This is a genomic window from candidate division KSB1 bacterium, from assembly GCA_022566355.1.
Taxonomy (GTDB): Bacteria; Zhuqueibacterota; JdFR-76; order JdFR-76; family DREG01; genus JADFJB01.
Genome location: JADFJB010000012.1, coordinates 1 through 56,621 on the forward strand (window position 1 = coordinate 1; position 56,621 = coordinate 56,621).

Sequence of the window (56,621 nt, forward strand, 5' to 3'; positions counted from 1 at the left end):
AGGAGATAAACAATGCGATTGCAGAACATGGCTACATTGATGACGGTGTTCCGATTGCTGGTTACATATTTAAGGATGAAGATCTGTTCTCTGCTTCTTCTAAAAGGGTCGAGCTCTTTCGCTTGTATAATTCAGCCAGGGGGGATCATTTTTATACGACGAGTGCAGCAGAACGAGACAAAGCAAAAGATGAAAATGGCTACAAAAATGATGGAGTCCCGATTGCTGGTTATGTCTACCTAACTAAGGTAACTGGTACCGTTAAATTCTACCGTCTTTATAAGCCGCAGAATGGAGACCATTTTTACACAACGGATCTTGCGGAAAGGCAAAAAGCAATAGAAAAAGATGGTTACACATATGATGGGGTTGAGATTGCTGGTTATATATTTGCAAAACCGAGAACCGGCACTGTTCCCCTGTATCGCCTTTACCATCCGTAGGTATATGGGAAAACTTGATCTTAGGGGGCTTTTACGTGTTGAGATGAATTATACTTGAGTGAGCAATTAGATTAATGCAAAAGAAAAAGCTGTTTTTATAAAAGAAATTAATTGTGAACCCGAACATGTACATGCACTAATATCACTATCAGCTGATCAATCAATTAGCAAAGCGCTACAATTATTAAAAGGTGAATCATCGCACTGGATTAATGATAATAAATTAGCAGAAACAAAATTTGGTTGGCAAGATGAATACTTTGCCGTATCTGTGAGCGAGTCACAAATTGAGAAAATTATCACAACTATTAGAAATCAAGAAGAACATCACAAAAGAAAAAGTTATATCGAGGAATGCGATGAGTTTTTTAAGAAATATGGTTTTGATAATATCAAGCAGATGAGTTTGGGCTAAAGCCCGTTTTTAGGTTTGCTTTAAAGCTCCGGCATAAATGCCGGAGTTATTATGAAAAAAGAGAATAAAAAATTTGATGCGGTAAAAATGATGCGGGAGATTAGAGACAAATTGCACGAAGAATACGAAAAAGATCCCGGCAAAAGAAAAAGAGATTTAAAAAGCGTCCGCAGAAAATATATGAAAAGAAAAACTGAATTAGTTTGAAATTTAATTCGTAGTAGGTTTTGAAAACTTGTCCAGATGTTTTTATCGGGATTCAGGTCTAATAAATAGTGTGGCAGTTTGTGCAATTTATGTCCATTGAACATATTGTTAGTGGTTACGGCAAAAAACGAGTTCTCTTTGATATTTCATTCGGATGACATCCCAATTCATATTGTTTGTGGTTGGCCGGAAATAAAATAGCGGTCATTACAGTATATATCCCAAAGAAGCCAAAATTTGTTAATCCTTGGAAAAGAGGAAAGCATTAAAATGAGCAAGACTAAATGTCATTATTGTGGGAGTGAGCAATATGAGGAGCGTCGTATTGAGTATTTATATAGTCATAAGGGTAAATACTTGCTCGTTCCCAATACACCCGTGGAATTCTGTCTTGATTGTGGTATGATTTACTACGACGCAGTTGTCTTGAAAGAGATTGAAAAGCAGTTCTTCGCTATTCACAATAATTCCGAGGAGCCTGACCAATATATTGAAATGCCTACGAAAGCATATGCTCATTGACGTGATGAATTCATAAACCTCAACGATACGAGGACACGAAAACAAGAAGAAAATAAGCGTAGAGTATTTCCTTCCCCACAACCATTTTTTCACTTCTAAAAATTTCCCTTGACATTTACCTCTTAGTTGTGCAATATATTTGCCATCACAGATTCTGCTTTTTTAAGCCGCACTGGAAGGAGTATCATTTATGAGCCTTAAAAAACAATCCCGGCGGGAATTTCTCAGTACTTCCGGCTCAATAATCGGCAGTTCCACGCTTGCACTGGCGGCGCGATAAGCTGCGTCATTTGGTATGTGGTCGGCTACATGAAATATCAATCCTTTTCCAACTGGATTGGCGGCATATGGCCAGCGATCTTTGGAGCTGCAGTTTCATTGGTTTTGATTGTCGTTGTAAGCAGATTAACTTCACCCACGCCCAAAGATGTGAAGGAACTATTCTTTGAGTGAGTTTTCACAAAGAGAAAATTTAAATTTCTTTCATACCTGGTTATAGATAGATATGATATTATTTCTTTTAAATTTTAGAATGATTGAAACCTCCAAATCAATCATTGTCTTTACAATACTTTTTTAAATCCTTTTACAGCGTCAAATATACTAATAATCATCTTCAAATTATTTTTTTACTTCTAATATTTTTCCCATGACATAATGTATGAAGAATTCTTTTTAGTTTTTGAGATGGAAGGTGTTAGTTCGCTTGAATATGGAAAATGGACGGATTTTATTGTACTTATTGATAATCCTTTGGAAGATATTAAAAATATGTGCAGTATTGAATCGGTGTAAATGCCAGGACTCGGGCGCCGGAGCGAAAACAGAAGGTTGTAGAAAATTCAGATCTTTTAAGAAATTGCTTGACATCTAATGGATCAACTTGTAAAATAGAGTAATAGAGTATTATTAACCGGAATTTGTGAGGGCAGATCTGTAGATAGCGCTAATTAAACAAGTACTGATCCTACTTCTACCTAAATTGTAATTATTTTTATGATCAAAACATCCTATATAATTTGCTTGCATTTAATCTTGTTCCAAACGGCTTTTTCAGCGAATGGACATTTAACAGGAAAGATTACCGATCGTGAAACTGGAAAGCCACTCATTGGAGCCTTGGTAACGATCAACCCACCAAAATTGAATGCCAAAAGCAATCAAGACGGAATTTACCTGGTTTCCAATATACCTGGCGGTAAATACACAATTGTGCTATCACATACAGGTTACCATGATGTAAGCCTGTCAGATATCCTTATCAACTCAGGAGAAACCACAACCATAGATACCTCTCTGCTTGCGATTCGTGTCGAAATGAATCCGTATACTGTAAGTGCATCTAAACGGCGGGAGAAATTATTGGAATCGCCGGCCCATGTTATCGTTATAGATGATATAGAAATTGAAAGCCGTACGGTTTTAACACCATCTGAACACTTAAAAACGATGCCGGCGCTTGATGTTGCAACAACTGGAATTAATCAATCGCTTGTTGTAGTACGAGGGTTCAATAATGTTTTTTCCGGTGCCCTATTGTCGCTAGTTGACTATCGTATTGCCAGAGTTCCATCCTTACGAGTTAATATCTACCATTGGATCCCAATTATTAATGAAGATTTGGAACGGATTGAAGTCGTTCTCGGACCTGGATCCGCTTTGTATGGTCCAAATAGTGCCAATGGTGTAATGCATATGTTCACCAAGTCGCCTTTTGATTCGGAGGGAACAAGGATCAGTATAGCAGGTGGCGAACGTAAAATTTTTATGGGTTCTTATCGACACGCTGGAAGTGTTAATAAGCGATTTGGTTATAAGATTTCAGGTCAATATTACCAGGGTATGGATTGGCTATATAACGATCCGGAAGAGCCGGAAAAAATTCTGAAGGCAAAGCAAACAAGTTCTGGCCGGATAGTAATAGGGGATAGTATTGATAATTCAAGGAATTTTGATGTTGAAAAGCTTTCCATAGATGCACGACTTGATTTTAACTTGAAGGATGATATGAAATTTATAGTTAATGGGGGATTCAACAAATCCAGTAATTTAGAGCTTACGGGTATTGGCGCGGTGCAAGTTATAGATTGGACATATAGTTACGCGCAAGCGCGTTTTTCCTATAAAGACCTGTTTATGCAAGGATATATCAATTTTAGTAATGCTGGCAATACCTATGTATTGCGAACAGGCGAATTAATCGTTGACAAATCCAAACTTTTGGCTGGCCAGGTACAACACGGGGCCTCGCTGGGTAACCAACAACATTTTATCTACGGGTTGGATATTTTATTAACCCAACCTAATACAGGCCACACAATAAATGGGCGCAATGAAAATAAAGATAGCATCAATGAAATTGGCGTCTATTTACAATCAGAAACCAATCTGAACTCAAAAGTGAAGTTGGTTGCAGCCTCACGCATAGATCACCACAACCGGCTTGATAATTTGGTTTTTTCACCACGTCTTGCGCTTATTTACAAACCAACTACAAACCAGAACCTTCGGTTAACCTTTAACCGCGCTTTCGATACACCATCTAGTAACAACCTTTACCTGGATATCCTGAGTCAGGAAGATCCGTTTGGCTTGAAGGCAATAAGTCCAGATTCTAAAATTGACATTCGAGTTCAGGGTGTACCTGTGGGTGGATTTCAATTTAGAAGAAGCGCTGACGGTCGACCAAAATTTCGTTCTCCCTTTGCTTCTTTAATTGGATTAACCACTTCAGACTTTATTGAACTGGATGATCCATTATTTTCTAATGTTATGTGGAACGTAGGGCGGGGTGTGGTTCTCAGCAAATTTGAAGGTCAGCTTGCCGAAATGGTTGCAAGCGTTATTCCGCTTGAGTTAAATTCGACAATTCCAAATGTTTTATCTATTCTTAATCCAGCTTCTACGTCGACTCCCTTTAATCCGGTCAATGATGTTGTTGAAATTGAAACTCTCAAACCCAGCATAAAGCAAACTATAGAATTTGGCTATAAAGAAATATTGGGGAACAAATTATTGATCACAGTAGATTTTTACCATTCGGTTTTCAAAAACTTCATCGCACCCCTCAATGTCGAAACACCAAATGTATTTTTGGATGGCACATCATTAAGCACAGAGCTTAGGCAGGCAATTAGTACACTCTATGCAGTCAGTGATGCTGTCACACAAGCTACATTAACCGCATCATTTGACGATCCGGGAAGGGGTGGAAATGGCAATGGCACACCTGTTGACGAAATCACAGACCTATTTGCGACAAATATTGCAAAGATCCCCTTTGGTACTGTAACACCCGAACAAGCTTTCGATCCAACTGCTATTATGCTGACTTATCGTAATTTCGGAAACATCTCTTTATCTGGAGCTGATTTTGGTTTCATCTATTATTTAAATCCCAATTGGTCTTTTACTGGTAATTATTCCTTTGTCTCCGATGATTTCTTTCCAAAATCAGATTCTCAACCCCATAATATCTCTTTGAATGCACCCAAAAATAAGTTTAGTGCCAGTATTCAATATGAAAATCCAAAAACCAGATTTGGCGGAGAGCTGCGCTTTCGGAAGATCTATAGCTTCCCGGTAAATTCGAACGTTTATATAGGTACTGTTGATGCATATACAATTCTAGACTTAAATTTAACCTATCAATTACCCTCTTCTAATCATACCAGGCTGTCTCTAACAATTCAGAACCTCACAAATAATAAGCATATTGAAATGATTGGAGCCCCTGAAATAGGGCGGTTGGCCTTATTGCGTATAAACCAATCTTTTTAATTATTGAAAAAGTCAAAAAAAATAAATAGAACTTAATTAACCTGGATAATTCATGGATCATGTTTTTAAGTTTAAAACATCCAATGTCATCCCGTCGCGCAGGATGCTGGAGAGTGTCGTTCCCGAATGCTTTCATGCTGTCCGAGAACCCCAAAAATGTCACCGCCGAGTGCTTACCCGTTAAAATCGTACGGGCACAAGTTTATCGGGGTTCTATGGGCCTGTGTACAAGATTCCCGATAATCCCGCCCAGGCGGGACGGGAATGACAGTTTTATAAACCAGTGACAAAGTTTATGAATAGATCAAGTTAATCAATCTATATTAAACGATTTGTAGACATAAAATAAAGGGAAATCATTTACTTGAAAATCTGCCCGAAATGTCACAAAGAATATCCTTTTGAAGCTAAACTTTGTTCCGTTGATGGAACTATCCTTATAGTGCAGGATAAACTAATCGGTAAAACCATTGATGGCCGCTACCAGATTGTAGAGAAGATTGGTGAGGGTGGGATGGGGGTTGTCTATAAGGTGCGACAGATTTACCTCGATGAATTTTTTGCTCTCAAGATAATTCTCCAAGATTTAGCTAAAGATCCTGAGTTTATTGAGCGATTCAGAAAAGAAGCCAAAACCGCTGTTCGAATCAATCATCCCAATGCCATTATCATTCATGATTTTGGTGTGACAGAGGACGGCCTTTTGTTCCTCTCGATGGAATACCTGGAAAGTCCGGATTTAAGCAAACTTATCAAAGCATATCCTAATGGTATGCCATTAGAAGTGGTTTTAGAGATTACTAACCAACTTTGCTCGGTGCTTTCAACCGTGCATCAAAAGGGTATTATTCATCGTGATCTAAAGCCAGCAAATATAATGGTAGCCGTTGAGGAAGACAAACCCATCCATGTAAAAGTGCTGGATTTTGGTTTGGCAAAAGCTGCCGGTCAAACAAGGCTAACCAAAACAAACACAACTTTAGGTACAGTCGCTTATATGTCTCCAGAGCAAGCTAGAGGTGAAGAAGTTGATCACCGAAGCGACATTTTCTCCGTTGGCATCATATTATATGAGATGCTTACCGGGCAATTACCGTTTAAAGGTGATTATGCACACGCCGTACTGTATTCGATTTTGAACGAAGAACCGGACTTAATAACCAATATAAGACCTGATATTCCTTTAGAATTGCAACAAATTGTAAATAAGGCTATGCAAAAGCAACCGGAAAATCGCTATCAAAGTGTTGAAGCATTAGCCGCAGATTTAGAAGTCATATCAAAACTGATTAAAGATGATAGATCAAAATACAAAGATGATCTTCTCCCGAGTCTAAGCACACCAGCAACCACACCGAAAGAATCCATTATAAAGCAAAAACCGAAATTTAAAGAAAGGATACGGATATTCAACAATATATGGATATGGAGTTCCGGAATTTTGATAGGATTATTACTAGTAATTTTTTTATTTTGGCCGGAAAAAGAGAATTTCAATTTCCAGGCAAGGCAATACACACTGTTTAAGCTGGCAGGTGATTCTTTATCTGCACTCGGTAAGTATTATGAAGCCTTAGTCAGGTATGATTCTGCTATGACCTATAAACCAAATGACCTCTACGTTTCTAGTCAAAAAGATTCCATAAACCAAATGTTAAGTGATGAAGAAGAAGAATCTGAAACGGAAAGAAAATATACGCTATATAAAAATGAAGGAGATGCTTTATTTCAACAAGGGGACTATAATGAATCAAATCGTAAGTATAAAGCAGCTTTAATTCATAAACCTGGAGATGCTTATCTTCTTAGTAAAATAGAAGAGACGAAGCAAAGAATTGCTGATGGCAAAGCGAAAGTAGACAATGAAAAGCGGTATACACAATTTAAGGATGAAGGAGATTCATTATTTCAAACAAAGGACTATATTGATTCCAGACGTATGTACCAGGCTGCTATTTCGCTAAAACCAGGAGTTAGTTATTTAGCAGATAAGATTGAAGAGATAAACCAAATAATTGGTGAAGAAACTGCAAAAGCAGAGAAAGATAAGCTGTTTATGCAATTTAAGACCAAAGGTGATTCTCTATTTCAATCGCAAAAATATCTTGAAGCTAAATTGATATATATGGAAGCTTTAAAATTAAAAGATAATGATCCTTATACAATACAAAAAATTCAGGAGTGTACTGCTTTAATTGCTAAAAAAACTCCGGTTTCTCCACAAGAAGAAATGCCCATCGTGCCACTTGCACTACTCACGGAAAAACCCGTATTTTTAAACAAAGTCAAACCAGACTACCCACGATTAGCAAAGAGAGCGGGAATTAAAGGTAAGGTTCTAGTACGTGTCTTAATAGATACAAAAGGTAATGTCGAAAAGGTAGAGATTCTTGAGTCGCATCCAACTTTTGATAAAGAAGCAAGAGCGGCCGCTAGGCAATGTAAATTTAAACCAGGCAAGCAAGGTAATAAATTTGTTAGAACGTGGTTTCTAATTGATTTTGAATGGTAATAGATTTATCGAATTATCTTATTGAATCATAGGTATAAGACTACATTTCAAATATTCATTTCAGTAATTTACATATAAAGATAATTTTAATGTTGAAGCAGATTTTTGAATTAGGTAAACTCGTACTCGCCGCGACTGATATTGAGCGTGTATTAGAATTATCGATGGACTATGCAATTGAAATTTCCGCCGCCGAAAGAGGTATGATTATTCTTTTTGATGTGAAAGGTGATATCCAATTTGAAAGCGCCCGGAACCTCAACAAAGAAGATATAGAAAATCCACCATTCGAAATTAGTAGGACAATAATTAATGATGTTATGTCAGGAGGAGAACCGATATGTATTGCCAATGTTCTGGATGATCCCAAGTTTCAAAGTAGCCGAAGCGCTACCCGTTTGAAGATCCTCTCTGTTATTTGTCTGCCGTTAATCCATGAAAACGAAATTTTTGGTGTCGTATACCTGGATAACCGCTCCTTTAAGGGAGCTTTTGGTACTGAAACAATGAACTTTGTCCAAGACTTTGCTGATTTCATTTCTTTGGCGGCCTATAATTCTTTAAAGAAAAAAGAACTTGTTACTCGAGTACATGCGCTTGAGGATGAGTTAAGGACGCAATACGATTTTAACACAATTGTTGGAAACTCCAATAAAATGATTAAAGTCCTGGAGGCAGTTTCTCAAGTGGCGGATACAAATGTCCCTGTCCTAATTGAGGGTGAGAGTGGTACTGGTAAGGAGCTAATTGCCAAAGCCATACACATTAACAGCAGCCGCCGGGAATGTCCTTTAATTACCCTAAATTGCGGAGCGCTGCCTGATAACTTATTGGAGTCAGAATTATTCGGGCACGAAAAAGGGGCTTTTACCGGTGCATTCAAAAAATATAAAGGGAAATTTGAACTTGCAGATGGAGGAACTATTTTCTTAGATGAAATGGATGAGATGAGTTCGGCCATGCAAGTCAAATTACTTCGCGTCTTACAATGGGGTGAATTTAATCCATTGGGCAGCGAAGAGACCAAAACCTGTGATGTCCGCATAATCGCAACTTCCAAAACAAATTTGCAAGATTTAGTAAAAAAAGGAAAATTTCGAGAAGATCTATATTATCGCTTAAATATTTTCCGGATTAAGGTGCCTCCTCTCCGGGAAAGGAAAGAGGATATTTTACCCCTGGTAAAACATTTTTTACAAACGATAATTCCAGAATCCAAATCCCTTCCGGTCTTGAGCAAATCGGTTGAAAAAGTCCTTGCCAATTATGAATATCCGGGTAACGTGCGCGAATTGGAGAATGTGCTAAAACATGCAGGCATTCTCTGTAATGCCGATACCATTGAACTTGATCATCTGCCTTCTGAACTTACCGAACTAAAATTTGATGAGGATGAAACGGTATCCTCTCTTACATTCAAAGAAGCAAAAAAAGAAATTGTGGAAAAATTCGAACGACAATATCTTCAAAATATTTTGGATGAATGCGGGGGTGTAATCAATGAAGCAGCCAAACGTGCCGGTATGTATGAAAAAAATTTCCATGACAAACTAAACAAGTACAGCATTAGAGTCTCCAGGCAAAAGAAAAGTGACAATCTCTAAATCTCGATTATGAGATATAAGTAACAAAGTAACAAAGTAACAAAGTAACAAAGTAACAAAGTAACAAAGTAACAAAGTAACAAAGTAACAAAGTAACAAAGTAACAAAGTAACAAAGGCACAAAGGCACAAAGGCACAGAGCTGTGAAACGTGGCTGTTTTTGGTAGGACAGATATTCTTGTCTGTCTGTTTGGATCTCAACCTCAGGTTTGGACAGACAGGAATGTCTGTCCTACTGGTTCATTAGAATAGGGCAATCCACCGGGTCGACTATTTTACACACCCCTGAAAATCCCGCCCCAGGGCGGGATTTTTTTCCCCTTTCAAGAGAGGGGAATTCCAACATCCAACAACTAACCACCTAATTCCTATACCTTATACCTTAGATATAGATATTAAATATTTAAGGTTCTTTCGACTTTTCGTTGCACACCTTAGTATGTAACTATTTAGTGCTTGACCGAAAACTCTTTGCCCTTACCACTCATTGTCATTTCGATCCGCCAGCTGGCGGAAAGAAATCTTATAAGTTTCTGTAATTCTAATATCTCAACATTGTTTTAAAAAAAGATTTCTCCTCGCGGAGTTTATCCTGAGCGCAGCCGAAGGTCTTTTTCGTCCCGTCTAGACGGGACTCCTCGCAATGACACTTGTTTTTGAATAATTCAATTGTTGCAACTTTTTCGCGGAAGAATCCTATTTAAATATTCCTCTCAACATTCGATATCCTAATACTTCCATTAATTCTTTACACCACGCCAAAAAAAACATCAATAATTAGTAAAATTGCCAGTTAAAACTGGTAATATTGCTAGTTCTTAATGGGTTTCTAATTGACTTTATGGGGTAGTTCTTTCATTCAAAAAACATATTTAAGCCATTTATAAATAATAGGATAGGTTATTAATGATTTGGTTTAATAAGTCACTGATTTTAAAAGTGGTACGAAGTTTGAGTCCAGTCATGATAAATCTGATAATTGTCAAAGGCAGAGGTTATGATGAAAAATATTTTGTTGTCATTAAGTTTTTTAGTTTTTAGCAATAATTCAAACGGTGCACAAAATAAGGAAATCAATCTAAATATTTCGTCTGAATCAGCCACAAATTCAGTTTATATAGAATCATTAGTCCAGCTTAGCCTGGATTATTTAAACCACAATCAATTCGATAGTGTCTTCGCTATCAGTAAAAAGCTCCAATCTGTTTTTCCCCAGGATCCTAAAGGATACTTGATAGAAGCCAATGCTTGCCAGGTTATGATGCGTGATTATCGAGTACGAATTCAGGAAGAGCGTTTTGAGAAGCAGATCTTCCATGCCATAAAATTAGCCAGAGACAAATTGAAAGAAGAGAAGACTGCTGAAAACTATTTTTTCCTGGGTTCAGCACAAGGTTATCTCAGCTTTCACCAATTTCGCAAGGGACAGTGGCTAAAAGCGCTTAATGGCATTTTAAAGAGCATCAATAAATTCAGGAGAGCATACTCTGTAGACAAAAATTTTGTAGATCCATTATTAGGACTGGCTCTATACGAATATGGTAAAAGTAAGGTTCCATTGTTAGGAGGCGACCTGGATAAAGCTATTCAATATCTCGAGAAGGTCGAGGGAGGAGCTAAATATGTTGCAGCAGATGCCTTATATTCCAAACAACTTGTCTATTTCCAGATGGAAGAATTCGAAAAAGCGTTGACCGTAAACGATCGCATCTATGCACGTTATCCAAAAAGCGCTGTATGCCTCTATAATCGAGGATTGCTGTTAGAAAAAGCGGGGCGAGATGAAGATGCCATTGAAACCTGGAAATCTCTCATCACGGTAATTGAAGCGTTTGTCAAACCGAGCAATGGTTATCTCGCTGAATGTCATTATCATCTGAGTAAAATTTATTTTGAATTAGGCCAATCAGAGAAAGCTGTACATCAACTAAACAAGGCTGTGCAATATGTTTCCCGTTACAAACCTGAAGAGGAACTGGATGGTCCATATGTATCCTTTAAGGATGTGAAGAAAGCGATTCGTAAGCTGAATGCTAAATATGACATAGCAAATGGAAATCACAGATCGTCAGCCAAACAATCAGAAGCGGTCCAAGCTTTAGTAGCTCAATAAAAAATATAGGGAAAATCTATAATGATTAATCGGATGACAAAAAAACCTAACACGTACAAACATCAAACACAATTGCTTTCCCTGCTATTTTTAGTCACTTCGATTCTCGGCTGTTTCCCGAGCAAAAAAGTGATGTTAATCCAGCCTGATAGTATAGAACCTGGCACTCATATTAAATCCCCGGTAAAAGCCTTTTTGTTTGATTCTTCTGTTATGTTGTTCCCCAATGGATTTAGTGTTTCGAATGATACTGTAATAGGATATAGCCGACGATTTTGGATAGATAAAAAAGACGATACCTTGCGACAAAGAAAAATTCAATTAGATAGCATCGCTGCGATGACATATTACGAATTAAAAAGTTCAGGGGAAAGTATTCTTGGTTCAGGACTTTTGGGCTTATACGGAGGAATATTGACGCCTTTATCTCTTTACTGTATTTCTTGTCCTAAATGCTGTTTTGGATCTTGTCCAACTGTTTATGGCCTCACAGAGGAGAATTACGACTTACAAGCTGAACTATTTTCCTACAGTATTTCGAAATATTTTCAGGAATCAGACCTAGACCGCGTGTCCAAAGAAATTACCAATAAAAAGCAATTTCGAATTCGATTATCCAATGAAGCCCTGGAAACGCATTACATTAATCAATTTGTCATACTAAAAGTAGATCATCAGGAGGGGACCGAAGTATACCCGACCAGCTCGGGAGAATTACTGTCTATAAATAGATTAACCTCGCCTGTGCATGTCATAAATTCTATGGGTGAAATTGTTACACAACGTATTGAAAACAAAGACAATGATTGCTACAGAAGTGATTGGGGCATAGTAAGAAATTTATCTAACGACAACACAACTGACTGGCTGGATATCACTTTAGATGTTCCCAGAGACAGACAAAATGTAAACATGGTGGTTCGAATGCGGAATACCCTATTGAGCACTATTCTTTTTTATGATGTGGTTCTTGCTTCCCAGGGTATCCATGCAATTGAGTGGACTGAAAAGATGAACACCGACCCATTGTATGCTTCGAAATTTAATTCTCTGTATAAATCGTATGCCGGCATTAAAGTGAAAATTCATCAAAATGGACAATGGCAGCAAGTGACCACAATTGGGGATGTAGGGCCGTTATTATGGAAAGATGTTGGAGTGAAAATACCTATTCAGATAGACGATTCAGATATTGATAACAAATTGTTAATCCGTTTAGAATTTTTTCCGGATAACTTTATGATTGACTATATCGGTTATGAAGAGAATAGCCAATCCTCAGAATCATTGCATATAAAAGAATTCCTGCCAGAGAGCATCTATGATGATTCGGGCACAGTTAGAAATGATATTCTCTCCCTCATCCAAAAAGACGATTCTCAATTCCTGGTCACCAATCCTGGTGAATCCTATTATTTTGACTACAACATTGACCACACCAATGATATGGAAACCACGCTGTTTATTCGTTCGAAAGGTTACTATACAGAATGGATACGGGGAGAATGGCTGACTACCAGAGAACAGGATTACCACTTTGATCTCCGCGAGGTTGATAAAGCAATCGCCCGGCTCAAACAAAGCTGGTTAGATAACCGGGAATTGCTCGAGAACGAATTTTTCAAAACTAGAATTCCACTGAAGGAGGAACGATGAAAAAGAACATCATTTTACCCATTGTTTATATCGTAATTGTTTCTGGTCTGAATTCCTGTGCCCCTCAAATCAGGAGCCTGCAACCCAATGGAGACACAGCTCAGATTATCCTGAAAGACAAACGGGAGTTTGTCGGCGAATTGCTGGCAATCTCTGATAGTACTGTGCTTGCAGATTTACAGCCTGGTTCTAAGGATCGATCGGACCTTTCCAAGAGACGTATTACTGAGATACATTTTGATGACCTGCAATCAATTCGTATTAACGATTATTCTAACACAAAATGGAAACAAGCGATAATACTTTTTGAGGTGATACCCACAATATTAATGGGCATTGCTGCAGGTTCAGAAGACACCGAACCATTACAAGTAATGGCAATTCTTTCTATTCCGACATTCTTAAGTTTGGCAATTCTTGCGTCTTCTACACCAGCTCCCCCGGGTATTACAGCTCCACATTCAACAGACCAATTCATGGACATGAAAAAATATTCGCGATTTCCACAGGGATTGACTGGAGCTCAATTAGACAAACTGTTGACCGTAAAAAAGCAGAGTAAAGTTAGTCAAATAAACTAAAAATGTCACAATTCAAATACAATAGGAGTCTCATTCATGCAAAGTCTTAAACCCAATCATTTAGAACGATTTACCGCCTTTTTCGCAATAGGATTCGGGACACTCATTTGGGTGTTGAGCGGGTTTTCCTCAGAAGGTGCCAGATTGTTGATGCTAAATATTGGAGTTGCTGCAATTGTTCTCCTAACTCTACCAAATCTAAGGAGTGCTAAGAATCTAGTAGCTATTTTCTTTGGCATTGCCTTGCCCTTGCTGGTTTTTTACCTATTCTACCGCGAATCTATGCTTGTGCTTGGTATGCCGAATATAGAATGGCATGATCTTCAAGTATCTTTTCTTGAGGCAGGCTTGTGGCAACACAAGGAAAATAATTTCATCCCATTGATCGGTGATTGGTTTGCTTTTTCTTATATGGTATATGTGCCAATGATTATACTTGTCATAGTGATGCTCATAATCCGTACTCCTCAAGGGTCTCAAAAATCTGCAGAATCAATTGTCAGGCATATCTGTTTAGCATGGGCTATGTGCTATATCACCTTTGTTACCTATCCTGTGCTTGGCCCACGGCTCTTCTATCCTGATCTGCAAGGCCCAAGGATGGGCAGTGGTCTTTTTTCGATTCTGGCTCAGTTTAACCACAACAATGGTATGCTCTATGGAGGATCCTTTCCAAGCGCTCACGTGGCGGCAATCATTGTTGTACTATGGAACGCCTGGAAAGCACGGTTGCCCTGGTTTTGGGTATTCTTATTTCTTGGAGTTAACCTGATCGCGGCCACCGTGTATTTGTGCTATCACTATGTGTCGGACATACTCGCTGGATTGATGGTTGGCTTTTTGGCAATTTCACTCGATCGCTTGTGGATGATGAAGAGATTAAATGTTGTATCCATTTTATACTCCAACAAAAGAATCAATACAATAACTCAGAAGGTCTCTATGTATCTATCCGAATCCAGGATAAAATTAAAATAGGATTACTTAAGAATAAAGAAAGTTACTGATGATGAATTTTGATAATAGCTGGCAAGCATTGTTCCGTCCGAGTCAATCGAATCATTTTTTTGATCTAACAAATACTAGAAGAATCAGGATCGATTCACCATACTTCTGCCCCATAAATGCGTGGTGGCTTGCTGAGATTTCGAGATTGATATATAAACACAATGGCACAACAAAAGCTCGAACTTATTTTTTGCAAAATGTGAATTTTACGGAGGTAAGTTTTTTTGACCGTGGAGGTACACAATGTTCGATTATTTTCTCGAGAGATTGTAACAATAAAAAATTTGCAATTCTTGTATTCAGGGGAACCAATGAGCTAATTGATTATATCTCAGACATAAAAACGGGTATGGTAAAATGGAGAAAAGGTGGTTCTGTTCATAGAGGTTTTTGTGATTCATTTTTCAATAGTTGGCCATTGGTTTCCAAAGAATTGGAAAGGATAAAAGTACCCATCATATTTACTGGTCACAGTCAAGGCGGGGCTCTGGCTACGTTAGCAGCTTCAATGAGGGCTCCAAATGTACTTTATACATTTGGATCTCCTAAAGTTGGTGATAAAAAATTTAAAGATACTTTAGAAAAGGTAAAGATTTACAGGGTAGTTAACAATAGTGACATCATCACCAAATTACCAATTTCTATACCCAATTGTAAATACGTACACGTTGGAAAATTGCAATGCCTGGAGGAAAATTTAAACAATAACATAATGAAGTTATCAAAGTACAAACACTTAAGATGGTATGATCCGCCAAGAATTCTGAGTGAGCATGCACCTGTGAATTATGTAGCAAGACTTGAAAGGTTATTACTGTAAATCTTAACAAATTGAAAGGATCATTAAACTTTGAACTGGATAAATAAAGCTCTCTTAAATCCAAAAAGATCGAAAGGAGAATCATCATGAAGAAAATCACATTAAAGTACGTGATCATCATCACAATCTTATTAGGATTCTGGTCGAAAACAACATCTCTTTTGGCTCAATCTATCTGGCTTCCACAAAGCGATGTTAATAGCATTACGATTGAAGCTCTCAAACCTAACTTTGACAGTGAATTCGGTTTTTCTACCGCTTCTGCAGCAATTTTTCTTTCAGGTCGTTTCTCTATAAAGGAGAATGTGTTTTTTATTGTAGAACTGCCATTTGTGCATAGCAATCGTGATGAAATAAAAATAGTCAACCCTGCAACTGGAGAAATCTTCTTCCAAATAGATCCTGAGTCTGAGACCATGATTGGCAATCCTTATATCGGCTTTGAGTTCCACAGGACAGGTTCCCGGATATTTACGGAGGTCGGAATACAAGCGCCTATTGCGTCTGATGATAAACCGGATGCAGCACAGTTTGGAGTGTCCGCTGATTTTGACCGGATTGAAGCCTTTGCTCCTCATTTACTCAAAATTAGTGGAAAGATCAATTACTATAACAAGAATTCATCCAATGTTGTAGTCCGGCTTCGTGGAGGCCCAACAGTTTGGATTCCTACCGAAGAAGGCGATGCTGAACTACTTGCCGATTATAGCGCCCAGGTAGGATACGTAGGTAAACAGATCAGTATTATCGGTGGTTTAACCGGTAGAATGATTGTTACTGAATCTGACATTGATATCGGGGAACGGACCTCTCATCATTTGGGAGCTTCAGCATTTCTTATTTCAGGCGCTTTGCAACCTGGTATCCATGTAAAATTTCCGTTAGACGAGGCATTTGATAATATAAATTATGTGCTTGGTGTAACATTGGCCATCCAGTTGAAATAATTATTAAGTGCTGTCGTCCGGATTATAATAAGAGGAGGTAAAAATGGTTACTTCAAACAAGATAAAAAACTATTCATCTTTATCCGGTAGATTATCAAAACTCTTAACTGTTTTAGCTATCTCAATAACCTTTCTCATATTGAATGGTTGTAGCATTATGGGATTAGCAATCGGTGAAGCAGCGGATGCTTCAAAACCGGACCGTTATACGCTTTCACAAGGCCAGGTACGCTCTTTGGAAAAAGGGGAAAAACTTGAACTATTACTAAGGAATGGGGAAAAGAAATCCGGCAAATTCTTTCGAATAGTTCGAACTCCGGAACAGCAATATGCTCGTATTTATTCATTGGCTAGGAAACAAATAAGTAATTTGACTTCTCTGCCAAACTTAGGAGAGCAGCTGACAATCATTCAGAATAGCAATACGCCGGTTATCTGCAATTTAATAGGGGTTGATTTCAATTATCTCGAAATAAATGTGGACTATCAAACCGATCCAACTAAAGTCTACCTGGATAGTGTTGCTTCCATAGTCACTTTTGATGGCAATACGATTGATGGAACCATCATTAGAGATCTAGTGGCTAATGGTGAAATTTCCTCTTTTTCTATAATACAATTGGATGAAAAAATAGGGACTACTACTACTACTATTTCCAGTATAGCTTTGCACGATATATCCAAAATAGAAATGCATAGTACAAAAAAGGGAAAGTTTGTAGGTTTTGGTATGGGTTTGATAATTGACATAGTAATAGTTTCTATAAGTCGAATTAGGGACTGGTATAATTAATATTGATTAGAGGTTTTGGAATTCAGCTAAAATAAAAGGAAGAAAAATGAGAAAAATATCAAACGTTGCTTTATTTATCAGTTTAATTTTTAGTACGGCTTCTGTCTCATCCGCACAAAATAAGCTTGAGTCCTGGTATACGTATTGGGGAGTAGGCTGGGCAAATGTCTCTTATCCAAATGAATTTAATGATAGCCATGATTTATTTAAAGGACTGCCAGGTGTTAGACACATTTCAGTGAGCGTTGATTTATTCGGGTTTTATTGGCCCAGCGGAGAGAAAACAGTACTGGGTGTAATTGTAAATAGCTGGGGAGATTTCTATACACTGGGATCGGATCATGTCCAAATAAATGGATTTTTACTTTCCTTTAGTTTAATGCACTTTCTAAATCATAGGATTGGCCAAGGGTTTTTTGTTAGAGGAGATTTTGGCACATCTCAACTTGAAATTAGATCATCTACATATTTTGGGGGAACATCTGACCGTGGTTTCGGTGGTTTAATAGGCGGCGGTTATGGATTTCCTATTTCAAAAGGGACTCGGATCTTACTCAATATGAATTATTCATTCAGATTCATTGAAGGAGATAATTACGGGTGTTTAGCAATAACGGTCGGCGGATTATTTTAAATGCAGTTATAACTCAAGAGATTACAATGAAAAAACACATTCTGGCTTTAGTCAATTCACAATTAATTTTTTTGGCTTTTTCGAATAGATTCAAATTTCAACTTTTTAAAATGTTGTTTGGATCTCTTGTCGGACAAATAATTGATGCGGAGGACCAAAAATGTTTAGTAGAAGAGATTTCTTAAAGATCGCTGCTTTTTTATCATATTGGCCTTATGGTTGGCTTAATGAGAAGAAACAGCAAAATGGAATCATAGTCAACGATATACACTCTCAGTTGAATACGACTCATGTCGCTGAGATTTCAAAAGCCAATTCACTTGATACAATTCGGGAGACTGTAATAAAAGCCGCTGAAGAGAACCGGCCTATTAGCATTGCTGGAGGTAGACATGCTATGGGGGCCCAACAATTTGGCACAGACACGATTCTTCTCGACATGAATGCTTTGACTAACGTGTTGCATTTCGACAAACAAGAAGGATGGGTGGAGGTGGAGGCTGGCATTCAATGGCCTCAATTACTTCAATATTTATTAAATTCTCAAAAAAGCGATTGGCCGCAATGGGGAATTATTCAGAAACAGACAGGAGCAAACCGCCTCAGTATTGGGGGTGCACTCTCGGCGAATGTCCACGGTCGTGGTTTGAAATTTAGACCATTTATCCAGGACGTCGAATCATTTGATCTCATCAACGCGAGAGGGGATGTTGTTACTTGTAGTCGGGAAAAAAATCCAGAGCTTTTTCACCTTGCAATTGGGGGGTATGGTCTTTTCGGGGTAATTGTTAACGTAAAATTGAAGCTAAGTAAACGCACAAAATTGAAAAGGGTTGTAAAAATTATTGATATAGAGAATCTAATCCCCGCTTTTGAGGAACGAATTGCGAATGGCTATCTGTATGGAGATTTCCAGTCCTCGACAGCGATGAAGACGAGTGATTTTCTTCGCAAAGGAGTTTTTTCTTGTTATTTACCAATCGAAGATAATTCACCTATTACTGATAATCAAAAAGCTTTATCAGAAAACGATTGGAGAAATCTCCTTTATCTAGCTCATGCAGATAAGAAAAGAGCATTCGAAGTCTATTCCAACTATTATCTTTCGACATCTGGGCAACTCTATTGGTCCGACACACATCAAATGAGCACATACATCGATAATTATCATGATGAACTGGGCCGAAAATTTGGTACTAGAAAAAAAGCTTCCGAAATGATTACAGAAATTTATGTACCCAGAGATACTTTTGTTAACTTCATGTCTGAAGTGCGGAATGATTTTCTTAAAAATGATGTGAACTTAATCTATAGTACCATTCGGTTAATCGAAAAAGATGACGAAAGCTTCATGGCTTGGGCAAGAGATAGTTTTGTTTGTATTATATTCAACATTCATATCACCCATGACAAGAGAGAAATCGAAAAAGGTACTAACCACTTTCGGCGTCTTATCGACTTGGCAATAAAATACGCCGGGAGTTATTATCTGACATATCACCGCTGGGCAACACGAGAACAAGTTTTGGAGTGCTATCCTCAATTTCCTGAATTTCTCAGGTTAAAGAAGAAATACGATCCCTATGAACGGTTTCAAAGTGACTGGTATCGCCATTACAAAAAAATGTTTGCAGATTTAATTTGACTCAGAACTATTCTTTGGACACAATTTCAAACACCAAAATTGAGCCAGCTTTTATAGGCGATTTTAGAATATGATTTGCACTAAGTCGACTAACCTTTCCAACTAAATAAATTTTTCCCTTGACATTTACTTCCCAGTTGTGCAATATATTTGTCATAGCAGATTCTACTTTTTTTGCTTCACTTGAAGGAGTGTTCAATGCCACAGATTCCGATTTGTTGATATGGAAAACCAAAATAATATCTCATACACTCAGCTGCAGGCATTATACGAAATCAGCAAGAAAATCAATTCACAGATGTACTTAGATAAATTGCTTGATGAAATAATGGATTTAGCTGTTGAGCTGGTAAATGCTGAAAAAGGATTGATAATGTTACGAGATCCTCAATCGGGAAATCTTTCCATGAAAGTAGCCAGGGCTATAGACAAACAAACCATCCAGGACATTATCGCGATAAGCAAATCAATCGCTGACAAGGTAGCTAGCTCTGGCCAATCAATGCTTTTAAAAGCTGCCTCAGAAGAAGACGCAAAAGGAGTTAGTTTAAGTTTCTATCGTCTTAAACTTAGGTCTGTCATATGTGTGCCACTCAAAGTTAAAGATCAAATAATTGGGGTAATTTATCTTGACACCACAAAGTCAAACAATTATTTTAAGAATGAAGATATATTTTTTCTGGAGGCGTTTTCTAACTTAGCAGCAATCTCGATTGAAAATGCTAAAAATTACACCGAACTTCAGGATCTAAGTGCTAATCTGGAAAATTTGGTAGAAGAGCGTTCACAAGAGCTGAAAAAAAAACACGTTGAATTAAAAAAAACCTACGAAAATCTTCAAAAAGCACAGGTCAAATTGGTGCGCTCAGAAAAGATGGCATCGCTAGGAATGTTGGTTGCCGGTGTAGCACATGAAATTAATACACCACTGGGTTCAATATATAGCAACACAGATACTTTTCTTAGAACCATGAACAAGCTGGAGCAGAGTCTTACCGAATCTCTTGATGTTCCTAGTAATTTCGATTTATCTGAGTTTTTAAAGTCGATAGAACTGGCTAAAAAATTAACAGATGTAAACAAAGTCGCTACTGAAAGAATCATACAGGTTGTAAAAGGGTTGCGTAGTTTCGCACGGCTTGATGAGGAGGAATTCAAAACTATAGATATTCACGAAGGTTTGGAAAGCACTCTGGATTTAATTCGGCACCTTCAGCAGGATAAAATCGAAATCATCAAGGATTATGGAGAAATTCCTGAGCTTCGATGCAGGGTTAGACAGTTAAACCAAGTGTTTATGAGTCTTCTGGTAAATGCGTGCCAGGCTATTTCTGGAAAAGGAAAGATTCGTATCCAAACGTTTCTCAAAGGAGAAAGTATTGTTATACAAATCAGTGACTCCGGAGTTGGTATTTCACCTGAAAATCTAGAAAAAATATTTGATCCCGGGTTCACAACTAAAGGAGTTGGAATTGGTATAGGCTTAGGGCTTTCGATATCCTATGAAATAATTGAAGATCATAGTGGAACTATAGAAGTGATGAGCAAAATAGGAGAAGGAAGCACATTTACCATAAAATTACCCGTAAAATTCAACTAAATAAATTTTTCCCTTGACATTTACCTCCTAGTTGTGCAATATATTTGACATCGCGGATTCTACTTTTTTTTGCTTCACTGGAAGGAGTTTCATTTATGAGCCTCAAAAAACAATCAAGACGGGAATTTCTCAGCACTTCCGGCTCAATGATTGGCAGTTCCATGCTTGCACTGGAAATGTCGGCAATTCTTTCTGCAGCGAATTTCGCCTGCCAGGCCCATAAAGCAGGAGCAGGCTTCGAAGTATTGACAGAATTTGAAGCGAAAGAACTTGAGGCAATCGCTGCCCAGATATTTCCCACGGATGACACCCCGGGCGCCAAAGAAGCGGGTGTTATTTATTTCATCGATCGCGCTTTAAACACGTTCAGATCGGGTGATAAAAAAAGGGTTCGCAGCGGCTTGGCTCGATTCGAATCTAAAGTTCGGGAAAAACAGGGCGCTGATGATTTTTCCGCGCTTACTTCTGAGCAACAAATTGCAGCGCTGCAATCGATTGAAGAATCGGACTTCTTCGAAACTATTCGTTATTTGACCATCGCCGGACTTTTTTCGAATCCATCCTACGGCGGCAATCGCGATATGCTGGGTTGGAAGCATATCGGGTTTGACCACAAGCCGGTCTGGCAAGCGCCATTCGGTTATTATGATGAACAATATATGAAGGATCAAGATGGCAATGCAAGCTGAGCAGCCAAAATTTACGACTCGCACACCGGTGGATTTCGTCGTGATTGGTTCCGGTGCGGCTGGCGGCGTCATGGCAAAGGAGCTTTCTACTGCCGGGTTCGACGTCGTCGTATTGGAACAAGGGCCATACGTGACGCCGGACAAATTCATGCATGACGAAATCGGGAATTCCACCAAACGCGGACTCGGATTCACGGCTGATGGCGATCCACAGTCCTTCCGTGTTAGCGAAGATGAAAAAGCTGAAGAAAGACGAAATTTATATTATTTGCGAGTTGTTGGCGGAACAAGCATTCATTTTACCGCCAATTACTGGCGTTTTCATGAAGTGGATTTTATCGAACGGAGTTTGCTCGGCCCAATAGCGGGCACAGGATTCGCCGACTGGCCAATCACTTATGAAGAGCTTGAACCGTATTATACTAAAGTTGATTGGGAAGTTGGCGTGTCCGGGGCTGTAGGTCCGACAGATTCATTCCGTTCGAGATCCTACCCGATGCCGCCATTACCCGTGAAGTCCTCGGGTGTGTTATTTGAGAAGGGTGCAAAAAAAATGGGATGGCATGCTTTTCCGGCGCCCATGGCGATTTTATCGGAGCCGTTTAATGGCCGTCCTCCTTGCCAACACTGCGGCTTCTGTATGTCATTTGGCTGTGAATTCAGTGCGAAATCCTCCAGTCTTGCCGCCATGATTCCCGTGGCGGAAGCAAGTGGACATTGTGAAATCAGACCCGAGAGCACTGTGGCCCGATTAGAAACCGATGATTCGGGGCGCGTTAGGGATGTTGTTTATTTTGATCGAAATGGCACTGAACAGGCTCAGCGTGCGAAAGCCGTGGTGCTGTGTGCAAACGGGGCGGAAACCCCGCGTCTCTTGTTGATGTCGGAATCGAATCGCTTTCCTGATGGATTGGCAAACTCAAGCGGCAAGGTTGGTAAATATCTTATGGGCAACGGCCAGGTACATGTTTACGGATATTATGAACACCGGTTGAATGATTACAAGAGTGTCCAGGTCACACGTATCCTTCACGATTTTTATAATTCGGATCCATCACGTGGATTCTACGGCGGTGGCGGTATGGATGCTCGCTTCCAGTTTAACCCAGTTTCATTTGCACTGCGCGGATTGCCGCCGGATGCACCCCGTTGGGGTTCGGAATATAAGAAGATGGTAGGGGAATACTTCAATCGTGTAGTTGATGTGAACGGCCATACGACTGTGCTGCCCCAGGAGTCGAATAACATCTCCCTGGATCCGAATCTGAAAGACAAATATGGACGTCCTGGCATGCGAACAACTTATAAAGATCATCCCGATGATATGGCTGTTCAGGAGTTTTTCCGCGAGCGCTGTGAAGAACTGGTGGAAGCGTCGGGTGCGTTGCGTATGTGGAATCGGTCAATTAACACGACAACCGGACATGCTCACTTGCTTGGAACTTGCAGGATGGGCAATGATCCGGGCGAATCAGTAATCGACAAATTCCACAGAACCCACGACGTGCCCAATCTTTTTATCAGCGATGGCAGCAGCTTTGTTTCGTCAGGTCGCGGGCAACCAACCATGACGATCCAGGCGCTGGCGTTTCGGGCTGCCGACCACATTATTCAGTTTGCGAAAAAAGGTGAAATATAATTATGGTTGAAAAACATATAACCACAGAGACACAGAGACACAGAGACACAAAGTTAATAAGTAACAAAGTAACAAAGGCACAAAGTAACAAAGTAACAAAGTAACAAAGGTATAAAGGTATAAAGGTATAAAGAAATCTGTTATTTATGAAAAATTAGTAGAATGACAATTCGACCAAATAAATATTAATTTATAAATCCCAAAAACAAGGAGATCATCGATGGTTAAAAAATTGACATTTTTGGTTTTATCCCTGATCCTTATTGGATTTCAGCAACTGCAAGCTCAAGAGCACTCAGAACACGGCGTAGAATACATCAATCCGAGAAGCTCTTTTAGTGAGGTTGTGCGGGTTGGCAATATGCTTTATTTAACCGGTAAACTCGGTTTCAAAGATCGCCAATTGGCTCCTGGTGGCATCAAAGAAGAGACTCGCCAGACACTGGAGAATATCAAAGCTGTTTTGGAGAAAAATGGTTCATCGATGGATCATGTTGTAAAAGTAACGGTTTTTCTTGCAGACATTAAAGAATGGGCGGATATGAATGAAGTATACAAGACATTTTTTCCAAAAAATCGCCCGGCACGCAGTGCTGTGGGAGTAAGCGGTTTGGCGCGGGATGCCCGGGTGGAGATCGAGTGTATTGCCGTAGTTGCGCAAGAATCACATCATGAGAATTGATTTTAAATTTGTGACAAGTGAAAATTTGCCATTGACTAAATTCAGTAAATAACAATTTGCAATCATCAAACCTTGAACGGAGTCTATGGGTAGATGTGTAGAGAATCTAAGACTGCCATTATCATCTTGTTCATTACACTTTCTGTCCGGACTGGTTCGGCTCAGGAAAGTGATTCCACAATCGTTGCAATCTATACTGACGACCAGGCAGAGCGCGGCGCCCTGGTTTATGAAAAATCCTGCGGTATATGTCATCAGCCGGAACAATTCAAAGGTGCTGTTTTTATGGATGCCTGGGGTGGCCAACCAGTGGACGCTTTATACACTTTAATCCGAACAACCATGCCTTATGACAATCCCAGCAGGTTATCCAGGCGGCAATATGCAGAAATCCTGGCTTACATCTTTAAGCTGAATGGCATGCCTGCCGGAGAAACCAAGCTACCAAGCAACATTCGAAAATTAAAAAAAATCACAATTGAACCCTTACCCGAAAAGAGGAGCAAGCAATGAAAGCAAACACCAAAAAGTTCCGGATGAGTATCTTGATGATATTCAGTCTGATTCTGTTTTTGTTGGGTTTTACTATTCCCGGATTCGGGCAGAATGGAGATAAAAAAGGAGATTGGGCTTATTGGGGTAGCGACGCTGGCAGTAGCCGTTACTCTTCACTTGACCAGATCAATGGCGAAAATGCGGAAGACCTTGAAGTTGCCTGGCGCTGGAATTCAGCTAATTTCGGCCCGCAACCGGAATATTATTATCGTACCACGCCCATTGCTATCGATGGAATATTATATGCGGTAGCCGGTGAACGAAGGGCTGTTGTGGCCATCGATGGTGCTACCGGCGAGACAATCTGGATTTGGCGCATGAAACAAACCCCTCGCTGGGAGGTGTCGCCGCGGCGATTCTCCGGCCGTGGTGTAGCCTATGCTGAGGTGGAGGGAGAGGGTCGTATATTTGTTATCACTCCGGGATTTTTCCTGGCTTCACTCGATGCCAGGACCGGTCGTCCCGACAAAGGATTTGGCAAAAATGGTATCGTAGATCTCATGGTCGGACTTGGCTATGATGTGGATCCTGAAACCGGCATCGATCCGAAATATGGATTGATCACAGCGGGTTCTCCTCCCATTGTAGTGAATGGTGTTATTGTGGTTAATAACGCACATGGACGTGGTTATTATCCGAGCCAAAAAGAAAATATTCCCGGCCATATTCGCGGTTACGATGTGCAAACCGGCAAACAAAAATGGATCTTTCATGTAATCCCAAAACCAGGTGAATTTGGCCACGATACCTGGGAGGGTGATTCCTGGACTTACACCGGCAATGTTTCATCCTGGCCGCCGCTCTCTGCCGATCCTGAATTAGGAATGGTTTATATTCCAACAGATACGCCCACAGGAGATTATTACGGCGGTCACCGCCACGGTGACAATCTCTATGGCACAAGTGTTATTGCCCTGGATGTAGCGACTGGTAAGCGCGTGTGGCATCAACAGCTGGTTAAACATGATATCTGGAATTATGACAATCCTACAGCGCCAAACCTGGTGGACATCACAGTCGATGGTCGACGCATCAAAGCGATTGTACAAGCGACCAAGCAAGGATGGGCTTATGTCTTTGACCGTGAAACAGGTGAGCCGGTTTGGCCGATGGAAGAACGAAAAGTTGCAAAATCCGATGTGCCGGGTGAGAAAACATCATCGACTCAACGATTCCCGACCTGGCCGAAACCATATGAACTGCAAGGGATCACCATCGATGATCTAATCGATTTCACACCGGAACTCCGGGCTGAAGCGATAGAAATAGTCTCCAAACATCGAATGGGTCCGATTTTCACTCCGCCATCCCTGGCCAAAGATGCAAGCGGAACCCTGGGAACTTTGGTCGTACCAGGTGCAAATGGTGGAACGAACATTTCCGGTGGAGCAGTGGTAGATCCGGAAACAGGCATTCTTTACGTAGCAACAGTTAGAGGCCACAGCAATATTTCCATGGTGCACGATCCCAAGAAATCGAATATGAGATATATTTCTCTTGGTCCTGGCGGAATTCGCGGACCTAGAGGATTGCCGCTTCTAAAACCACCCTACGGACGCATAGTTGCCATAGACTTGAATACGGGTGAACACATTTGGGAAATTACAAATGGCGATACGCCGGCTGCGGTGAAAAACCATAAGGCTTTACAGGGAATCAAAATTCCCAGAACAGGCAAGAACCGGCATGCAAATGTTTTAGTGACTAAAACAGCGCTATTTGCTGGTGAAGGACGCGGAGGAGATCCATGGTTTCGGGTGATTAATAAAAAGACCGGTAAAATTCTAACTGAGATCGAGCTGCCCGCAAGTACAAATGCAGCCCCAATGACCTACATGGCAAATGGCAAGCAGTACATTGTTGTGGCTATAGCCGGTCCTGATTTTCCAGCTGAACTTTTTGCCCTGGCACTGGTTGAGTAGCAATTGCTGGTTATTTTTGGAAGCAAGGTTGAAAGAATAATAAGGAAATAAGTGACGTAATTTTCAAAGACCAAATTACAAAAGCTCAAATAAATAACAATGAACAATCCTATAAATCCAAACAAAATTTATCAAAATGAAGTCAACGTCTTACTTTAAATGGAATTTAGAAAAGCACTAAAAATAAAGTTTGGTTATTAGTCTTTTGAATTTGGAATTTATTTGTGATTTGTTTTTTGAGTTTTTGGGATTTGCTAGCACACACTTCAAAAAAGCAATACCCCTTTCTGCCTTATAATGGGATTGCTATTTGGAAATTGGAATTTGATCATTATTTGTGACTTGATGCTTGTATTTTGTAATTTAAACAAATGGAGTACATTATGAAAAAATATGGAATTATCATTGTCAGCTTCATTATTATTTGTACAATAGCCACAACTGCTTGTGAACAAGGGAGTTCGGGTGATGCTTATGTTTCGCAAAAACCTACGGCATTTGTGGTCGATCCATTCTGGCCCAAGCCCTTGCCGAACAATTGGATTCTAGGCCAGGTATCCGGTGTCGCAGTCGATGCAAAGGATCATGTTTGGATTGTGCACCGGCCATTAACCATTTCAACACAGGAAGGCGGCGCTGCCCAGGATCCACCAATTTCAGAATGTTGTGTACCCGCTCCATCGGTAATCGAATTCGATCCGGAAGGAAATCTTGTTCAAGCATGGGGAGGACCGGATTCGGGCCAGCAGTGGCCAGCGAGTGAACATGGTATCTTCGTTGACCACCAGGGAAATGTATGGATTGGCAGCAATGGTCGCAATGACCAGGTTGTCCTCAAGTTTTCTCCGGATGGGAAAAAGCTGCTTCAACTTGGTACCTGGGATGAATCGAAAGGCAGCAACGACACAGAATATCTTGGCCGAACCGCTGATATTGCCGTGGACCCCAAGACGAACGAAGTTTACCTAGCGGATGGCTATGGAAATCGGCGGATCATCGTGTTTGATGCGGAAACCGGCAAATATAAACGGCACTGGGGCGCTTATGGTGAAATACCCAATGATGATGAATTACCTGCATACGATTCTGCTACAGATCCGATAAAATCGTTCCGCAGTCCCATGCATGCAGTCCGTTTATCGAATGACGGTCTCGTTTATACGGCTGATCGGGTGAATAACCGAATTCAAGTATTTAACCAGGATGGGACTTTTGTGAAGGAGGGTTTTATTGCCACCCAAACATTGTCCATGGGATCGGTGTGGGACATTGAATTGTCCAGGGATGAAGCCCAGACATACATGTATATTCCGGATGGAACGAATAATAAGGTTTGGATTTTGAATCGGGAGAGTCTTGAAGTCGTTGCATCTTTCGGCCGGGGTGGACGAAATGCGGGACAGTTCGGCTGGGTTCATAATGCGGCGATGGACTCGAAAGGGAATCTCTATACTACCGAGGTTGAGACTGGTAAAAGAGTGCAGAAATTCAGGCCTGTTGCCGGCTCTTAGTTGATAAATTATTTACAACCAAGAAGGACACAAAGAACACGAAAGCATTTGGTATCTTTTTATGCATATCTCCTGGTGGCATCCAATGACAGCAATAGCTGTTAATGATCATAAACCAATTGTATAGACAAGGAAGATGTTTTTAGCGAAATAGATTAGTGCTTAAAAGAGAGTAGATTACTTCACTTTCATCACCACAAAGGTCACATCTTCTTGCTGAACACGCCTATTCGCCCAGGCCTCTCCTGCTTTTTTCAGACGTTCTATTATTTCTTCAGGGCAGCAATGGAGAGTTGGAGCTGCCGAGCATCTTCGAGTTCTGTCGTTCCCACAATGTTGGTGTTTGGTTTGGATATGACCCAAGGCCCAACTTTGATTTTCTCAACGCTGCCTGAATTGTTCAACGTGATGCAGCAGGCCGACTTCTCGGAAGCGTTTTTTTGCTTTCCCTCATAGTTAACCATGTTCTAAAAACAGAACATTGGGAAGACGGTCACTTCTCTTTAATGCCTTTAAAAGAATCCTGAAAGACGTGAGTAACATCGCTGTTTTTTCCTCGCACAAAGGTTAAGGTTGACCAGCACCTGCGGCAGATAAACATCAACTTATCTATATTTTTTCACTATCAATACCCCCGCTGCTATCCTAGTCCGCGTAGGTGTTTTTCATCGCAATAGATGAATGGAATCATCTTGCTATTAGGTGTTCAATACAACTTTTCGAAAGTTATTATTTGATTTTCATCACCACAAAGGTCACATCATCTTCTTGCGCTCTGCCGTTCGCCCATTTTTTACCTGCATCGACTAAATGATCAATGACTCTTTCCGGGGGCTCCTGCGCTATTTCTTCAAACAACTGTTTCGTTTGTTCTTCTCCTAACATCTCATCCTTTTTATTGAACATCTCGGGGTAGCCGTCACTCATAAATAGAATTGAATCACCTGTGTTTAAATTGAATTTTTTCTCCTGGTATGGGAAGTCTACGAAACTTCCCAGGGGCATTCCTTTAAGGACAATCTCCTCCACATTGCCATTCGCAGCACGATACCACAGGGCAAACGGCATCCCTGCAGCAGCAATTTGCATTTGATGGTCTTTGAATTTTGCAATTGTTAATGACATTAGCATTTTCTGAAGACCCATTCCTTTTAGAGCCTTCGTGCCTTTTTTTAGAATCTGGGCAGGCTCCGGCTCATCAGCGACAGTATTAAACATGCTTTTGGTTGCAGACACCATGGTACCTGCTTGCAGGCCATGCCCCGTGGCGTCACCTATCGCTGTGGTTAGTGTGCCGTCATCATGCAATTTAAAATCATAATAATCGCCGCCAACTTCGGTTGCGGTTTGCATGTAAACAGCAATATCGAGGTTAGGAAGCGAGGGTATGGTTTTCGGCAACATGGAGAGTTGGAGTTTACGAGCTTCTTCTAGCTCCTTGGTTTTACGGGTGTTTTCATCATTGGTCTGTGCGAAATTCCGAGCCAGGTATATAGACATGAATATTAAAAGGCCAAAAATCCCAGTGAATAATAGTTCATCCGTAAAACTATTCGATCCGCCAAGTGCTAAAACCGCCATTATATATCCCAATGACAAGATAAAAATGAGAAACCCTAAGCCAAGAATCCAAATTCCCGGGCGTTTTTTAAGCATCGCTATGACGATTACTCGAATCATTTCTGTAAATCCAATTAAGATAAATATGAAAAGATAAACAGGGATTTCAAATGGCGGGTATACCCAATAATAAACTGCTACGCCTAAACCAGCAGCGAGTAAAATAAAAAATTGTTTTGGTAATTTTGTATAAAATAAAGAGTACAGGCAGCGGACACCAAACACTGCCATTACGTTTAGTCCGAGACCTAACATTCTAGTAGAAAAACCTGTTTGTTGCAAGCTTGTAAAAAAATTTGTTTGAACATAAAAGAATGCCATGATTGCGATACCCCCTGTAAAGATTGAAAAGTAAAGATTTTCTTTAAATCGTGGATAAAACAAAAATAGCATCAAAAACTGAAGAGCAAGAAAAGCAGGCGCAATACTCCAAATCATTTGAAAAATAGTTGCTTTTCGAACATAATCTGTGCGGGTTTCAACGGATTGATTTAAATTTCCAATATTCAGCCGGAAGCCTATTGGCAGATCCCATTTTTTGAAATGTTCTGCGGAATAGTTGGAATAGCGTACCGCAAGCAGATGATTCGCTCCAGGTCCAAATGAAATCACTTTCGGGTTTTGCTCCATGTAGGTTTTTTCTTCGGTTTCTGTTGTTGCAACTGTGCCAAATTGATAGATCATTTTTCCATCGAGGAAAATCTCAGATGCTCCTGCCTGAAACGCTACTGTAAGAGCCAGCGGAGTGTTCCAGAGCGTAGAATCAACTTCCAGGTGCATCCTGAACCAACCGATGCCGTCCCATCCGCTTTCTGGAAGCCTGTTTTGGCTTAGCCAGGTATCGAATGTTTCCCAAGAACGATCATCAAAATCCGGATCAGACCATGCAAGGCTATCACCGGGATGATATTTCCAATGTCTCCACAGCGAAATATTATATTCTATACCGCCTGCCCAAATCATTATTTTTGGCAGAACGGCAGTACTATCAGATTTTTCAGGAATGTCTCGTAAAGCGAAACCCCAAGGACCGGATTTCTGGGTAATTTTAAGAAGGCAAGTATTATCTCCGGCCTCTAACCTTGTATCGAAAACGTCTTCACTATTGCTCAAAGCTTTTGCTGTTAAAGAGCTAAATACTTGTTGGTTATTTATCCATATAACGGCGCCATCGTCATGTTTAAACTCAAATGATACTTCACCCGGGACCTCTTTATTTAGAATACAGAAGGCATAAATTGTGGCATTGTGATGAGTTCCAAAAGCATCGCTTAGATCGACAATACTGCTCCCTTTTGTGCGGTAACTTTTCCATGTTAATATATCGCCTTGTTGTGTGAGTACAGTGTCTCCTTTCTGGGGATGGTAGTTTATTCCCTTGATTGAGTTTGCCAAAAAATCAGTTTCAAGATCACCTGGGAAAAACGGGCCCAACAGAAGCCATTCTCTAATGAATTCTCCATCAACTTGATGGATTTGGCTATTTCCATTCGAATTGTAAACTATTATTACTAAAATTAGCAGGCAGATAAAGATAGTTTTTCGTGGCATACATGGCTCCACACAGGATTTGAAATTATTATTAAAGCTTTGAAAATGAGCTTTCCCGATAACCAAATGAAAGTAATGAATCAGGGGTAAACTTTACAATTTAAATGGATTTTACAATTAGAATAAAATAAAGTCAAGGGATTTCTTGGATAGCAATAAAAAATTTATTGCTAATAAGAAGTTTCCAACTTCGCAGATATTTTCAACCGCTTGCGTACCAGTTGCGATATTGTATCAATGCCTATATTTAAAACGGCTGTGATTAGAATTAATAGAATCGCTTTGTCCATTTTGTCATCGGCGATTGCGCTATCGATTAGAAATCCTAACGTGAAAATACCCAGGATACCCAAAATAGCCGATTCCCGCATCATCACCTCCCAACGATAGAATAGAAAGGCGAGAAACTGGCCATAAACCCGGGGAAGTATTTCATATGTATAGCGGTTCATTCTTTTTTTGGATGCATCGATGCGTAATTTGACCCGGTCTGCAGTTTTAACCATTAAGTGAGATAAAATTCCACCGTTGTGGAAAGTAATTGCTAAAATCGCAGGTAACATGGACGGTCCCATCAATTGCACCAAAACATAGGCCATGATGTATTCCGGTGTAGTTCTAATAATAATCAAAAGATACCGTACGATTCTACAAATTGCAGGCATACAAAAATGCTGGGAGCCGATGGGAAATCCAATTAGCGTAAACAAGCCGGTACCTACCAGAACAATTTGAGTGAGTATTACTGTGTGCCAAATTCCGGGAATTGCTTCACTTTTTAAAATATCCCATGTCCACTGCCAGATCTGTTGAATGGGAAATGCAATCGCATAACTACCGTCTAAAAAACCCTCCCTTCTCATGGGCCATGGCAAAATATCATAGGTGAAAAAGCGTGTAACATTGTCCCAGGAGAATGATGTCTCAGTAGATATCAATAAGAACGCTGCGATCACGTAAATTGGCACCAACCTTGCTTTCAACCAGTATTTCAGCGAGGCGATTAAAAGGTAGAAAATGATCAATATTGCAGCAGCTTCGGAATACAGGCTTTCTCGAAAGGCGGTCTCCAAATGGAATCCTAATGTGGGCAATCCAATAAATCCCAACACCGCGCTGGAGCGCAAGGCGCACTCAAATCGATAAGAAGTGTAGTGTTTTACATCTTCAATAATAACCGGGAAAATACCGTAAAAGAATTTTCCAAGTGGTCCGGTGTGTGTTGGTAATGCCTTCAATGGCTTTTGATCTGCTTCCTGGAGTATTTCGGAGTAGACCTTAGCAAAAATTCCGGTGTAAGGAATGGCAATAGCCAATACCCCACAAACCGGATTCAATCCAACGATCGGGAGTAAAATGAATGCCCAAAAAATTTCATGGATGGCACGAATAAAGGCACAAAATAGTCGAACGATATGGTATTTAAAGAAGAAAGCCAGGAAAGTGCCGAACAGGACGCTAAGAGATATCCCGCAAAGTGCAAATATCAATGTGTTCAGGAAAGCAGTGCGAAATTCGTAAAGAACCCAAAAATCGGGTGTGATTATTCCTGATAATAACCTTTGAATTTCTCCCCACGGATCTAAGGTTGAAATTTCTATATCAGATAATAAAAGACATAAGAAGCCCACCCCCAAAAAATATAGACTGGTTCTTAGCAAGGATGAAATAGTTTTTCGAGAAGTGAATCGTTGATATCTTTACGTGGCAGATCAAAAAGTACTTTACCCAATCGGAGCCCTATAATCCGACTAAAATATTGCAGAGCCAATTCAACAGAATGCAGTGAAAGAACAACCGTTTTCGTGGCTTCGGTAAGAATGCCCACAATAGTACCAGCCTGGTGTGGATCGATAGAAGAAACAGGTTCATCGCCAAGCAAAACATCCCCTCCCCTGAATAACGCCCGTGCCACCGCTACTCTTTGCTGCTGACCTCCTGATAGTGCCCCTACTTTATTGAACTTTTTTTCTTCCAATTGTAATCGTTTTAAAACCAGGTTTATTTGCTCCAATTCATTTTTCTGTGGTTTAATAAGATTGAGCAAGTTATAAGCTGTGGTATATCGATCCAAACGACCTGCATAGACATTATTAAATACCGAAAGCTGTGGAACCAGTGCGTAATCCTGGTGAATGAAAGCTGCATTTTCACGTTTAAGTTCATATAAAGTCCGAAGTAATGTTGTTTTACCAGCGCCACTGGGACCGATCAAAGCCACCTTTTCTCCCTCATTGATTTCAAGCGAGATGTTATGAAGCGCCTTGGTGTCTTCGTATTTGATTGAGACGTTTTTTAGTTTGAACATTTCCGAATCTAATTATTGTTATGGATGATTCATAAAAGATTTTTTGACAGGATTAACGGGATAAACCATGATATGAATTCTCCTGACTGTTTAAAAAATATCAATTGTCAATTAAACCTATTTTGATTCCTGTTTCGAGAATGGAATTGTACATTGAATTATCTGCTGAGATAAACCGCTTACGAGGAAACGAATCCAATAGTTCGCGATCACTCATGTTAAGTAAAGCGTCTTTTACTTTTTGGATAAATCCTTCCCCGAATGTTTTTTCCAAATCCGGCCGGATGGACCAATTGTAATCCGGGTAGGTTGGAGTTTTCCAGATGATTGTCACTTTGTTTGTATCAATCTTTCCAGCCATTAATTCATTTTCCCAAACTTTGTAATTCAATACACCGATCTCGTAACTGCCGGATTGCACTAAAGCGATGGTTTTGGAATGATCGCCGCTAAAACCCACTCTTTTGAAAATATCTCCAGGGGCTTTTTCAAAATGATCGCGAATGAAATACTCCGGCATCAAGCGTCCGGAGGTGGATCCTTTAGATCCAAAAGTAAAGGTCTTGCCCTTGATGCTTGCTGGGAAATCTGTTTTCTCTTTGATTCCTGTTTTGGCATTGGCAATAAAATAGGAATAAAACTGTACGTCTTCTTCTCCCTGCGCAATGGCTTGCGCGCCTCGGATAGCCCTGCGCGCTCTTACTCCGGAGAGCCCACCAAACCAGGCCAATTGGACCTCGTTATTTTTAAACGCAGCAACGGATGCAGCATATGACTTTACAGGAATATATTTCACTTCCACATTTAGAACTTTTGAGAGGTATACAGCTACTTTGTTGAATCGCTGCTGCAATCGATGTGTGTTTTCATCAGGAATTGCTGTAAAACGAAAAGTCTGCGGGAGAACCGAACTTGCTGATATCAAATAGAAAACAGCAATTAAAATAAATTTATTCATCCACTTACTCACATGAATAGTAATTCAAGCCAGGCATTATCTACCAGGTATAATAAAAAGTCAAACGTGGGATAAAGTCGGTTGAAGGGGCTTCACCTTCATCCACGTCATAGTTTACTAGTTCAAAATTAGGCATAATATGGACATTCTCTTCTACTGAAAAATCAAGACCAGCTATAATAAGCTTCGATTTTGCCTGGTCGGAAAAAGGAAGATAAGAAAGACTTTCGCCAGAAGGGTTAGGATCAAAGCCTCTATCTACTCTAGCAAAACCCCATACTTTCTCTCCAAGCTTTGCAGCTGTAAAAACAGAACCCCATCTTATTTTTTGACTGTCAAGGCCATCCCCCTGTTTGCGTGTTTGATGTAAAAATTGGGCTCCGATTCTAAATGTAGATGTTTTATAGGCGATGAATCCTTGCTTTGTATACCGATCCTTCCCATCCGGCATGCCATTCCAGTCACTATATCCCTCGACAAACAAGTTCTTGACAAGTTCGATAGCAAACGCCAACATGATTTTTTTCTCTTTATTGGTTTCAGAACTTGTACCATTTCCGTTAGCGAGCATAGCATGGTATTGAAACCGTTTATTCTGATCCAGGCTGCCTTTGAAGGCGATGCCAGTGTCCCTTGAAGATCCAAATTTATGTAAATCGGCAAGCGTTTTCTCAACCGAGCGATATCCCCATACGCTTTCTAAGAAAGCAAAAGTTGGCGATGTTGAAATTCCAACATAAATATCGTGTTGACCCAGGTTCCATTTAAGATATGCATCTTTCACAAAAGGATTCAATTTTGATTTAGTAGAAAAGTCACCTGGGCTATTCATTTCAAAGCGTAACCGAGTTGAGAAAGCATCACTCAATTGATTATCGTAAGTAAAGTAAATACGTCGAAACCAGAATCCATTTTGATTCTCATAATTTGAATTGTGGTTTGCGGCTACCCAATACGCATCTGCGTAAACCAATCCGGAAAATTTGTGATTCTGAGCGAATAATGAGCTTGTTCCCAGCAATAATAACAATATAGCAGGTATAAATTTTCGCGTCACTTTTTTTCTATTTCTGTCTAGGATTTTAATGTTGTCTAACTCTTGTTGATTGTTCTGAAGACACTTAATAAAAAATTAGATTCGTTGAATTTTGTAAATCGGTTACAGTTCCAATCGTTTTTGCTTGCTTGACGCCGGCATTATGTAATTCATGCAACAAGCCTTCACCCTGCGCCTTGGGAACTGCTACCAAAAGCCCACCGCTTGTCTGCGGATCAAATACGATCTCCTCATGCCAGCCTGGAAGATCTCTCTGAAAACGAATATGATCGCCAACCATTTGACGGTTATAAAGGTTAACGCCGGTGCTCATCCCTTTTTCATACATTGCCAATGCTTCATTCATCACGGGGATTTGATCCATGGAGATTTTCAGGGTAACGTTAGAGCCGTCTGCCATTTCAAAACAATGGCCAGCCAGCCCGAAGCCGGTAATGTCTGTCGCTGCGTGGATTTCGAAATTAGCCATAACTTCTGCCGGTGCTTTGTTTAAGGTCGTTATAATTTCAATACATTCGTTCAAGGCATCTGTGGACACCCAGTTTTTTAGATTTGCGTTGAAAATGACCCCGCTGCCAATTGGCTTTGTCAATATCAACACATCTCCCGGTTTCGCGCCAACATTTCTCCATATTTTTTTAGGATGAACGATCCCTGTTACAGATAATCCAAATTTCGGTTCTTCATCTTCAGTAGTATGGCCGCCGGCTAATACTGCTCCTGCTTCTGAGATTTTACTCAGGGCGCCTGCCACAATCCCGTGAAGTACTTCCGGTTCTAATTTATTCGATGGAAAACCCACCAGGTTCAAACAGGTTATGGGCCGGCCTCCCATTGCGTACACATCACTCAAAGAATTGGCAGCCGCTATTTGACCGTACAGGAATGGATCATCCACCGGGGGAGTAATAAAATCTGCAGTAGTGACTAGTGCTGTATCATCGTTTAATCGATAGACGCCGGCATCATCACTGGTTTCAAACCCAACCAATAGATTTGGATCCTGATCTTTTGAAAATTTTTGCAACAACTCACCCAACCCGACCGGGCTGATTTTAGCCGCTCAACCGCAGGTTTTTGCCAGGCTGGTCAGAGTATGTTTTTGTATTGCATCACTTGACATCTATTTGTCTCCTGATTGATAAAATCAATTCTGGTTTTCTGAGTTCCATTCTTTTAACAATTTTTTTAATGATAATTTTTCAACTGACGGATCAAATTTATCGGCCAATAAATTGATTTTTTGTTTGAGAGCCGCCATAAATTGAGGATCCGTTTCCGTTTTATAGAGGAGTTTTGAAAGAGCTGAAGTATCGCCAACTTCGAAAAAGCCGGGATAATCTTCACCCAATAATCCAAGGGTAGCTGATATTCGTGAAGCCAATATCGGAACACCGGCCACAACCGCTTCCGAAAGGACGCTGGGTCCACCTTCCATTAAAGAAGATAATACTACAACCCGGCTTCTTGCTAAAATAATGAGTGTTTGCCACCGGGGTTTTTTGCCGAGCCAAAAATAGCGACTATTATTTGCCATTTCTTGCAATGCAATACTTCTCATTTCAGGTTCCAGAACATCGCCAACATGAAGTACTCGAATTTGTGATTCATCAGGAAGATTTCGAACGGCATAAGCTGTAATGAAAGGATCCTTTACTTTGCGGAGGTGGCCAATCACGCTAACGTCAAATGTTCTTTTTCGTTTTTGGATATTTCCATTGAGCTTTTCAGCAGATTGAACAATGACTCGAACTTTGCGGTGAAATTCAACGGGTAATTCCCGGATACCAAGAGGCTGTAACAATATTAGGCGGTCAGCATATTCCAAAGATTTCCTAACATTAGGGTTTGTGTGAATATCTTTGTGAATGTCTGTCCCAGTCAATAGGACCACAATTGGTTTGCCTGGACAATTTTTGTGGAACTCCTCAATTGCCGGAAAGGTGTGACTTGCATGAAGAGCGATCATTAAATCGCAATTGTTTTTGCGAAAGTTTTGTGAAATAGTCACTTTATGCCCTAATTGTCTCAAATATCGTGTCCACCTTTGAGCGGTAATGCGGTTTCCTTTCAGAGAATTTTTAGGGGTATGTGTAATGACTTCTATTTGCATTGTCTTTTGGACAGTAAAAACAAGAATTTGTTTATTTATTAATTTTTTAACTTATTTTGAAACTTACTACGGCATGTAGTAGTAAATGTTTCAAAACATAAATTTTAAAGTTATAAGGTGGTAAATATAAGAGCAAAATTAATTTTTGCAAGGAGTAATTTAAATTCGTAACGTACTTATTCTAAGTATTAGTCAAGCATTTGCAATGGCTGGCGGCCCCATGATTACGTTATTGGGTGGTGTTGTAGGTGCCAAACTGTCACGTGATCCCATGTTGTCTACTCTGCCTGTTTCCATTATGATTGTTGGTATTGCAATATTCACAATTCCTGCAGCTCATGTGATGAAGTTTATAGGTCGTCGGCGTGGATTCATTGCATCTGCACTGACTTCAGCAGTTGCTTCTTTATTTGCTGCTTACGCCATTTGGACAGAGAGTTTTATCATATTCTGTTTTACCATGTTATTCATAGGAGCAAATCTCGCATTTGTCCAACAATACCGTTTTGCTGCTGCTGAGAGTGTAAAGCCGAATCAATCAAGTAAAGCAATTTCGTTTGTCTTAATTGGCTCAATAGGAGCAGCCTACTTAGGGCCTGAAATTGCTAGTCGCGCGAAAGATTTGTTGGACTTTGGTGTCTATAGCGGATCCTTTTTGGGACTTGCAATAATGTCACTTTTAGCGGCTATTTTATTATATTTTTATGACGATGTTGAAGTTCAAGATGAAGGGATATTGGCTAAAGAACGCCCTTTGCAAGAGATAATAAAACAACCACTCTTCATCTTAGCTGTATTAGCTGGCGTCGTTGCCTATGGTATGATGAGTTTTATCATGACAGCAACTCCGGTCAGTATGCATGTATTTGAAGGATATTCATTAGAAGATACTGCCCGGACTATTCAAATCCATGTGATAGCGATGTATCTTCCATCCCTTTTTACGGGTACAATCATATCACGATTAGGTGTTTTAAAAGTAATGACTGCAGGCAGTGTATTTTTGAGTGCCAGTATTTCTATCGCTTTATTGGGCCACCAATTACAATATTATTGGGGTGCATTATTTTTATTAGGGATTGGTTGGAATTTCTTATTCGTAAGTGGGACAACTCTATTAACTCGAACTTACCATTCAACAGAACGATTTAATGCCCAGGCAATTAATGATTTTTCAATTTTTGCTATTTCTGCATTAGCATCTTTGCTGGCAGGAGTGATCATACATCATGTCGGTTGGAATTTTATTAATTTACTTTGCATACCCCTGTTAGTTCTTATGTTCTTGTTCATATTTGCAGTTCGTAAAATCTTGTACAAAACAAAATCACCAATATCCGGATATGAGGCTACAAGGAATCCATTATTTTAGGATAGTATTGTGAATCACTATTTTGCGCATGTACGAAATCCAGCAAACACATCATTTCGGTGAGGTAAATAAAAATTGCGATAAGTATTCCGGATAAGACTTGAGCTGGTCGCCCAACATCCGCCACGCAATACTTTGTTGTAACCAAACCAAGGGGCAGAATACTCCTTATAAGGCTGATCCACAATATATCCTGGGAAAGGGTAGAATGGGGAGGATGTCCATTCCCAAACGTTTCCGATCATCTGCCGACAGCCGAATGCGCTATCGCTATCAGGGAATGCTGCAACATCAACACACCCACCAAACCGATGATCAAGATTTGCATGCTCCCGATTAAGCGGATTATCACCCCATGGATAAAACCGTTTGTTTTCTGTTATTCTGCCATCATTTGAGACTTCTCCCGATGCAGCTAATTCCCATTCAGCTTCCGTTGGCAAACGCCTTCCTGCCCAATTACAATAAGCCTCAGCCTCATACCAATTGACATGGATAACAGGGCAATGATCTTCCAAAAGAATGAAGGGTTCAAAATTTTTACGATACCAAAGTTTCCCATCCTGCATATAGTACAGCGGATGTTTAGGTTTGAATTTCTTGAGCCAGATTTTGCCGCCATAGCTCCAATATTGAAGATTTTCGTACCCTCCTGCTTCTACAAACTCACAAAACTCACTGTTTGTTACTGCGGCTTTAGCAATTTTGAAGGGTTCAATATCAATGGGGTGAGCCCACATTTCATTATCAAAGACGAATGGCTGATCTTTTGTCGCACCCAAATGATAAATTCCACCAGGAATTTCCACATCGCCTGGATGTGAACCTGCCTGGATAATATCCGGATCAATATTTTCCAAGTTAAATTTTGGAGCGGGATAATCCAATGTCTGTCGAGAATAAGTAAAGGATTCGGCGTGCATGTCTTCATGAAAAGCACAGAGTAAATAAAGATAAGTTTCCCAAGCGCCTGGTTCGTGATTGTCCAATCGAGTTATCATACAGTTTAATACCGTCTCCATATAATCAAAAACAGCAGCGCGATCGAGTAATGGTAAATGCCAGCGATCATCGTGGGCGACCAGGAATGAGTCATATAATTCATCACGACCTTCAATCATGGGTTCAGAGTGATCAAGCAGTCTTAATAAAAACACTTCATGAAAAAAGGCAACATGACCAATCTCCCACAAAAGAGGATTTACGGTTTCGACTTGCTGGTTCATCAACTGATTATCGCTTAAATCTTCAATTAATTTCAATGATTGTGTACGAGCATTTTTTATGTATTTTATCAATTCTGAAGACTGTAATGTAAAATGTTTTTCCATAGTTAATAATTCCAATTTAAAGTAATGGCAAATTAACGCTTTAAAAGTGTATCAATTTGAAACACTGCCTCAATGAAGTTCAAATAATTTTTAAGCAGAACGAAAAAGTAATTTTAACACAATGATTAAAATTCCAATAAATATGATAATCAACTATTTAATTATTATATAATTAAACTTATTTTATATTTATCAGAAAATTCAAATTTTTTTGACAAAATGAATAAAAATTCTTGGAATAATAATTGCATAGTAATGATCTGTGGTCTAGTGCACTATTCATCCTGGGACACCTTAATGAAAATTATAAAGTTGTAAAAAATTGAATTTATACTACTCTTCTGTAAACAGCTATAGAAAGATAATTTATTTTCAAGGTGTGGAGCTTTCCGCTACTACTCAACAAGGGATATTATAAAGTTAAAAAGAAAGGGACAAGCTGGAAAGTATGTAAATCACACGGACGTGCATTACAATCCATCCCAGTGCTTGTCCCTTTTAATTTTCATTATTGTAGATATTATCGAAAGAATACAGAAATACTTTATTTTTTTTAGTTCGGATATGGCTTTTTTGAATTTCTATCTAGGATAAATTCAGGTTCATCCTTTATTTTTTAAGGTGAACCAATACCATTCCAGCTGAAAATAGATGATATCGTATTTGGTATTTTAACCAGGCATGACTTTAAATGAATACGGATTGATGTTATATTTTTTTATTTTTGAATGAAGATTGGTGACATGTAATCCTGCATATTTTGCAGCTTGTGTAATATTCCCCATGGAAATTTTCAAACAGTCGATGATATATTCTTTTTCAAAACTTTCAACTGCATTCTGTTTGGCTTGTTTAAATGTGGACACACCTTTTGGGGTTTCTCTATTTGTTTCAATATGCATGCTTTTAGGCAATTGGTTTATTTGAATTAGATCATTTTCCGCAACGATTACTGCATGATGTATTGCGTGTTCAAGTTCTCTAATGTTACCTGGAAAATCATAAGTTTGAAAAACTGTTAATACACCCTTTGAAAATTTTAACATTTTCCTATCATATTGTTTACTGAAATGGTCTAAAAAATATTCAGCAAGTGTAGTTATATCACTTTTTCGCTCTCGAAGTGAGGGTAAATCTATTTCGATAACACTAAGTCTAAAAAAAGCTTCTTTTCGAAATGAACCATTAGCGACCATATCTTTCAAATTGCCCGATGAAGCTGCTATTACACGGGCATTGCTTTTTTGTATTTCTGTGCTACCGAGACGATGATATTCTTTCGATTGGAGAACACGTAGTAACTTAATCTGCAAACTGGAGGGCATTTCATTTACTTCATCCAAAAAAATGGTACCCTCATTTGCAATTTCAAACCAGCCTTTTTTATTTTGGACGGCTCCTGTAAATGCACCTCGCTGGTGGCCAAATAGTTCTGATTCCATTAAATTCTCAGGAATAGCCGCACAATTCACTGGCACAAAAGCTTGATCTTTTCGATCGCTATTTTCATGTAGGGCCCGTGCAACCAATTCTTTTCCTGTACCTGTTTCACCCTGTATCAGTACCGTAGCCTGGGTTTTCGCAATCTGGCAAATAAATTTAAGAATATTAACAATTTTTGGGTGATGGCCAATTATGGAATCGAGGTGATAATTATTGCGCAATTCAGATTCTAATGAATCTTTATTTTTTAATGATTTTCGCAGTGTTTTATCTAAATTCATTTGGCCGTTATTATAAATAACTTGCCCCAGGTTAGAATCAGTTTTAGACATATTCATCTCTGCTCCTTAAAAAGAAAAATTGATTTGTTTGGCTCTAAATTATTATTTATAGGTAAATACAAAACCAAGCAAACTAGTTGGAAAAGGGGTAATATGTTGAGGAGTTTTTTCTTAAACGTTCGTGCTTGCCAATACAATATTAGTTTGCACGCCATTTCAATACTAGTGGAATTCCATTTCCAATACATATTAATCCTTTAATTATGTATTACAGAATAGCATATAATTGTCACAAGTTGATACAATAAATTCATTAATATCGATTTGTAACAGCGTTTACGCATAACAGCGTCATAATAATTATATTTACTGCAATATTTGTTCCAAATTAAAACAAATTGCTAAATGATGATATGAGGTTATTGATGAAATCCACCATAATTTATATTGATGGTGTCGGTCTGGTATTGTTCGAGAGAAGCTTGCGAGCTAAATATCTCAATATTTCTATAAAGCCTATCCATGGAATCCGGGTTGGTATTCCAATTGGGATTTCCATAAAAAAAGCAGAAGAGTTTGTTTATGCAAAGATCCCGTGGATTCGAAAACATCTAAAGAAAATTGAGCTTCAAAGTAAAAAGCAAAAGCCTCATTCTGCAACTATAGACCGTGAAATTGCAAAGAAGACATTAGTTTCTCGATTGGTTCAATTGGCTGCAAAACATGGTTTTCAATACAAAAAAGTATTCATAAAAACCCAGAAAACAAGATGGGGGAGTTGCTCGTCAAAAAATAATATTAACCTCAACATGAAGCTGACTCTATTACCTGCGGAATTAATGGATTATGTAATTGTGCATGAATTAGTACATACCCGCATAAAAAATCACAGTAAGGAATTTTGGACAGAATTAGATAGATTTGTTAACAATGCCAGGGAATTGGATCGGAAACTTAAAAATTGGAGTATAGAATTGTTTTAAAGGAATATCCTAATAATGCGTACTTATTCTTGCCACAGACTAACACAGCGCAGCCTTGGGCCGCAACAAATTATTTAGCCACGGATTTTCACTGATTGACACGGATAAAATCCGTTTAGAATAAAAAAATAAAAATCATTACATTCAATTTGAAATTGGTGGAAATGTTTTAAGTTCAAATAGTGAAATTTAAAGCTCCATTTATTAAAACTTGTGCGCCTACTGGCGTATCCGTGTTTTATCCGCGCGAATCCGTGGCTAAATTATTGTTTTTATTTAAAAGCCGTATTGTTTGTTGATCTGTGTGTATTATCTTGGCCAAGCAAAACCTGTAGAATCGGTGTAAAATCCATTGTTTTCATAAAATCTTTTTTCTTCCCTGGACACCAAGGTCTGATTAAAAAACATGAATCGAACCGATCGTTCGATTTCCGGTAAATCCTGATGCGCAGCCGGTCCCCAATGGCCAGGTATTTTTGCGATACCTTCAATACCACGCCCATAAGTATTTCCTGGGCTTCTCATGGCTAATCGGAAAATTCGGTTTGCATTTTCATGATATTTATCATAGCTGAGTTCATTCTGAACATAAAGAAGGGTCAAAATACAGCAAGCCATTCCTACTGCTAAGCCAATAATATTTATCCAAGAATAGGCTCTATATTTCTTAAGATTTCTCAATGCAATGATTAAATAATTTTTAAGCATAATTACTCCTGGATTATTAGGGAATCAAATCAATAAAATTTTTCTAATGATTAATGTGAACTAATTAAGCTACAGTTGATTGCAACGATTTATAGTATAAAGTAGTAACTTTGGAGGACGTGATTTTTGAGGAAAGGTTACAGGAAAATTATTTTGAATAAATAAAGGCAGCACTAAGAATAAATTTGGATATTATCGTCTTCTAATGCAGCCTATATTTGAGCAAATGATAACTAACTAACTAATCAATTTCCACCCAGCGGAAATGTGATTCCTCCCACTGCACCAAAAAAATCCGGATCATCGGTAATATTTAGTTCTGCTCCCTTTTGTGAATACATAGGCTGAAAGACAAGTTTGAGCTTTGGGCCTAAGCTAAAATTAAGAACACCGCCTATCCCATAACCAGAGCGGGTGCCGGTGTCTACATTATCCTCTACATCGCTTACATCTACATCAGTGATGTTGAAACCACCAATAACACCAACGTTTATTTGGGCAAACGTTAGATTTGCAAAAATAAATCCGGAGCAGATTAATATAAGTGGTATTTTTTTCATAAAATGCCTCCTAATTTGTTGTAAGTAGTGAAAATTTAAGATTTGTACTATGACAATATTCTTTGCAATTTTTGATAAGTTTCGATTTCAATATTTATTTAGAATCATCAATATGCTATTTGTTGCATTATTTTTTAATTGGAGTCCATAAGAAAAACGATTGCAGGTGTTAAATCTGTAATTGATTTTAACTTCCCGGCAATTTGATTTTTATTTGCTCCCCAGGTTATTGTCATTGCGGGGTTGCGAGTATGTGATTTCGTCGACAGGTCCTCAATATTACCATGGTCACTTGTGAGGATGACAATCGTTTCGGTCAGATCGATTCGATTAAGAAAATCGAAAACAAAACGGCCTAATTTTTGAATTTCTGCAATTGCAAGCGGCATATCCTGATTATGACCGGCTTTGTCTGATTTAAAATATTCATACAAGATAAAATCATATCGATTCGTTGCCTCGGCAACAATTTCAGCAGCTTCTTCAGGTGTATAAACCGGCATTTCAAATCCTTTTTCGATCAAATCATAATTTGTGAAATCCTGGTAAATTGCCCGTTTTTGAATAATGTCTTCTAGTGTAAAAAAGGGTAAATTTGCGGCATGATTAGCGATTGTCGTTGCGGATAATCGTAAAATTTCATTCTCTTCCAATTCAAAAAAAAGAGGGCGAAATGCATTTAAAAATGCAGGTTTTTTCCTTTTCTTTTTTAGTTTTAATAAAAGAGATTGTTTGAGCAATGCTTCCCGGAGGGTTTTATTCGGAAAGCCGCTGAGATGCCGGCCAAGTAATTGAGCAGAATTGATACCGGTTAATAATGCTGTTTGCCCGGTTGCGCTTTGGGGCAATCCGCTAATACCCATTGTTGCATCCAACTCTAACGAAATTCCATCAAAGGGTAGAAAGTTTGGACGACTATTTTGGAATATTTGGAAAATTCCGGTTTCATCGAAGCAGCAAGGATTGGTTTCTTTATCCTGTCTCCCGATTCCCAGACCATCTACAAATAAGAAAACAACTTTCATATATTACTTTCTGGGAAGTTTTGAACCATAACCAAATTCACGAATAGCATTTGCGTCTCTTCGCCACCTTAGTTTTACTTTAACCCACAACTTTAAAAATACCGGACGCTGTAAAAAAGATTCAATATCTTTACGTGCGGATTCACCAATTTTCTTTAACGCCACACCATTTTTGCCGATCAGAATTCCTTTTTGGCTGGTTCTTTCAACAAAAATGATTGCGCTAATGACGTCTTTTTTCCCTTCTTGTTCGTGAAATTCATCAATCACTACAGTGGTTGAATAAGGAATTTCTTCTCCATAAAATTCAAAAATTTTCTCACGAATCACTTCAGAAACGATAAAACGTTCCGGGTGTTCAGTTAACATTTCGGGTGGATAGTAGGGTGGACTTTCCGGCAACCGTGCCACAATTTCTGCGACAACGATTTCCAGGCCATCTTTATTTAAAGCAGAAATGGGAATTATTACCGAACTTTCGAAAGTTTCTGAGATTTGCTGGATCAAAGGCAATAGGCGGCCTTTTTTTACTAAATCAATTTTATTGATCAAAATCAAAATTGGTTTTTTTATGGATTTAAATCCATCCAGGATTAATTCATCTTCCATTCTCAACTTATCCGAAGCCTCAATCATAAATAAAACCAGATCGGAATCCTCCATTGCCGTTTTTACGGAACCCATCATAAATTCCTGAAGCAAGTATTGTGGTTTAATCATTCCAGGTGTATCCAGGAACAATATTTGGAAATTATCACTGGAGTGTATTCCCAATATCCGATGTCTTGTCGTCTGGGATTTTGGCGATGTTATTGAAAGTTTAATCCCCAATACCTGGTTTAAGAATGTTGACTTACCAACATTCGGACGACCGAGAATACTTACATAGCCTGCTTTATGTTTTGTTTGGTCATTGATTTGATTATTATTCATTTGGATTTTTGTTTTCCCTTTGGTCTATGATCCTACAAATAAACTCTCATTGTAGTACCTGTTTCCGGCCCGGTTTCTTTAAGCAATATCCTACCATTATGATATTCTTCCACAATACGTTTTGCTAGGTTTAAACCTAAACCCCAACCCCGTTTTTTGGTGCTGAACCCTGGTCTGAAAATATCATCTTTATTTTTATTTGCGATTCCTCGTCCATTGTCAATTATATCTACATAAATATTGTAACCCTTTTTATCAGACATGCCTGAAATAATCCGGATTAAACCCTGGTCATGGTTGATGGAATCAACTGCATTTTTGACAAGATTTTCGAATACCCATTCCATCAAATCGACGTTTATAGGTATGGTTGGAATGTCTTGCAACTCGTCCTCAATTCTGATCTTCTTATTCATTTGTGGAATTCGTCTACACATATACGTCGACACAGTGGTCAATATTTTATTTACGTCATGGGGCTTTAAATCTGATTGTGAGCCGATTTGAGAGAACCGCTCCGCTACTTTCCTGAGACGGTCAGCATCCAGTTCCATTTCTTCAATAACTTTTATCGTTTTTGGGCGATTGTAAGATCTTTCACGAATTATTTCGATCCATCCCATTAAAGAGGAAAGCGGCGTCCCGAGCTGATGGGCGGTTTCCTTTGCCATACCTACCCATAGAAATCGTTCTTCGCTCTTTTTAATGGTGCTAAATCCAATAAAACCCACCAAAATAAATAGGGTTACCAAACCAATCTGAATATAAGGCAGCCAGCGCAAACGGTTAATTGTGGTTGAATCTCCATAGTAGAGGTAACCCAGAATCTGATTGCCATGGGTTGCATCTACATACTCAATTGGAATAGGATTGGCAACTGTACTCATTCTTTCCTTGATGCGATTAACATATTCAAGATTTTCAGGTGTCTTTTGCGAATCAATATCTCCTATTCCTTTCCAGGCTAGTGGGTTTTTTTGTTGATCAGTATGTATAATTGGGAAATAGGTGCGTTTTATGATTTCTTCAAAAATGAAACTGACATCTGAATTTGTTTCTGCAGCTGCACTGGCGTAAAAGCCAGCATAATATTGTAAGATATTACGGGATTCGTCGCGAAGGTCATCGACCATCTTATCCGTGTAATACAATAATCCCACGATGATTATGAGGGCAATCCCTAATAGGATACCCTTAAATTTTCCCTTAGTCTCATAAAATTCAGTCTGCATTTGACTCCCATTTCCTCATAATGTTTGTGAAAACGGATTGAACGTGTTTATTCAAACTTTTAACCTGGTTATTGTTATCTATATTAAAATCCGCTCTTTTTATTTTTTTTTCAAGTGGAATTTGGCGAGAAAGCCTATCTTGAATTTCTTCCCGGCTTAAGCCATTGCGTTGTTGTACGCGTTGAATACACGCCTCTATATCTGACGAAACAACCACTATGAAATCGAGATGGGTATATAGATCGGTCTCATAGATTAAAGGAGAGTCAATGATGATCAGCGCAACTTCCGCCAATTCTTGCTGAACTTCGACGAAGTTCCACATTTGTTTTCTTACATGAGGATGAACTATGCTGTTTAATTGTCGAAGTTTGCTTTCGCTGCTAAAAACGATATTGGCAAGTTTTTTCCGATCCAGGATTCCATTGGAATCAAAAATCTGGTTGCCGAAAGTTTCTCCAATTCTCGAAATTATTTCCACATCTTCAGTTGATTTACGGGCTGCAACATCTGCATCAAAAATTGCTGCGCCTAACTTTCCGAATAACCGACTGACCGTAGTTTTTCCGCTGCCAATGATTCCCGTAACACCGACCAGAGGTTTGCTTCTCTTCACCGAGCTACTGTAAATTTTCCCCAATCTGACTCCTTTTCATTATAATTGCAAAATAAATAGATACCGGATGGAAATGGATTCCCTTGCCGGTAACGAATTTCCCATTTAAATAGAATCCGTTAAAATCAATGATAATCCGTAAATAAAAATTGTGGTTATTTAAGCCCATCGAATTGATAAGTGAATCCTCTTTTAAACAGGTTTTTAACAACTAAAAATATTGGATTTAAACAAGTGATTCCACAGCAAAAAAGCGTATAAGCTGCGTGAGGATTTCAATCATAAATCAAATACTTCTGGCGAACCTTCATAAATTCCTCCAGCTCTTCCTGCCAGGAAGCCAAAATCTCGTCAGCGGATTTACCCGCAATTAACGCTTTTCGAACCTGGTCAGTACCATAGGCACGATCGAAACTTGCTGTTCGGTTGGATTCATCGAAATAATCATGCTCAGGAAATAAATCCCGGATTGCAGCAAGCAGCCGGATTTCCGTATCTATCGGTTTAAATTTTTTATAATCCCGGATATGCAATTGCACACCGCCGCAGCGCTCCTGAACAAAACGAAGGTAATATGGCCGGAAAAACAACGGCCGGAAATACACACCCGGAAGGTCCAATTCATTCATAACATTTGCCAGGTTTTCACCATCGATCCAGGGTGCGCCACACAATTCAAAAGGCTGGGGTGTTCCAACCCCGGGAGACAAGGTTTCTAATTCACCGAATCCGCCTGTGGCGGCAATATAAAAGCAGGTTTCGGGGTGGGGAACATGCGGTGAAGTTGGGATCCAGGTTAAACCGGTTTCCTGAAAAATCATATTTCGTCGCCAGTTTTTCATGGGAACAATTGTTAGCTCACAGTTAATCTCAAACTCTTCATTGAATAGTTTGGCCAATTCTCCAACTGTCATGCCGTGGATATATGGGATCGGGTAAAGTCCGATTCCTGATTTGAATTCGGGTTTCAAAACGGCACCTTCGACTAGAGTCCCCCCTAACGGATTCGGACGGTCTAACACAACGAAGGGAATATTTTGTTCTTTGGCAGCCTCCATTGCCCGGGACATCGTGTAAATATAAGTATAGGGTCTAATGCCGATATCCTGGATGTTGAAAAGAAGGATATCGACGTTTACAAGCATTTCGGGAGTTGGCTTGAAGGTTTTTCCATACAAGCTGTAAACCGGCACTCCTGTTTTTGGATCTTTATCGTCTGCAATTTTATGACCAGCCATGACATCTCCACGCACGCCATGTTCCGGTCCAAACAGGGCGGTTAACTCAAACCTGCCATCCGCATACAACAAATCGATGTCGGATTGCAAAGAACTGCTGACGCCTGATGGGTTGGTAATCAATCCAATTCTTTTTCCTTCTATCAGGGGTGAGAATTCTTCCACCAATCGGTCGATTCCGAGAATGACAGGTTTGTTTTCCGTAGTTCCGCAAGCAGCAAAGAATAGTAGCGTTAGAATTGCTGTGAGCCATTTGTCCATTATTTTCTTCCTTGTTATTCTATTAACTCCATGTAACTTCGATATTCAATCATTGTTTTTTGTTGTTAAAACAAGAAATTCAATTCTTGTTAATTTTAATAATAATAGTAAACTACAATTAAATAATTTGTAGGACAGAAATCCCTATTTTTTATTGTCACTTTATGGACCTGTTTTCTACATTTCTTTATGATCAACCCTATTAAAGTTTAATTTTGCAATGTATTAAATTGAATGATTATTAAAAAACTACCTAAGAAATGGAGGAAGTATGAGCAAGCATTTAGGATTACTTTTCACTCTCCTGATATTTGGATTTGCATGCAGTCAGTATGAAGGTCCAAATATGAAAAGGTTCGATGACCCTGAATTTATCCAATCGAAATTAAAAAAATATGCACCTGTAGAATTGAGGGTTGCAAAATATGAACTGAATGAAAATCAACTCAATATTCTAAAACACTTAGTGAAGGCCGCCCAGGCCATCGATGATATATTTTGGCAGCAGAGTTATAGCCAGTCCTTGTCAATGAGACAAGAGTTAATCAATTCGACCAAAGCAGTCGACAAAGATTATCTGCACTTTTTGAAAATCAATTATGGCCCATTCGACCGGCAGGATAATGAAAATCCATTTATCGGAATTGCAGAGAAGCCGCCTGGCGCCGGATTCTACCCTGAAGATATGACTAAACAGGAATTCGAACAATTTGTACAGGATCATCCTGATCTGAAAGATCAATTCTATTTATTAAATACTATAATCAAAAGAGAAAATGCATCTCTGGTTGCTGTACCCTACGAACAGGAATATCGTGCCAATTTGGAAGTGGCTTCTAATCATCTTCAACTGGCAGCTGAAATGACATCCGACAGTTTGTTTAAAAAATATCTAAACTTACGTGCCGACGCTTTATTGTCAGGTGAGTTTTTTAACAGCGATATGGTCTGGATGGAATTGGTGGAGAACGAACTGGATATTGTGATTGGCCCTATAGAGACTTATGAAGATCAACTACTTGGCTTGAAAGCGTCTTATGAAGGGATCGTGTTGATTCGAGATATGAAAGAAACTGAACGAATGGACAAATATGTAAAATCGATGAATCAACTTGAATACCGGTTGCCCGTACCCAGGATGTTTAAAAAAGCAAGTGTGGCACAGCAAGCTCCTATTGGAGTATTCAATACAATCTTTACTTCAGGCGATGCGAACCTGGCGGTGAAAAGTATAGCATTCTCACTGCCTAATGATGAACGAGTGAGAGAGTTAAAAGGTGCGCGCACAGTTCAGGAAAAAAATATAATCCTGGCTAAATACGAGAAAATACTCGTACCAATAGCCGCTCGTGTTTTGGCCGATGAAATTCTGCCATTCGTTGACGGTGATGCATTTTTCACCAACACCCTTCTTCATGAATTGGCCCATCCGTTGGGTTTGAATTATGTCAGAGGGAAAAATGGGGTAACCGTACGTGAAGCGCTAAAAGAAACCTACTCGCCCATCGAAGAGGCAAAGGCAGATATCGTAGGACTGTTCAATGTGGGTTATTTTGTTCTAATTGGCGTACTCCCTTCTGATTTTGAGCAGAAGGCTTATGTAACATTTATCGCATCTATCTTTCGCTCAGTTCGATTCGGGGCCACTGAAGCCCATGCAAAAGCAAACATGATTGCGTTTAACTACCTGGTGAATGAAAAAGCCATCTTATTTGATCCCGCAACTAAACGCTACAATATTAATTTCAAACGAATGCGAAACGCTGTGAAAAAGCTAGCGGCCGACCTGCTGATGATCGAAGGTGATGGCAATTATGAAAAAGCAAGCCAATGGTTGGCTGATTTGGCGACCATCCCTGCCGAAACCCAGGCCATCATAGATGGGCTTTCTGATATTCCGGTTGATTTGGAATTTATATTTGATGCGAGTTTGTTTGAGTGAAACACAAAGTTTTTTTCCGAAATAATATTAATTCATTAATTCTGTGTTATAGTGGTCAAATGGAATAATTTATTTAAATTTCGATAAGATTCACTAACCAACTGAATATTTAATTTTACGATTCCTTTCTTAAAGTATTATCCTAGCCAAAGTAATTCTATCCATCTGCGTTTAAGGTTTAAAACATTTTTAATTCTCATTATCAAGTTCGAATTTTATTTACCGATATAAAGAATCAGAAGGAACAGCTTAAACTTTAATCCATTAAAAGGAGGTTTTCACCATGTCAATTCGTAAGTTATTCGCTTTATCTATGGTCGGTTTGATGTTTGGGGTCGGGTGTTTTAATCAAAGTAATCCGGTGGGAGAAGATACAGTCATTCCGTCAATTCCGAATATCGTTTTCAATGGACCAATATCCAATAATATACCCGCCAATCTCCAACAATTTATTGGCCTTTTTAATGGAAACGCATCAATAGGGTTGAATTACCTTAATTTGGCAATTTTTACAAGTCCCAGTGTCGACGAGAATAGCTTTTCATGGGAAGTCACTTGGGATCAAGTTACGGCGAATATACTCGCAGAGAAGAACTCCGATGGCTCGGTAGATTGGCAGGTTACCGTGAATGGCAGCGATAATAATGTAACCTATACAAATTGGGTTGCTTTGAAAGGTGTCGCTCAATTAGATGGCAATACCGGTGTGTGGAGTATTTATTCGGAAAATTCAACGACAAAATCTGCAGAGTTCACCTGGGTTGTTGACGGCAACAATAATAAGAATGGCACTCTAGAATTGTTTGCTACAAATCAAATCTACGAATTGCTCAATAATTCCGACAAATCAGGATCGCTGGTATTAAAAGAAAACAACGTAAAAGTGTATGAAGCGCAGTGGAATACCGATGGGACCGGAACATGGACATCCTGGGATGCCCAAGGTAACCAAACCGATACGGGCAACTGGAACTAGTATTTATAAGCCTTCTTTTTAATTGACAATTATGGGAAAAATTACTTATTTGTAAAAGGTCAAAATTTATTTTTGAGGTTTTTTGCAATTATCAAAATTTAAGTGCGGTTGGTTTTAAGTAGCTAACTGCACTTTTTTATTTCCAAACTAAGGCAATCAAAAAGGAGAATCCCATGTTCCAAGACCTTCTGCAAACTTACCTGATCAATTTTACATATGTCATTCTAAAAGCTCTTTTCTTTGCAATTGCATGTTTCCTTGCCTGGCGTTTATTCGATTGGCTTGAACCGTTGGATATTCGCGTAGAAATTGCTGAGAAACACAATATCGGTCTGGCTATTATGATAGCTGCTCTTTTCCTGGGTTTGGCTTATGTTATCGGCCAGATATAGTTATTTGTTTTTTTTGACTTTTTTTATTTCATGCTCAGGTTTTGAAAATAGCCAGGATCTTTCTGAATTTGTCGAGGAGACAACAGATTCAGATTCATTACAGACCGGAACAGGAGAATCTCAAATATACTCTCAACTTTTATTATCACGAAGACGGATTTCTCCTTATGATCACATTATAAAAAAATACAGCCGGAGATATGGCTTTGATTGGCGGTTGATTGCCGCGCAAATATTTGTCGAAAGCCGGTTTGAAGTCCAGGCACGTAGTGGAAAGGGCGCCATCGGATTGATGCAGTTGATGCCGGGCACTGCAAAATATTTAGGGGCGGATGTGCTAAAGTTGTTATTGCCGGAACAGAATATTGCACTGGGATGTTTTTATGATAGAAAATTATTTCAACTCTGGAGAGATAAGGAAGGTACTAATCGTCTTGCATTTACACTTGCAAGTTATAATGCGGGCAGGTTTCGGATTTTACGGGCAGAAAACAAAGCCGGAAAATCCGGTTATTGGAGCAAAGTAAAGAATTATGTACCATTAGAAACGAGAAATTATGTAGGCCGCATATTCGGCAAATATGTTGAATATAAGAAAAAGTACTTTTAAGTATAAATCCTAAAATACGAATATCGAAACTTATCCTTGGCAGAGCCTGCCCCTGACCGCAGGCTCGGGGGTTCAGGAATCCGAAACAATGTCGAAACTCCAAATTTATCCCTTAGGATAGAAATTATCTATCAGGGTGAGACTATTTCAAAATATTTATTAAGTCTGCAAACTATTGATAAAGAACCCGGCTACAGAAATTCGATATCAACTTCCGATTAATACCCATGTAAAAATTGAAATTCTTAATCTGTTAGGTCAGAAAATAATTACTCTCATTGATGAACTTCAGTCTGCTGGAAATTGCACGATTAAATGGGTCGGTAAATATGAAAATGGCGATATTGCAAGTTCAGGAATCTATTTGTACCGATTAAAAACCACTGATTTTGAACAAGTGAAAAAGTAAATGTTTCTGAAATGATTTTTTATGGTAATATTATGAACATATTTATTAAAATTTATAGTTTGAATAAATCAATAATTCCAGGTGCTCTATTCATGTTGGGTACCTTATTCAAATGTATGGAAATAGATCCCGTCGTGTGACGGGATGACATAGTTGGAAGTTTTAAGCATGAATGCATTATTCATGAATTATTCAGGCTAATCAAAAAGAAGAGGATATTATGAAAAGGATTTTTCGTATTTTTATAAGTTTAGCTTTTTTGCTTGGATTAAGTTTATCCCCTCAGCTTGTTGTAGCTCAAACCAGCCTAGAAGATGCAATTCGGCAGTTTGATAGTGACAATACAAAAGGCTACTTACAACCTTTTATCGATTCGTTTGGCAACAACCTTAATTCAGGGATTTATCGCGGCACAAAGATCCAGACTTTTGGATTAAATATTCAGATCGGTTTGGTGGGGATGATCACACAAATTCCTGATGAAGATCGCACTTTTTTAGGGACACCTCCTGCACCATACCCCCAAAACCAGGTTACAACTGCTACTATATTTGGTGAGAGTGGTGCGGTAGTCTCCGGCGCTGGTGGCTTAGAGTTTAATTTTCAGGATGGACAAATCCAGGGAGATGCAATTCCTTTTGCAGTGCCGCAATTGGAAGTTGGCTCAATACTTGGGACGAATGTTATCCTTCGTTATTTTTCAGCAGAGTTGGAAGATCTGCCAAAAATTGAACTTCAAGGTTATGGTCTGCGGCACAGTATAAGTCAATACATCCCATTATTCCCATTAGATATATCCGTTGGTTATTTCCGCCAGACTTTTGATTTTGGCGATTTGATCTCCGCCGAAACAACCAGTATAGGAATTCAAGTCAGCAAATCATTCCCAGTTTTGACTTTATATGGTGGTGTCGCTTCAGAATCAGCGGAAATGGATGTAGAATATGTTTTTGAAGAAACCAATGAGAAGATCGCACTGAAATTGGAAAGCGATTCCGGTATCCGTTTTACAGCAGGTGCACGGCTTGCCCTGGGTATTCTCATTTTGAATGGCGACTTTAATATCGGGAACCAGAATGCTTTTAGCGCTGGTGTGGGTATTGGTTTTTAATTATTAGACCCAACTTATTGAATTTATAAACGTTTGAAGAAGATTATTTGAAGAAGGAAAATATGATGAAAAAAAGAACTTTCTTATTACCAACCATTTTATTAAGCCTGGCTTTATTGAGCTATGGCTGTAAAATTGTAAGCTTTTCTGCTCAAAATCTATTTATAACTGTAACCATTGAAGAAACTTTTAACCTTAATTCAAACGATAATGCCTATATGGATATGGCAACCGTGGACTTGTCACAATCGTTTAACGACGTTGATCTCACAAACGTAAAAAATGTTAGTATTACGAATGTTGAAGTTACAATTATTAACAACAATACCGGCGCGGCTACAACATCTTCTGGCAGCGTTTTGTTTAACAGTCTCACGGCACCATTTGCACAAAACGCTCTCCTTGCAAGCTTCATGAATGTCAATTTGAATGCCGCATTAAATGATCCACTAACCTTTACAAATCAATTAGCCATTAACCAAAACGGCATCAGCAGCCTGGAAACTCATGCAGGTTCGTCTCCTCCGCCCACGCTCAAATTCTTTTTGACAGGTACTGTAAATAATCCACCAGTTGATTTTGAAATTATATTAAAGGTTACTCTACAATTAGAATTGCAGTCGTAAAAGCAGTTCTTTCCAGATATTGCTAAGGGTTTAGCTGTGATGAACGCTTATCGATAGGTGTTTACTTAATTGGTTAAATTTTATAATTATGCAAATAGACTTCATGTTTAAACTGTTATGTCACTCATTGTAAAAACCTGCCAGGTTTAGATTTACCCGAGATACATTAACCTGGATAATTCATGAATCATGTTTTGAAGCTTAAAACATCCAATGTCATCCCATCGTGCGGGATGCTGCAGAGTGTCGTTCCCGAATGTTTTAAGGTTATCCGAGAACTCTAAAACTGTCACCCCCGAACGCTTTAATCGGGGGTCTATTTGCATTAGATAAGCACAAAATGGACTTCTGATTAAAGCTTGCAGGGGTGACAAAACCGGTTCTCGGAACGTTTGATTTGTTTATCGAGGATCTATGGGCTTGGGTAACAAGATTCCCGATAAACTTGTGCCCGTACGTTTTTAACGGGTAAACGTTCGGGAATGACAATTTTATAAACCAGTTATAATGTTTATGAATAAATCACATTAATTAGCTTGTGATTTACATTCGTTTGCCTGGGGGTGGGATATTTTCGCAGTATTATCTACAAAAATGCATAGTGTCACTGTATCTATAGTTAGTGTTCTACATTTTTTTCTGTAAATTCAAAATGGGTAAGTTTTTGGAAAGTCCTGTAGCTATGGT

General features: G+C 39.1%; 49 protein-coding genes. 33 read left to right on the forward strand and 16 right to left on the reverse strand.

What is annotated here, in order from left to right; all coding sequences use genetic code 11:
• From IIC38_03785 to IIC38_03900, 24 genes are all read left to right on the forward strand, one after another.
• Positions 1–443, forward strand: a 443-nt coding sequence (locus IIC38_03785) for a hypothetical protein (protein MCH8125067.1), incomplete at its 5' end; no start/stop codon positions are given.
• Between the two features lie 70 nt (positions 444–513).
• The gene (locus tag IIC38_03790; GenBank protein MCH8125068.1) at positions 514–858 is read left to right on the forward strand and encodes a transposase; all 345 of its coding nucleotides are present in this window, start codon (positions 514–516) and stop codon (positions 856–858) included.
• Between the two features lie 51 nt (positions 859–909).
• The gene (locus tag IIC38_03795; GenBank protein MCH8125069.1) at positions 910–1,065 is read left to right on the forward strand and encodes a hypothetical protein; all 156 of its coding nucleotides are present in this window, start codon (positions 910–912) and stop codon (positions 1,063–1,065) included.
• A gap of 270 nt (positions 1,066–1,335) precedes the next feature.
• Positions 1,336–1,587 (forward strand): type II toxin-antitoxin system MqsA family antitoxin, encoded by a 252-nt coding sequence (locus IIC38_03800; protein MCH8125070.1) that lies wholly within the window; start codon positions 1,336–1,338, stop codon positions 1,585–1,587.
• Between the two features lie 309 nt (positions 1,588–1,896).
• Positions 1,897–2,040 carry a hypothetical protein gene (locus IIC38_03805; protein MCH8125071.1) on the forward strand — a complete coding sequence of 48 codons (144 nt, stop codon included), beginning with the start codon at positions 1,897–1,899 and terminating at the stop codon, positions 2,038–2,040.
• Positions 2,041–2,622: 582 nt separating this feature from the next.
• Positions 2,623–5,367, forward strand: a complete 2,745-nt coding sequence (locus IIC38_03810) for a TonB-dependent receptor (protein MCH8125072.1) — start codon at positions 2,623–2,625, stop codon at positions 5,365–5,367.
• A 364-nt stretch (positions 5,368–5,731) separates the two neighbouring features.
• Positions 5,732–7,879: a TonB family protein gene (locus IIC38_03815; protein MCH8125073.1), complete on the forward strand. Its 2,148-nt coding sequence runs from the start codon at positions 5,732–5,734 to the stop codon at positions 7,877–7,879.
• An 89-nt stretch (positions 7,880–7,968) separates the two neighbouring features.
• Positions 7,969–9,483, forward strand: a complete 1,515-nt coding sequence (locus IIC38_03820; GenBank protein ID MCH8125074.1) for a sigma 54-interacting transcriptional regulator — start codon at positions 7,969–7,971, stop codon at positions 9,481–9,483.
• Positions 9,484–10,480: 997 nt separating this feature from the next.
• Positions 10,481–11,596, forward strand: coding sequence for a tetratricopeptide repeat protein (locus IIC38_03825; GenBank protein ID MCH8125075.1), 1,116 nt, complete (start codon positions 10,481–10,483; stop codon positions 11,594–11,596).
• Positions 11,597–11,617: 21 nt separating this feature from the next.
• Positions 11,618–13,252: a hypothetical protein gene (locus tag IIC38_03830; GenBank protein ID MCH8125076.1), complete on the forward strand. Its 1,635-nt coding sequence runs from the start codon at positions 11,618–11,620 to the stop codon at positions 13,250–13,252.
• Positions 13,249–13,833 carry a hypothetical protein gene (locus tag IIC38_03835; protein ID MCH8125077.1) on the forward strand — a complete coding sequence of 195 codons (585 nt, stop codon included), beginning with the start codon at positions 13,249–13,251 and terminating at the stop codon, positions 13,831–13,833. The genes IIC38_03830 and IIC38_03835 overlap by 4 nt, the downstream gene beginning before the upstream one ends.
• A 36-nt stretch (positions 13,834–13,869) precedes the next feature.
• Positions 13,870–14,811 carry a phosphatase PAP2 family protein gene (locus IIC38_03840; protein MCH8125078.1) on the forward strand — a complete coding sequence of 314 codons (942 nt, stop codon included), beginning with the start codon at positions 13,870–13,872 and terminating at the stop codon, positions 14,809–14,811.
• Between the two features lie 229 nt (positions 14,812–15,040).
• Complete coding sequence (locus IIC38_03845; GenBank protein ID MCH8125079.1) at positions 15,041–15,661, forward strand: lipase family protein; 621 nt, start codon at positions 15,041–15,043, stop codon at positions 15,659–15,661.
• 86 nt (positions 15,662–15,747) lie between these two features.
• Entirely contained in the window at positions 15,748–16,608 is an 861-nt protein-coding gene (locus IIC38_03850) for a hypothetical protein (GenBank protein MCH8125080.1), read from the forward strand.
• Positions 16,609–16,651: 43 nt separating this feature from the next.
• Complete coding sequence (locus tag IIC38_03855) at positions 16,652–17,401, forward strand: hypothetical protein (protein ID MCH8125081.1); 750 nt, start codon at positions 16,652–16,654, stop codon at positions 17,399–17,401.
• Between the two features lie 46 nt (positions 17,402–17,447).
• The gene (locus tag IIC38_03860) at positions 17,448–18,035 is read left to right on the forward strand and encodes a hypothetical protein (GenBank protein ID MCH8125082.1); all 588 of its coding nucleotides are present in this window, start codon (positions 17,448–17,450) and stop codon (positions 18,033–18,035) included.
• Positions 18,036–18,195: 160 nt separating this feature from the next.
• On the forward strand, positions 18,196–19,680 hold the full coding sequence (locus IIC38_03865) for an FAD-binding oxidoreductase (GenBank protein ID MCH8125083.1): 1,485 nt from the start codon (positions 18,196–18,198) through the stop codon (positions 19,678–19,680).
• A 223-nt stretch (positions 19,681–19,903) separates the two neighbouring features.
• Positions 19,904–21,280, forward strand: a complete 1,377-nt coding sequence (locus IIC38_03870) for a GAF domain-containing protein (GenBank protein MCH8125084.1) — start codon at positions 19,904–19,906, stop codon at positions 21,278–21,280.
• 95 nt (positions 21,281–21,375) lie between these two features.
• Entirely contained in the window at positions 21,376–21,969 is a 594-nt protein-coding gene (locus IIC38_03875) for a gluconate 2-dehydrogenase subunit 3 family protein (protein MCH8125085.1), read from the forward strand.
• Positions 21,953–23,608, forward strand: coding sequence for a GMC family oxidoreductase (locus IIC38_03880; GenBank protein MCH8125086.1), 1,656 nt, complete (start codon positions 21,953–21,955; stop codon positions 23,606–23,608). Before IIC38_03875 ends, IIC38_03880 begins: the two co-directional genes overlap by 17 nt.
• Positions 23,609–23,828: 220 nt before the next feature.
• Entirely contained in the window at positions 23,829–24,290 is a 462-nt protein-coding gene (locus IIC38_03885; protein ID MCH8125087.1) for a RidA family protein, read from the forward strand.
• 93 nt (positions 24,291–24,383) lie between these two features.
• Positions 24,384–24,803 carry a cytochrome c gene (locus tag IIC38_03890; protein MCH8125088.1) on the forward strand — a complete coding sequence of 140 codons (420 nt, stop codon included), beginning with the start codon at positions 24,384–24,386 and terminating at the stop codon, positions 24,801–24,803.
• Positions 24,800–26,767, forward strand: a complete 1,968-nt coding sequence (locus IIC38_03895; GenBank protein ID MCH8125089.1) for a PQQ-binding-like beta-propeller repeat protein — start codon at positions 24,800–24,802, stop codon at positions 26,765–26,767. Before IIC38_03890 ends, IIC38_03895 begins: the two co-directional genes overlap by 4 nt.
• 383 nt (positions 26,768–27,150) lie before the next feature.
• The gene (locus IIC38_03900; GenBank protein MCH8125090.1) at positions 27,151–28,278 is read left to right on the forward strand and encodes a hypothetical protein; all 1,128 of its coding nucleotides are present in this window, start codon (positions 27,151–27,153) and stop codon (positions 28,276–28,278) included.
• Positions 28,279–29,007: 729 nt separating this feature from the next.
• Here IIC38_03900 and IIC38_03905 read toward each other — a convergent pair.
• The 7 genes from IIC38_03905 to IIC38_03935 all read right to left on the reverse strand — a co-directional run bounded on the left by IIC38_03905 (position 29,008) and on the right by IIC38_03935 (position 37,885).
• Positions 29,008–31,449 (reverse strand): SpoIIE family protein phosphatase, encoded by a 2,442-nt coding sequence (locus IIC38_03905; GenBank protein ID MCH8125091.1) that lies wholly within the window; start codon positions 31,447–31,449, stop codon positions 29,008–29,010.
• A gap of 170 nt (positions 31,450–31,619) precedes the next feature.
• The gene (locus IIC38_03910) at positions 31,620–33,119 is read right to left on the reverse strand and encodes an ABC transporter permease (protein MCH8125092.1); all 1,500 of its coding nucleotides are present in this window, start codon (positions 33,117–33,119) and stop codon (positions 31,620–31,622) included.
• The gene (locus IIC38_03915; protein MCH8125093.1) at positions 33,104–33,757 is read right to left on the reverse strand and encodes an ATP-binding cassette domain-containing protein; all 654 of its coding nucleotides are present in this window, start codon (positions 33,755–33,757) and stop codon (positions 33,104–33,106) included. The genes IIC38_03910 and IIC38_03915 overlap by 16 nt, the downstream gene beginning before the upstream one ends.
• Before the next feature lie 100 nt (positions 33,758–33,857).
• Positions 33,858–34,715, reverse strand: coding sequence for a putative selenate ABC transporter substrate-binding protein (locus IIC38_03920; GenBank protein ID MCH8125094.1), 858 nt, complete (start codon positions 34,713–34,715; stop codon positions 33,858–33,860).
• Between the two features lie 40 nt (positions 34,716–34,755).
• On the reverse strand, positions 34,756–35,772 hold the full coding sequence (locus IIC38_03925) for a hypothetical protein (GenBank protein ID MCH8125095.1): 1,017 nt from the start codon (positions 35,770–35,772) through the stop codon (positions 34,756–34,758).
• Positions 35,773–35,836: 64 nt separating this feature from the next.
• On the reverse strand, positions 35,837–36,826 hold the full coding sequence (gene selD, locus IIC38_03930; protein ID MCH8125096.1) for a selenide, water dikinase SelD: 990 nt from the start codon (positions 36,824–36,826) through the stop codon (positions 35,837–35,839).
• A 93-nt stretch (positions 36,827–36,919) separates the two neighbouring features.
• A complete protein-coding gene (locus IIC38_03935) occupies positions 36,920–37,885 on the reverse strand; it encodes a TIGR04348 family glycosyltransferase (protein ID MCH8125097.1) in 966 nt (321 codons plus the stop codon).
• Positions 37,886–38,105: 220 nt separating this feature from the next.
• Here IIC38_03935 and IIC38_03940 point away from each other — a divergent pair, with 220 nt between their 5' ends.
• Positions 38,106–39,257 (forward strand): MFS transporter, encoded by a 1,152-nt coding sequence (locus tag IIC38_03940; protein ID MCH8125098.1) that lies wholly within the window; start codon positions 38,106–38,108, stop codon positions 39,255–39,257.
• A gap of 17 nt (positions 39,258–39,274) precedes the next feature.
• Here IIC38_03940 and egtB read toward each other — a convergent pair whose 3' ends face one another.
• The gene (egtB, locus tag IIC38_03945; GenBank protein ID MCH8125099.1) at positions 39,275–40,588 is read right to left on the reverse strand and encodes an ergothioneine biosynthesis protein EgtB; all 1,314 of its coding nucleotides are present in this window, start codon (positions 40,586–40,588) and stop codon (positions 39,275–39,277) included.
• A 671-nt stretch (positions 40,589–41,259) separates the two neighbouring features.
• A complete protein-coding gene (locus IIC38_03950) occupies positions 41,260–42,369 on the reverse strand; it encodes a sigma-54-dependent Fis family transcriptional regulator (protein ID MCH8125100.1) in 1,110 nt (369 codons plus the stop codon).
• Between the two features lie 368 nt (positions 42,370–42,737).
• Between IIC38_03950 and IIC38_03955 the strand changes: the two genes are divergently transcribed.
• The gene (locus IIC38_03955; GenBank protein ID MCH8125101.1) at positions 42,738–43,295 is read left to right on the forward strand and encodes a M48 family metallopeptidase; all 558 of its coding nucleotides are present in this window, start codon (positions 42,738–42,740) and stop codon (positions 43,293–43,295) included.
• 309 nt (positions 43,296–43,604) lie between these two features.
• Here IIC38_03955 and IIC38_03960 read toward each other — a convergent pair whose 3' ends face one another.
• The 7 genes from IIC38_03960 to IIC38_03990 form a co-directional block, all read right to left on the reverse strand.
• Positions 43,605–44,003, reverse strand: a complete 399-nt coding sequence (locus IIC38_03960) for an ABC transporter permease (protein ID MCH8125102.1) — start codon at positions 44,001–44,003, stop codon at positions 43,605–43,607.
• 245 nt (positions 44,004–44,248) lie between these two features.
• Positions 44,249–44,563 (reverse strand): outer membrane beta-barrel protein, encoded by a 315-nt coding sequence (locus IIC38_03965; GenBank protein ID MCH8125103.1) that lies wholly within the window; start codon positions 44,561–44,563, stop codon positions 44,249–44,251.
• A 134-nt stretch (positions 44,564–44,697) separates the two neighbouring features.
• Entirely contained in the window at positions 44,698–45,588 is an 891-nt protein-coding gene (locus tag IIC38_03970; protein ID MCH8125104.1) for an alkaline phosphatase family protein, read from the reverse strand.
• Between the two features lie 3 nt (positions 45,589–45,591).
• The gene (era, locus tag IIC38_03975) at positions 45,592–46,521 is read right to left on the reverse strand and encodes a GTPase Era (GenBank protein MCH8125105.1); all 930 of its coding nucleotides are present in this window, start codon (positions 46,519–46,521) and stop codon (positions 45,592–45,594) included.
• 32 nt (positions 46,522–46,553) lie between these two features.
• Entirely contained in the window at positions 46,554–47,753 is a 1,200-nt protein-coding gene (locus IIC38_03980; GenBank protein ID MCH8125106.1) for a sensor histidine kinase, read from the reverse strand.
• Positions 47,743–48,393, reverse strand: coding sequence for a dephospho-CoA kinase (locus tag IIC38_03985; protein ID MCH8125107.1), 651 nt, complete (start codon positions 48,391–48,393; stop codon positions 47,743–47,745). The genes IIC38_03980 and IIC38_03985 overlap by 11 nt, the downstream gene beginning before the upstream one ends.
• 251 nt (positions 48,394–48,644) lie before the next feature.
• A complete protein-coding gene (locus IIC38_03990) occupies positions 48,645–49,868 on the reverse strand; it encodes a DUF1343 domain-containing protein (protein MCH8125108.1) in 1,224 nt (407 codons plus the stop codon).
• Positions 49,869–50,139: 271 nt separating this feature from the next.
• Here IIC38_03990 and IIC38_03995 point away from each other — a divergent pair, with 271 nt between their 5' ends.
• The 7 genes from IIC38_03995 to IIC38_04025 all read left to right on the forward strand — a co-directional run bounded on the left by IIC38_03995 (position 50,140) and on the right by IIC38_04025 (position 55,934).
• Positions 50,140–51,810, forward strand: coding sequence for a Zn-dependent hydrolase (locus tag IIC38_03995; GenBank protein ID MCH8125109.1), 1,671 nt, complete (start codon positions 50,140–50,142; stop codon positions 51,808–51,810).
• 283 nt (positions 51,811–52,093) lie between these two features.
• Complete coding sequence (locus tag IIC38_04000; protein ID MCH8125110.1) at positions 52,094–52,786, forward strand: hypothetical protein; 693 nt, start codon at positions 52,094–52,096, stop codon at positions 52,784–52,786.
• Positions 52,787–52,959: 173 nt separating this feature from the next.
• The gene (locus IIC38_04005; protein MCH8125111.1) at positions 52,960–53,178 is read left to right on the forward strand and encodes a DUF350 domain-containing protein; all 219 of its coding nucleotides are present in this window, start codon (positions 52,960–52,962) and stop codon (positions 53,176–53,178) included.
• The gene (locus IIC38_04010) at positions 53,159–53,788 is read left to right on the forward strand and encodes a transglycosylase SLT domain-containing protein (protein ID MCH8125112.1); all 630 of its coding nucleotides are present in this window, start codon (positions 53,159–53,161) and stop codon (positions 53,786–53,788) included. The genes IIC38_04005 and IIC38_04010 overlap by 20 nt, the downstream gene beginning before the upstream one ends.
• 175 nt (positions 53,789–53,963) lie before the next feature.
• The gene (locus tag IIC38_04015) at positions 53,964–54,197 is read left to right on the forward strand and encodes a T9SS type A sorting domain-containing protein (protein MCH8125113.1); all 234 of its coding nucleotides are present in this window, start codon (positions 53,964–53,966) and stop codon (positions 54,195–54,197) included.
• A gap of 220 nt (positions 54,198–54,417) precedes the next feature.
• Complete coding sequence (locus tag IIC38_04020) at positions 54,418–55,308, forward strand: hypothetical protein (protein MCH8125114.1); 891 nt, start codon at positions 54,418–54,420, stop codon at positions 55,306–55,308.
• A gap of 62 nt (positions 55,309–55,370) precedes the next feature.
• Positions 55,371–55,934, forward strand: a complete 564-nt coding sequence (locus IIC38_04025) for a hypothetical protein (GenBank protein MCH8125115.1) — start codon at positions 55,371–55,373, stop codon at positions 55,932–55,934.
• Positions 55,935–56,621 lie beyond the last annotated feature (687 nt).

Excerpts from the sequence above, each read along its gene's own strand:
- IIC38_03795 (MCH8125069.1), top strand. The coding sequence starts at position 910 with ATGAAAAAAGAGAATAAAAAATTTGATGCGGTAAAAATGATGCGGGAG.
- IIC38_03800 (MCH8125070.1), top strand. The coding sequence starts at position 1,336 with ATGAGCAAGACTAAATGTCATTATTGTGGGAGTGAGCAATATGAGGAG.
- IIC38_03805 (MCH8125071.1), top strand. The coding sequence starts at position 1,897 with ATGAAATATCAATCCTTTTCCAACTGGATTGGCGGCATATGGCCAGCG.
- IIC38_03820 (MCH8125074.1), top strand. The coding sequence starts at position 7,969 with ATGTTGAAGCAGATTTTTGAATTAGGTAAACTCGTACTCGCCGCGACT.
- IIC38_03825 (MCH8125075.1), top strand. The coding sequence starts at position 10,481 with ATGATGAAAAATATTTTGTTGTCATTAAGTTTTTTAGTTTTTAGCAAT.
- IIC38_03830 (MCH8125076.1), top strand. The coding sequence starts at position 11,618 with ATGATTAATCGGATGACAAAAAAACCTAACACGTACAAACATCAAACA.
- IIC38_03835 (MCH8125077.1), top strand. The coding sequence starts at position 13,249 with ATGAAAAAGAACATCATTTTACCCATTGTTTATATCGTAATTGTTTCT.
- IIC38_03840 (MCH8125078.1), top strand. The coding sequence starts at position 13,870 with ATGCAAAGTCTTAAACCCAATCATTTAGAACGATTTACCGCCTTTTTC.
- IIC38_03850 (MCH8125080.1), top strand. The coding sequence starts at position 15,748 with ATGAAGAAAATCACATTAAAGTACGTGATCATCATCACAATCTTATTA.
- IIC38_03855 (MCH8125081.1), top strand. The coding sequence starts at position 16,652 with ATGGTTACTTCAAACAAGATAAAAAACTATTCATCTTTATCCGGTAGA.
- IIC38_03860 (MCH8125082.1), top strand. The coding sequence starts at position 17,448 with ATGAGAAAAATATCAAACGTTGCTTTATTTATCAGTTTAATTTTTAGT.
- IIC38_03865 (MCH8125083.1), top strand. The coding sequence starts at position 18,196 with ATGTTTAGTAGAAGAGATTTCTTAAAGATCGCTGCTTTTTTATCATAT.
- IIC38_03870 (MCH8125084.1), top strand. The coding sequence starts at position 19,904 with ATGGAAAACCAAAATAATATCTCATACACTCAGCTGCAGGCATTATAC.
- IIC38_03875 (MCH8125085.1), top strand. The coding sequence starts at position 21,376 with ATGAGCCTCAAAAAACAATCAAGACGGGAATTTCTCAGCACTTCCGGC.
- IIC38_03880 (MCH8125086.1), top strand. The coding sequence starts at position 21,953 with ATGGCAATGCAAGCTGAGCAGCCAAAATTTACGACTCGCACACCGGTG.
- IIC38_03885 (MCH8125087.1), top strand. The coding sequence starts at position 23,829 with ATGGTTAAAAAATTGACATTTTTGGTTTTATCCCTGATCCTTATTGGA.
- IIC38_03890 (MCH8125088.1), top strand. The coding sequence starts at position 24,384 with ATGTGTAGAGAATCTAAGACTGCCATTATCATCTTGTTCATTACACTT.
- IIC38_03895 (MCH8125089.1), top strand. The coding sequence starts at position 24,800 with ATGAAAGCAAACACCAAAAAGTTCCGGATGAGTATCTTGATGATATTC.
- IIC38_03900 (MCH8125090.1), top strand. The coding sequence starts at position 27,151 with ATGAAAAAATATGGAATTATCATTGTCAGCTTCATTATTATTTGTACA.
- IIC38_03905 (MCH8125091.1), bottom strand. The coding sequence starts at position 31,449 with ATGCCACGAAAAACTATCTTTATCTGCCTGCTAATTTTAGTAATAATA.
- IIC38_03915 (MCH8125093.1), bottom strand. The coding sequence starts at position 33,757 with ATGTTCAAACTAAAAAACGTCTCAATCAAATACGAAGACACCAAGGCG.
- IIC38_03920 (MCH8125094.1), bottom strand. The coding sequence starts at position 34,715 with ATGAATAAATTTATTTTAATTGCTGTTTTCTATTTGATATCAGCAAGT.
- IIC38_03935 (MCH8125097.1), bottom strand. The coding sequence starts at position 37,885 with ATGCAAATAGAAGTCATTACACATACCCCTAAAAATTCTCTGAAAGGA.
- IIC38_03940 (MCH8125098.1), top strand. The coding sequence starts at position 38,106 with ATGATTACGTTATTGGGTGGTGTTGTAGGTGCCAAACTGTCACGTGAT.
- egtB (MCH8125099.1), bottom strand. The coding sequence starts at position 40,588 with ATGGAAAAACATTTTACATTACAGTCTTCAGAATTGATAAAATACATA.
- IIC38_03950 (MCH8125100.1), bottom strand. The coding sequence starts at position 42,369 with ATGAATATGTCTAAAACTGATTCTAACCTGGGGCAAGTTATTTATAAT.
- IIC38_03955 (MCH8125101.1), top strand. The coding sequence starts at position 42,738 with ATGAAATCCACCATAATTTATATTGATGGTGTCGGTCTGGTATTGTTC.
- IIC38_03960 (MCH8125102.1), bottom strand. The coding sequence starts at position 44,003 with ATGCTTAAAAATTATTTAATCATTGCATTGAGAAATCTTAAGAAATAT.
- IIC38_03965 (MCH8125103.1), bottom strand. The coding sequence starts at position 44,563 with ATGAAAAAAATACCACTTATATTAATCTGCTCCGGATTTATTTTTGCA.
- IIC38_03970 (MCH8125104.1), bottom strand. The coding sequence starts at position 45,588 with ATGAAAGTTGTTTTCTTATTTGTAGATGGTCTGGGAATCGGGAGACAG.
- era (MCH8125105.1), bottom strand. The coding sequence starts at position 46,521 with ATGAATAATAATCAAATCAATGACCAAACAAAACATAAAGCAGGCTAT.
- IIC38_03980 (MCH8125106.1), bottom strand. The coding sequence starts at position 47,753 with ATGCAGACTGAATTTTATGAGACTAAGGGAAAATTTAAGGGTATCCTA.
- IIC38_03990 (MCH8125108.1), bottom strand. The coding sequence starts at position 49,868 with ATGGACAAATGGCTCACAGCAATTCTAACGCTACTATTCTTTGCTGCT.
- IIC38_03995 (MCH8125109.1), top strand. The coding sequence starts at position 50,140 with ATGAGCAAGCATTTAGGATTACTTTTCACTCTCCTGATATTTGGATTT.
- IIC38_04000 (MCH8125110.1), top strand. The coding sequence starts at position 52,094 with ATGTCAATTCGTAAGTTATTCGCTTTATCTATGGTCGGTTTGATGTTT.
- IIC38_04005 (MCH8125111.1), top strand. The coding sequence starts at position 52,960 with ATGTTCCAAGACCTTCTGCAAACTTACCTGATCAATTTTACATATGTC.
- IIC38_04010 (MCH8125112.1), top strand. The coding sequence starts at position 53,159 with ATGTTATCGGCCAGATATAGTTATTTGTTTTTTTTGACTTTTTTTATT.
- IIC38_04020 (MCH8125114.1), top strand. The coding sequence starts at position 54,418 with ATGAAAAGGATTTTTCGTATTTTTATAAGTTTAGCTTTTTTGCTTGGA.
- IIC38_04025 (MCH8125115.1), top strand. The coding sequence starts at position 55,371 with ATGATGAAAAAAAGAACTTTCTTATTACCAACCATTTTATTAAGCCTG.